Raw genomic sequence first — 57,671 nt, forward strand, 5'->3', positions numbered from 1 at the left:
GACGTGCATCCATGCACGTCGCCCCTGCGGGGTTTTTGCCCGCTGGCTCCGTCGCTGCGGATGGGGGCCCCGGGAAGGTCAAAAGCGAAGGCAAAATCACGAGCAACAGCAACAGCAACAGCAACAGCAACAGCCACCGCAACGGCAAGAGCCACCGCCACCGCCACAGCCAATCAACTGCGGTGGCTTGCCGGGCTCAGATGTCTTCGTGGATGCCGCACTCGCGCTTCAGGCCGAAGAAGCGGGTGTCTTCTTCGCGCATGCCGGGTTCCCAGCGGCGGGTGGTGTGGAAATCGCCGATCGAGACGTAGCCCTGTTCCCATAGCGGGTGGTAGGGCAGGTCGTGGGCTTTCATGTATTGCCAGATGTCGCGGTCGGTCCAGTCGGCGATGGGGCTGATCTTCCAGCGGTCGCCGCGCTGTTGCACGATCGGGGTGTTGGAGCGGCTGGTGGCTTGTTGGCGGCGCAGGCCGGTGAACCAGGTGCCGATCTGCAGTTCGTCCAGGGCGCGGCGCATCGGTTCGACCTTGCGCAGGTTGTTGTAGTGCTCGATGCCGACCACGCCCTGTTCCCACAGGCGGCCGTGGCGGGCTTCCATCCAGGCGCGGCTGACCAACGGGCGGTAGACCTTGAGGTTGAGCTGGAGCCGTTCGGACAGTTCGTCGGCGAAGCGGTAGGTCTCCGGGAACAGGTAGCCGGTGTCGATCAGGATCACCGGGATGTCCGGTTTCTGCTGGGTCAGCAGGTGCAGGGTCACCGCCGACTGCGCGCCGAAGCTGGACGACAGTGCGGCCTGCTTGGGACCGTGTTCGAGCGCCCACGCCACGCGCTCGGCGGCGCTGCGCTTTTCGAGTTGCGCGTTGATCGCCTCCAGGTCGTGCGGGGCGTCGTTGTGGTCGTGGTCGTTGGAGGCAGGCAGGGCGGTCATGCGCGCAGTTCCAGGGAAATTTCGCGATGGGTGGGGTAGGGCGGCAGGGCGATTTCGCCGCTGCGATGCAGGAAGTCGCCGAAGCCTTCGGCGGCATCGCGTTCGGCGGCGTAGCGGGCCAGCAGCGGCTCGAGCGCGGTGAGGATTTCCGGCTCGGTGATGTTTTCGCGGTACAGGGTGTTCAGGCGCTGGCCGCGATGGTCGCCGCCGAGCATCAGGTTGTAGCGGCCGGGGGCCTTGCCGACCAGGGCGATCTCGGCCAGGTACGGGCGCGAGCAGCCGTTCGGGCAGCCGGAGATGCGCAGCACGATCGGCGCGTCGGTCAGGCCGTGCTTGTCCAGCAGCGGTTGCAGCCGGGCCGAGAAATCGGGCAGGTAGCGTTCGGCCTCGGCCATCGCCAGGCCGCAGGTGGGCAGTGCCACGCAGGCCATCGCGCCGCGTGCCAGTGCGGTCGGTTCGCGGTTGCCGGCATCCAGGCCGTATTGCGCGACCAGCGTGTCGATCTGCGCGCGTTCGGCGGCCGGTACGCCGGCGATCACCAGGTTCTGGTTGCCGGTCATGCGGAACTCGCCTTGATGGATCTTGGCGATTTCGCGCAGGCCGCTGAGTTGGGCGGCAGCCTCGGTGTCGGCGATGCGGCCGGCGGCCAGCGACAGGGTCAGGTGCCAGCGTCCGTCTTCGCCTTCGACCCAGCCGTAGCGGTCGCCGTTGTGGTCGAAACCGAACGCGTGCACCGGCTGGAACGCGACGCCGGCACGCCGCTCGATCTCGGCCTTGATGAAGTCCAGCCCGTGGTCGTCGATGGTGTACTTGAAGCGAGCGCGCTTGCGTACTTCGCGGTTGCCGAAGTCGCGCTGGGTGGTGACCACGGCGGTAGCGACCTCCAGCAGCGCCTCGCGCGGGATGAAGCCGATCACGTCGGCCACGCGCGGGTAGGTCTCGATGTCGCCGTGGGTGGCGCCCATGCCGCCGCCGACGCTGACGTTGTAGCCGGTCAGCACGCCGTCCTCGACCACGCCGATGAAGCCGAGGTCGTTGGCGAACACGTCCACATCGTTGATCGGCGGCAGCGCGAAGCCGATCTTGAACTTGCGCGGCAGATAGCGGTCGCCGTAGACCGGCTCGGTCTCTTCGCCGCTGCCGACGATCTGCTCCTCGTCCAGCCAGATTTCGTAATAGGCGCGGGTGTTGGGCAGCAGGTGTTCGGACACGCGCGCGGCATCGGCGTACAGCGTGGCGTGCGCCGCCGACAGCAGCGGGTTGGCCGCGACCTGCACGTTGCGGTTGACGTCGCCGCAGGCGGCCAGGGTGTCGATCAGCGCAGCGTTGATCGCCTGCATCGTCGCCTTCAGCTCGCGCTTGATCACGCCGTGGAACTGGAACGCCTGGCGCGTGGTGATGCGCAGCGAATGGTTGGCGTAGCGGGTGGCGATGCTGTCGAGCTTGAGCCACTGCTCCGGGCTGATCACCCCCCCCGGCGTGCGGGTGCGGATCATGAACTGGTAGGCAGGCTCCAGCTTCTGACGACGGCGCTCGTCGCGGATATCGCGATCATCCTGCTGGTAGCTGCCGTGGTACTTGATCAGGGTCTGATCGTCCTCACGCAGCGCGCCGGTGACCGGATCGGCCAGGCTTTGCAGCAGCGAACCACGCAGGCGGCGGCTTTCGGCCTTGATGTCTTCTACTGAGTGCATGGGATTAGAGATTCGGGATTCGGGATTGGCAAAAGCGGAGCGGCGAATGGGCTGGACATCGAATCCCAAATCCCCAATCCCTAATCCCAGCTTCAATAAACATCGCGCGCATAACGTCCCTCCCGTTGCAGCGTGGAGAGATAGTCATGAGCGGCGTCGGCATCCAGCCCTCCGTGCTCGGCGATGACGTCCAGCAGCGCGGCGTGCACGTCCTTGCCCATGCCGATCGCGCCGCAGACGTACAGGTGCGCGCCGTTCTGCAGCCAGGCGAACAGGTCGCGCCCGCGTTGGCGCAGGCGGTGCTGGACGTAGATCTTCTCGGCCTGATCGCGTGAGAACGCCAGGTCCAGTTCGTGCAGTTCGCCACGACGCAGCGCGTCCTGCCATTCGGACTGGTAGAGGAAGTCGCGGTTGAAGTGCTGTGCGCCAAAGAACAGCCAGTTGCGGCCGCGCGCGCCGGTCTCGGCGCGTTCCTGCACGAAGCCGCGGAACGGGGCGACGCCGGTGCCGGGGCCGATCATCACGATGTCGCGGCTGGCGTCGGCCGGGACGCGGAAGCGCTCGTTGGCCTCGACGTAGACCGGCGCGGTATCGCCCTCGGCCAGGGCGGCGAGGAAGCCGCTGGCCGAGCCAAGGTGGTCATGGCCGTGGGCGTGGTAGCGCAGCTCATCGACGGTGAGGTGCACCTCGTCGCCGACCCGCTTGCGGCTGGAGGCGATCGAGTACAGGCGTGGAGCCAGCGGGCGCAGCGCATCGAGCAGGCCCTGCTGGTCCCAATCCGCCGGCCAGCGACGCAGTACGTCGACCAGTTGGTGATCGGCCAGCAGCGTCGCCAGGCCGGCGGTCTGGGTGGGGTCGAGCAGTTGCTTCAGCTCGGCGGCGCCGCTGCGTTCGGCATGCGCGGTCAGGAACGGCCGCGACAGCTTGGTCAGTTCGCGCCGGGCGGCGAGCCACTCGGACAGGGCCAGAGTGTCCGCGCCGACGGTGACCTCGGCATGACCGTCCAGTTGCAGCGTCGCAAGCACCGATTCGACCAGCGGAGCTGGATTGCGCTGGACCACGCCGAGCGCGTCGCCCGGCTCGTAGGCCAGACCGCTGCCGGCGATCGACAGTTCGAGGTGACGCACCTGCTTGGAGGCCGCGCCATAGACGCGATAGGCCGGGCCCTTGAACTCGCGGCCGCTGATCGGCTGGTTGGCCAGCAGCTCGGCGGCGAACGGGTGCGTCGGCGACCAGGCATGCGCGGCCGGGCCGGCATGACGCAGTGGGGTGACGTTGCCGGCGGGGGCGGTATCGAGGAATTCGCGCGCCCGGGTCAGCGCCTGCTGGCGCCACGGCGCGGCGACGGTGTCGATATCCAGATCGGCTTCGCCCAGCGGCTGCAGCCGGGTGGCGCCGAGTTCGGCCAGGCGCGCGTCGATGCGGCGGCCGATGCCGCAGAAGTCGGCGTAGCTGGAGTCGCCCAGGCCGAGCACCGCGAACTTCAGCTCTGGCAGCTTGGGCGCGCGCCGGCCGGCCAGGAACTCGACGAAGCCGATCGCGTCGTCCGGCGGGTCGCCTTCGCCCTGGGTGCTGATCGCCACATATAACAAGCGTTCGTTGGCCAGTTCGCGGGTCGGGTAGGTGTCGGCGCGGACCAGCCGCACCGGCAGTCCGGCGGCTTCGGCCTCGGCGACCAGCTGTTCGGCGACGCGGCGGGCATTGCCGGTCTGGCTGCCGTACAGCACGGTCAGGCGCTGGCCGGTGGCCGGTGTTGCCGCGGCTGCGCCGCCCGGTATCAGCGCCAGGGAAGGCGCGCCGCCGTGACCCTGGGCCAGCCCGGCTGTGTAGCCGGACAACCACCACAAGGAAGGTCCATCCAGTCCCTCGACCAGTCGCGCCAGCAGCACCCTGCGGTCTTCGGGCAAGGGGCTGGGAAGCGAGGTGGCGATAGCGGCGGTCATTCCCGGTCCGGGTGCAAGGGAGGATGGCCGATGTTAGAGAAGCGTTTATTCGTTCAGAAAGGACGAGCGGTTATCCGCTTATGCCCGCCGCTTATTTCGCCATGTGACAGCCGGGCGACACACTGCCGGCCCTGGTCGCATGGCCGGGCGTGGCCGCTGCTACGCTTGGAACCATGCCTTTACCCGCCTGCTTCGTGGTTCGATGAGCGTCCCATCCCTGTCCCACCTCGATCGTCTCGAGGCCGAAAGCATTCATATCCTGCGCGAGGTCGCCGCCGAGTTCCGCAACCCGGTACTGCTGTACTCGGTGGGCAAGGACAGCTCGGTGCTGCTGCACCTGCTGCTCAAGGCCTTCGCCCCGGCGCCGCCGCCGATCCCGCTGCTGCACGTGGATACGCGCTGGAAGTTCCGCGAGATGATCGCCTTCCGCGACCGTCGTGCCGCCGAGACCGGCGTGGAGCTGCGCGTGCACATCAACCCGGACGGCATTGCCCAGGACATCGGGCCGATCAGCCACGGCGCCTCGGTGCATACCGACGTGATGAAGACCCAGGGCCTGAAGCAGGCGCTGGATCTGTGGAAGTTCGACGCCGCGATCGGCGGTGCACGCCGTGACGAAGAGAAGTCGCGCGCCAAGGAGCGGGTGTTCTCGTTCCGCAACGACAAGCACCGCTGGGACCCGAAGAACCAGCGCCCCGAGCTGTGGAACGTCTACAACGCCCGCATCCAGCAGGGCGAAAGCGTGCGGGTATTTCCGCTGTCGAACTGGACCGAGCTGGACGTCTGGCTGTACATCTACCGCGAGAACATCCCGGTGCCGTCGCTGTACTTCGCCGCCGAACGGCCGGTGGTCGAGCGCGATGGCGCGCTGATCCTGGTCGACGACGAACGCCTGCCGCTGCGCGAAGGCGAGGTGCCGCAACTGAAGTCGGTGCGCTTCCGCACGCTCGGCTGCTACCCGCTGACCGGTGCGATCGAATCGACCGCCGACTCGCTGGAAGCGATCATCGCCGAGATGCTGGTGGCGACCAGTTCCGAGCGTCAGGGCCGGGTGATCGACCATGATCCGGGCGCGTCGATGGAGAAGAAGAAGTTGGAGGGGTATTTCTGATGGGCAGGGATTCGGGATTGGGGATTGGGGATTCGAAAAAGCGGTTCTCCGCGACGGGAACGGTGGAGGAGCATGCCTTTGCGAATCCCGAATCCCGAATCCCGAATCCTGATGGCGATGCAATCGCCGCCTACCTGCGCCAGCACGAAACCAAGCCACTGCTGCGCTTCATCACCTGCGGCAGCGTGGATGACGGCAAGAGCACGTTGATCGGGCGGCTGTTGTACGACAGCAAGCGGTTGTTCGACGATCAGCTCGCCGCGCTTGAGAAAGACAGCAGGCGCCACGGTACCCAGGGTGAGCGCATCGATTACGCGTTGCTGCTGGACGGGTTGGCGGCCGAGCGCGAGCAGGGCATCACCATCGATGTGGCCTACCGCTATTTCGATACCGACAAGCGCAAGTTCATCGTCGCCGATTGCCCGGGCCACGAGCAGTACACCCGCAACATGGCCACCGGTGCCTCCACTGCCGATCTGGCGGTGGTGCTGGTGGATGCGCGCAAGGGCTTGCTGGTGCAGACCCGTCGGCACAGCTACATCGTCTCGCTGCTGGGCATCTCGCACGTGGTGCTGGCGGTGAACAAGATGGATCTGGTCGGTTATGACCAGGCCACGTTCGAGGCGATCGTCGAGGGCTATCGCGCGCTGGCCGCGCAGCTCGGCATCGCTCATGTACAGGCGATTCCGTTGTCGGCGCTGGAAGGCGACAACCTGTCCACGCGCTCGGCCAACACGCCGTGGTACACCGGCCCATCGCTGCTGGAGCATCTGGAAACCGTGCAGGTGGAGGCGCATGGCGTCGCCAGCGGCCTGCGCCTGCCGGTGCAGTGGGTGAACCGGCCGAACCAACACTTCCGCGGCTTCGCCGGCACGATTGCGGCAGGCGAAGTGCAGCCGGGCGATGCGGTGGTGGTGTTGCCATCGGCGCGTCGCTCGACCGTGGCGCGGGTGCTGGATGCCAATGGCAGCGACGTCGCGCTCGCGCAAGCCGGGCAGGCGGTGACGCTGACGCTGGCCGACGAGATCGACATCAGCCGTGGCGATGTGATCGCCGCCGCCGGTGACCCGCCGGAAGTGGCCGACCAGTTCGCCGCGCATGTGTTGTGGCTGGACGATGCGGCGCTGCTGCCGGGCCGGCCGTACTGGTTGAAGATCGGCGCGCGCACGGTGTCGGCCAGCATCAGCGAGATCAAGCACCGCATCGACGTGAACACCCAGGAACATCTGGCCGCCAAGCGGCTGGAATTGAACGCGGTCGGTTACTGCAACCTGTCGCTGGACGAGCCGATCGCCTTCGAACCGTACACGCGCAATCGCGCGCTCGGCGGCTTCATCCTGATCGATCGCCAGAGCAACGCCACCGTCGCCGCCGGCACGCTCGATTTCGCGCTGCGCCGGGCCGGCAACGTGCACTGGCAGCACCTGGACGTGGATCGCGCCGCGCGTGCCCGCATCAAGGGACAGACGCCGAAGGTGCTGTGGTTCACCGGCCTGTCCGGCGCGGGTAAATCGACGATTGCCAACCTGGTGGACAAGCGCCTGCACGCGCTCGGCTATCACACCTTCATTCTCGACGGCGACAACGTGCGCCACGGCTTGAACCGCGATCTCGGCTTCACCGACGAGGATCGTGTCGAGAACATCCGCCGCGTCGCCGAAGTCGCCAAGCTGATGGCCGATGCCGGCCTGATCGTGCTGGTCAGCTTCATCTCGCCGTTCCGTGCCGAGCGGCGGATGGCGCGCGAGCGCTTTGCCGAGGGCGAGTTCGTCGAGGTGTTCGTCGATGTGCCGCTGGCAGTGGCCGAGGCGCGCGACGTGAAGGGCCTGTACGCCAAGGCGCGTGCGGGGCAGATCCCGAACTTCACCGGCATCGATTCGCCGTACGAGGCGCCGGAGCATCCCGAGTTGCACCTGCAGGCCGACGGCGACAACGTCGAGGCCCTGGCCGCGCAGGTGCTGGCTGCGCTGGACGTCGGCTGACCGATATTCAGCAGAGCGGAGCTCGCTCCGCTGAAGCGTTCCCGGCGAAGCTCCGGCGGAGCAAGCTCCGCCTACGGGAGGATACGTGGCATCAATGACATGACAGCCCGGGAAACGCGTGGTTAAGTGGTGGGTTTCCCCTTGTTCGGAAGCCCTGCATGGCCCGCCTGTCCCGTTTCCTGATCCCGTCGCTGCTGTCGCTGTGCTGTGTCACCGCGCTGGCGCAATCGCCCGAAGCCGTGCCGACCGGTCGCCTGCCGGGCTGGGCGGTGCCGGAGCATTACGCGCTCGATCTGAAAATCGATCCGGATCAGCATGATTTCAGCGGCACCACCACGATCCGCCTCCGGCTCACGCAGGCCTCCGATCATGTCTGGTTGCACGGCAAGGAACTGAAGGTTTCCAAGGTCACCTTGAGCCCGGCCGAAGGCGCGCCGTTCGAGGTCCGGTACGTGGAGGCCGACGCGCAGGCCGGCGTGGTGCGCATTGATTTCGGGCGCGTGCTGCAGCCGCAGGAACTGAGCCTGGCGATCAGCTACAGCGCGCCACTCAACCAGCAGTTGCAGGGGCTGTATCAGGTCAAGTATCAGGGCCACGCCTATGCGATGACGCAGATGGAGCCGATCAGTGCGCGCTACGCGTTTCCGGGCTTCGATGAGCCGTCGTTGAAGACACCGTTCGATATCCGCCTGACCGTGCCGCAAGCCGACCAGGCGCTGGCCAACACCAAGGCAGTGTCCACCAAGCCGGCGGACGCGGGCTGGAAGACCGTCAGCTTCGCGACGACGTTGCCGCTGCCGACCTATCTGGTTGCCTATGGCGTCGGTCCGTGGGATGTGGTCGATGCGCCGGTGATGCCGGCCACGCCGCAGCGCGATCACACCACCCCGCTGCGTGGTGTCACCGCGCAAGGGCAGGGCCCGCGCATCCGTCGCGCGCTGGAGCAGACCCCGGACATCATCGCCGCGCTGGAGGACTACTACGGCTTCGGCTATCCGTTCGACAAGCTGGATCTGGTGGCTGCGCCGGACTTCTCTGCCGGCGCGATGGAAAATCCCGGCTTCGTCACCTTCCGCGACTGGCTGCTGTTGCTGGACAAGGATTCGCCACGCCACAACGTCGAAGGTTCGTTCAACGTCACCGCGCACGAGCTGGCGCATCAGTGGACGGGCGATGCGGTGACGATGGAATGGTGGAACGACCTGTGGCTCAACGAGGCCTTCGCCACCTGGATGCAGCAGAAGATCACCATGCAGCTGCGTCCGGAATATCGCGCCAACCTCGACCGCATCGCCGGCGCGCAGCATGCGATGGACAACGACAGCCTGGTCAGTGCGCGCAAGATCCGCCAGCCGATCACCGGCAACGGTGACATCGAGACCGCGTTCGACGGCATCACCTACCAGAAGGGTGCGGCGGTGCTGGGCATGTTCGAGGCCTTCGTCGGCGAGGACACCTTCCGCGCCGGCATGCGCACGTACATACAGGACCACAAGTTCGGCAATGCCACCGCCGACGATCTGGTCGATGCGATTGCCACCGCCGCTGGCAAGGGCGAGGATTTCAAGGCTGCGTTCCACAGCTTTCTCGACCAGCCCGGCGTGCCGTACCTGCGCGCGCAGTTGGAAACCGGCAAGCAGGGCGCGGTGCTGAAGCTGCATCAGCAGCGCTACCTGCCGCTGGGCTCGACCGGCGATGCCGCGCACAGCTGGGGCGTGCCGGTGTGCGTGAAGTACGGCACCGCGCAGGGCGTGCGGCGTGCCTGCGAAATGATCTCCGGCAGTGACGGCAGCATCGTGCTGAAGGGCGCGGACAAGAACAGCTGGGTGATGCCCAACGCCGATGGCACCGGCTATTACCGTTTCAGCCTGCCGAAGCCGCAGTTGACCGCGCTCGGCCGGCATGTCGATGCGCTCAACGATAACGAGAAACTGGCCTACGCCGACGCCATCGACGCAGCGTTCCGCAAGGGCGATGCCGACACCGCCGACGTGGTGGCCGCGATGAAGCAACTGGCGTCGGCGCAGGCCGAGCCGGTGGCGACGGCGCTGACCGATCGCCTCGGCTGGATCTGGCGCGTGCTGGCGCGCAGCGATGCCCAACGCGACGTGTTGCGCAAGGACGCCGTGGATGCGTTCGGCGCGCGCTTGCAGGCGTTGGGTTACCAGCGTCGCGACAATGACAGCACCGACGACGTGGCACTGCGTTCGCAGCTGTCCAGCCTGCTCGGTTTGCAGATGCGCGTGCCGGTGGTGCGTCAGGCGCTGCTGGCGCAGGGCGATGCGGTGTTGGCTGGTAAGGGCGGCCAGCTCGACTTCGGCGCCGCCAATCCCGACCTGCTTGGCACCGTATTGGCGGTGGCGGTGCAGGAGCGCGGCGCACCGGCAGTGGATGCCTTGATTGCCGCGTTGCGCACGCATGGCGAGCCGGCCCAGCGCAACGCGATGATCGGCGCGCTGTCGGCGGTGCGCGACCCGCAGCAGTTGCAGAAGGTGCGCGATTTCGCCCTGACCGATGCGGTCAAGGTTGGCGAGATGGGGAACATGCTGATGGGCGGACACGCCGATATGGCCACCCACGAATCGATGTGGAACTGGTACACCACCCACTTCGACCGCATCGTCGAGCGCAGCGGTTCGTTCGATGGCGGCCGCCTGCCGGCGTTGGCGGCCGCGGGTGGTTGCGATGTGGCCGAGGCGGATCGTCTGGAAGCGTTCTTCAAGCCACGGTTGAAGGATCTGAGTGGTGCGGACCGGGGGTTGGCGCAGACCGCCGAGTCGATCCGGCTGTGCAGTGCGTTGAAGCAGAAGCAGGAGGCTGTGGTCGCGCGCTGATTGACGTAAGTCGCTGGGGCTCCGCCCCCGCCTTCGTGGGGGCGGGCTCTGCGCGGGGGGACGGTAGTGGGATGGCTGGAGTGTGTTGGGGGGAGGCCTTTCTCAGCCCTCTTTCAAACGTCATCCCCGTACACCTTCAACCGTTGTCCCCGCGCAGGCGGGGATCCAGCGTCTTTCGTCCAGGCCACGAGAAAGTCACTGGGCCCCCGCCTGTGCGGGGGCGACGGTAGAGAGACTGCTGAGGATGTGGACGAGATGATTCCCACGCCCTTGCCTATAGCAACAACGCAGCCCCTCACACCATTGGATTCCCTGGCACCACCACCGGCCGCACATCCCAGATCTCACGCGCGTACTCGGCAATCGTGCGATCGCTGGAGAAACGTCCCGACGCGGCGATGTTGAGCACCATCTTCCGCGACCACGCTTCCGGGTCCGCATACAGCGCACCTAAACGCTCCTGCGCGGCCGCGTAACTGCCCAGATCGGCCAGGTGCCGATAGTGATCGACATGCAGCAGCGTTTCCAGCAGCGGTGCGAACACGCCCGGCTCGTCCGGGCTGAAGTGGTTGGCGGCGATCAGATCCAGCGTCGCGCGGATTTCCGGATCATTCTCGTAGTGCCAGCGCGGGTCGTACCAGCCGGCGCCATCGCGTACCTGCTTGGCGTTGAGCCCGAACAGGAACAGGTTGTCCTCGCCGACCGCCTCGGCGATCTCGATGTTGGCGCCGTCACGGGTGCCGATCGTCAGCGCGCCGTTCATCATGAACTTCATGTTGCTGGTGCCGCTGGCCTCGTAGCCGGCGGTGGAAATCTGCTCGGACACGTCGCTGGCCGGGATCAGTTTCTCGGCCACTGATACGCGATAGTCGGGGATGAAGACCACCCGCAGCCGTCGCGCGATCGCCGGGTCACGCTCGATCGTGGCGGCGAGGTTGTTGATGAACTTGATGACCAGTTTGGCCAGCGCGTAGGCCGGTGCGGCCTTGCCGGCGAAGATGAAGGTGCGACGCGGCAGCGCTGCATCCGGCTGCTCGCGCAGGCGCCGGTACAACATCACGATGTGCAATGCGTTGAGCAGTTGGCGCTTGTACTCGTGGATGCGCTTGATCTGGGTGTCGAAGATCGTGTCCGGATCCAGCGCCGGGCCGCCGTTGGCCTGCAGCCAGCTGCAGAAGCGCAGCTTGGCTTCGTAGCGGGTGACGCGCAGCTGCTGGCGGAAGTCGGCATCGTCGGCGGACGGGACCAGCTTCTCCAGCAGCGTCAGATCGGTGATCCAGCCATCGCCCAGACGCGAGGTCAGCAGCCGTGCCAGCGAGGGATTGGCCACACGCAGGAAGCGGCGCTGGGTGACGCCGTTGGTCTTGTTGTTGAAGCGCTCCGGGAACATCTCGGCGAACTCCGGCACCACCCGTTGCTGCAGCAGTTCGGTGTGCAGCGCGGCCACGCCGTTGACGCTGTGGCTGCCGACGATCGCCAGATGCGCCATCCGCACGCGCTTGCCGCTGCCTTCCTCGATCAGGCTCATCCGCCGCAGTCGCTCGTTGCGGCTGGGCCAGCGCGCACGTACCTGATCGAGCAGGCGGCGGTTGATCTCGTAGACGATCTCCAGATGACGCGGCAGCAGCGCCTCGAACCAGGCAATCGGCCACTGCTCCATCGCTTCCGGCAGCAGCGTGTGGTTGGTGTAGGCGAGGGTGCGGTGGGCCAGATCCCAGGCCAGGTCCCAGTTCAGGCCGGCCTGATCGAGCAGGATCCGCATCAGCTCGGGCACCGCCAGCGCCGGATGGGTATCGTTGAGCTGGATCGCGGCCTTGTCCGGCAACTGCATCCAGTCGTTGCCGGCGGCGCGGAAGCGGCGCAGCAGGTCGGCCAGCGAACACGCGACCAGGAAGTATTCCTGCAGCAGCCGCAGCGCCTGCCCGGACACCGTGCTGTCGTCCGGATACAGCACGCGGGTGATGGTCTCCGCGCCGAGCGAAGCGGCGAAGGCGCCGACGAAGTCGCCACTGCTGAACTGCGCGAAGTCGAACGAATCCGGCGCCCGTGCCGACCACAGCCGCAGCGTGTTGATGGTCTTGCCGCCGTAGCCGACCACCGGCCGGTCGTGCGGAATGCCGAGCATCGTCCAGGGCTTGCCCGGCACCGCGCGCAGCACGCCGCCGTGCAGCTCCAGCGCGCAGTGCAGGGTCACTTCGACCGCTTCGCCGGGGCGGGCGATCTCCCACGGGTCGGGACGCGCGAGCCAGTGGTCCGGCGTTTCCTGCTGCCAGCCATGCGCGACCTGCTGGTGGAAGATGCCGTATTCGTAGCGCAGCCCGTAACCCATGCCGGGCAGGCCGAGCGTGGCCATCGAATCCAGGAAACACGCGGCCAGCCGGCCCAGGCCGCCGTTGCCGAGGCCGGCATCCGGCTCTTCTTCCAGCAGCGCCAGCGCCGAGGTGTCCTGCTGCTGGTGCAACTGCTCCAGTGCCAGGTCCAGTTGCAGGTTGATCGCGTTGTTGGCGAGCTGGCGGCCGATCAGGAATTCCATCGACAGGTAGTACACGCGCTTGACGTTGCCCTGCCGGTAGGCAGCCTCGGTGGCGATCCAGCGCTGGCTGAGGATGTCGCGCAGCGAGGCTGCTGCCGCCTCGTAGCGTTCGCGCATGGTGGCCTGCTCGGGGTGCAGGATGTGGTCGAAAACGAGGTGGCGTTCGAACAGTGCGTTGGGGTCGCCGGAAAAGTCCAGCGGCCCGGCGCCATAGCGGTTGATCAGATCGGCAAGACTGATACGGGTCATGCGGGTGTCTCCGTGGGGGTGGAGTTCGGAACCGCTTACATCGGCGAGCTTGCCTGTATCCGTGTGACCGGTAAATCCTGTCGGTCCGCGGCGTCGGCCGCGCCCGACCGGGAGACCCTATGTATGACGCGTTACGCCTGAATGGCGAGGGCTTTGCGCTGCGTCGCTGGCAGGCGGCGGACCTCGATGCGCTGCTGCGGCACGCCGACGATCCGCAGGTAGTGCGCGGGCTGAGCGAGCGCTTCCCGCACCCGTACACGCGCGCCGATGGCGAGGCGTTCCTGGCCGGAAGCGTGGTCGACCTGACGCAGCCGGTACTGGCGATCGAGATCGACGGCGAGGCCTGTGGCGGTATCGGTCTGCGCCAGGGCGGCGGCGAGCGCCGGCATTCGGCCGAGCTGGGCTACTGGCTGGGACGACGGCACTGGGGGCAGGGCTGGATGACGCGGATCGTGGCGAGCTATCTGGATTGGGCGGTGCCGGCACTGGCGCTGTACCGGGTCGAGGCTCATGTGCTGGACAGCAATCCGGCTTCGGCGCGGGTGCTGTTGAAGAACGGCTTCCAGGAGGAAGGTGTGCGCCGTTGCGCATTGCTCAAGCAAGGTCAGGTGCACGATCTGCGCATGTTTGGGCGGATCCATCCGTCGGTCGACGAGTTGCGGGAAAGCCGCGCCGGCTCCGATGCCTTCCGATAGGCGTTTCTGGCAGTGATCGCTTCCGGAGCAGAGCGGTTGTGGGAGGGACTTCAGTCCCGACAGGCGGTACCGGTAAAGCGTCGGGACTGAAGTCCCTCCCACAGGAGAGCCGCGCTGTCGGGCGGCGGGCGGCATGGGGCCGTGCCTGTCGCATCGAGCGCGAACCGGGCCATGCCGAATGCATGGTCCGTGCCGATTCATGCACAATCGGGCCAGCCCCGCCTTTCGTGGGCGATCAGAACTTCTTTCGGGGAACTCATGGAATCCATCATCCACGCCGTCAACGGCGTCATCTGGAGCAAGGCATTGATTGCGATATGCCTGGGCGCCGGCCTTTTCTTCAGCTTCAGCACCCGCTTCATGCAGGTACGCGGCTTCTTCGAAATGTGCCGCCTGATGCTGAGCGGGCAGAAGTCAGAGGCCGGCGTGTCCTCGTTCCAGGCACTGGCGATGTCGATGGCCGGCCGTATCGGCATCGGCAACATCGCCGGTGTCGCCACCGCGATCGCCTTCGGCGGCCCCGGCGCGATCTTCTGGATGTGGGTGATGGGTTTCCTCGGCGCCTCGACCTCCTACGTGGAGTCGACCCTGGCGCAGATCTACAAGGAAAAGGACAACGAAGGCCGTTATCGCGGCGGCCCGGCCTACTACATCGAGAAGGGCCTGGGCATGAAGTGGTACGCGCTGCTGTTCGCGCTGGCCACGCTGATCGCCGCCGGCCTGCTGATGCCGGGCGTACAGGCCAATGCCATCGCCGACAGCATCACCAACGTCTGCCAGGGCACCGTGCTGTGCGGCACGCTGGATGGGCAATGGCTGGGCATGGAGGCGCGCCTGGCGCTGAAGCTGGGCATCGGCGTGGTGGTCGCCGCGCTGCTGGCGGTGATCATCTTCGGTGGCGTCAAGCGCATCGCCAACTTCGCCGAGGTGGTGGTGCCGTTCATGGCCATCGCCTACATCCTGATGGCGATCGTGGTGATGGTGATCAATTACGACTACGTGCCGGAGATGTTCCGCATCATCTTCTCCAGCGCGTTCGGCATGCACGCCGGTTTCGGCGCGATGCTGGGCCTGGCGGTGGAGTGGGGCGTCAAGCGCGGCATCTATGCCAACGAGGCCGGCCAGGGCACCGGCCCGCACGCCGCCGCCGCCGCCGAGGTCTCGCACCCGGCCAAGCAGGGCTACGTGCAGGCCTTCGCGATCTACTTCGACACCATGATGGTGTGCACCGCGACCGCGTTCCTGATCCTGTCCACCGGCATGTACAACGTGGTCGGCCCGGACGGCGCCATGCTCAAGGAAGCGCTGCCGGGCATCCAGGCCGGGTCGGGCTTCGCCCAGAACGGCATCGAGTCGGTGCTGCCGGGCTGGGGCGCGGCGTTCGTGGCGATCGCGTTGTTCTTCTTCGCCTTCACCACGATCATGGCCTACTACTACATGGCCGAGACCAATCTGACCTACCTCAACGGCCACAAGACCCGGCCGCTGAGCACGCTGCTGCTGCGGCTGGCGATCATCGGCATGGTGATCTTCGGCGCGGTGCGCAGCGCGGAGATGGCCTGGGCGCTGGGTGACATCGGCGTCGGTCTGATGGCGTGGTTGAACATCATTGCGATCGTGATCCTGCGCAAGCCGGCGATGCTGGCGCTGCGCGACTATGAGCGACAGAAGAAGCTGGGCCTGGACCCGGTCTTCGACCCCGAGGCGTTGGGCATCCGTAACGCCGATTTCTGGAAAAAGAAGCCCTGACATGAGCAGTCCCTGGAACACCGGCCCGCGTCGTCCTGGCGGCGGATCCCCTTGGTCCTTCGGCGAACGTGGAGAACGTGGCGGCGGTGACGCCCGTCCACGTGCACCGCGTCCTCCACGCTCGCCCGATGCCGGTGAGCGTGTTCCGGCACCGCCGGCCGAGCGTCGAGGCGAGGAACTGCGTCTTTACGGCCTCAACGCCGTGCGCGCGGCGTTCAAGAAGCGTCCGCAGGCGTTGCGCAAGCTGTACCTGACCGAGGCCCGCATTGCCGAGCTGAAGCCGGTATTGGCGTGGTGCGTGAAGCACAAGGTCGGCTACCGCGTGGTCGCCGACGAGGACCTGCGCAAGCTGGCCGGCAGCGAGCATCACGAAGGCGTGGTCGCCGATGTGTTGAGGACCGAGCCGCTGCCGCTGGCCGAGTGGCTGGAAGCGCTGCGGCCCGGGCCGCAGTTGCTGCTGTGGCTGGACGGTGTCGGCAACCCGCACAACTTCGGCGCGATCCTGCGCTCGGCCGCGCACTTCGGCGTGGCCGGCATCCTGTTGCCGGCCGACTCGCCGCTGGCGTTGTCCGGTGCCGCCGCGCGCGTGGCCGAGGGTGGTGCCGAAGCGGTACCGCTGATACGTCTGCCCAAGACCGCACAGGCCGACGAACTGCTGCACGACGCCGGCTTCGTGCTCGCTGCGACCCTGGTCGAAGGTGGCCAGAACCTGTTCGCCACGCCGATGCCCAAGCGTCTGGTCTATGTGATGGGCGCCGAGAGCAGTGGTATGGACCGGCACTTCGCTGACGCCTGCGACCTGCGGGTGTCGATCCCGGGTAGCGGTGCGGTCGAGAGTCTCAATGTCGCCGCCGCGACCGCAGTGCTGCTGGCAAGCTGGCGCGCGCGCGCGACCGGCGGCTGAGCGAATGCGCGCGTCGCGTCGTCCGTTGGGTTTCGTCGCGCTGCTTGGCGCCAGCCTGATCCTGGCGGGTGCCACCCAGGCTGCCACCACATCTACGGCCAACGCCGCCGCATCATCGACCCAGGTCACGATCCGCAACGGAATCTTGCATGGCGTTGCCCAGGACGACGGCAGCGTGGTGTTCCGCGCGATTCCCTATGCGGCGCCGCCGCTGCGTGGCTTGCGTTGGCAACCGCCGCAGCCGGTGTCGCGCTGGTCGGGCGTGCGTGAGGCCTCTGCGCCGGCCGCCCCCTGCATGCAGCCTGCGCTGGGTTGGAACGACACGCTGGCCGCGCGCGGCAATGAAGATTGCCTGTACCTTGAAGTGGAAACGCCGTCGCTGGCGCCGGCCTCACCGCAACCGGTGATCGTCTGGATCCACGGCGGCGCCAACGTGGCCGGTGCCGGTGGCAACGCGCCGTCGGCGCTGGCACGCGAGGGCGTGGTACTGGTCAGCGTGCAGTACCGGCTCGGCGTGTTCGGCTTCCTGTCGCTGCCGGAGCTGCGTGGTGGTCTGCCACAGCGGGCGGCGGGCAACTTCGCGTTGCTCGACCAGATCGCCGCGCTGCGTTGGGTGCGCGACAACATTGCCCGCTTCGGCGGTGATCCGCGCCGGGTGACGATCGCCGGTCAGTCCGCTGGTGCGCAGGATGTCGGCCTGCTGATGCTCAGTCCGTTGGCGAGAGGCCTGTTCACCGGCGCGATCGAACAGAGCGGCACCGCCGGCTTTGGCCTGCCGGCCCGGACGCTGAGCGAGCAGCAGGCGCTGGGCGAAACGATCGCACGCCGCGCCGGCATCGAGCCCGGTCTCGATCGGTTGGCGCGGTTGCGCGCGCTGCCGGCGGAGCGTCTGCTCGAAGCCGGGCAGGGCGTGGACGTGCCGGCGCTCGACGATGACGGCTACATCTGGCTGCAAGCGGTGGTGGATGGCGAAGTGCTGCCGGATGCACCGGCCGAACTGCTGGCGCGTGGCCGGCAGGCGCGGGTGCCGCTGCTGATCGGCAGCAACGCGCTGGAGCTGGAACTCGGCGGTGGCGAGGCCGGTGCGCTGGCGCGGCTGCGGCGTGATTATCCGGCTCACGTTGTCGATGAAGTACAGGCACTGGAGGCGCGCGATCCGCCGCCGCGCTACGGCACCCCATCGCAACGGCTTGCCAACGACCTGACCTTCCGCTGCCCAGCACTGCGTGTTGCGCAGGCCCAGGCCGCGCGCGGTGTGCCGGTGTGGCATTACGAATTCGATCTGGCCGCGCCGAATGCACAGGTTTCGCACAGCGCCGAGCTGCCGTTCGTGTTCAAGGCACTGCCGCTGGGTGGTGGTGCCGGCACGCTGACTGCGTATTGGGCGGCGTTTGCGCGCAGGGGTGATCCCAATGTGGACGGCGTGGTGAAGTGGCCGGGTTATATGCCGAAGCGGCAGAGCCTGCGCTTCACGCCGGAGGGTGGTGAGGTCGTGGCGGATCTGCGTGGCGAGATTTGCGGGTTGCTTGATCGCCCTTGAGATTTTGATTGGCGTTTGAGTGGTCGGGTAAGGCCATAACGTCCATGGATGATCAGCCTTCGGCTGCTGAAAAGCGCTTCCCGCTTTACCAGCCTTCGGCTGTGGAAAAGCACTTCGCGGGAATGACGAGTCATAAACTCTTGTTCTCTAACCTTAAGTGCAACACTGCGAGAGGCGAGCGCTACACGCAGTTCACGGTAGTTGTCGCGGGCCTGCCGGGTTTGCCCACGGGCAGGGTATAAGTCGCATCGTGCGCAGTTTTCGTGCTGTCCTGCAGCATCCATCTGCGCGATTTCGGCGCGCCCTGCAGGTCGATTCCGAGCGGTGATGCGGCCAGCACTTCATGGTCGGCATAGCGCACTGCGTAGCGCGGCTGGCCATCGTCGGAGAGCGTGAATTCAAGCGTTGCACGCTGTTGCGGCGAGTCCAGGCGCAGCGTTTCGGCATGTGCGCGACAAGACAGACAGAACATGACGAGCAGCACGGTTGCCGCTGCTTGATGCGATCGGAACACGATGGCCTCCTCCCCGTGAAAGGCACCGGCGGTTGTGGGCGCCGGATGCGTGGGATAACGTTACCTCAGCTCGCATCCGTGACAGGCGCACGGCGAGTGGCACCGCACAGGCGATGCCGATGCGTGGATTCACTTTGATTGAATTGGTTTGGCAGTAGAGCTTGGGAGAGGACTCTGATGCTGAAGAACCGGCAGTCGGTGCTGCATGCGCAGGTGTTCGTGACGGGCATCGCGATGGCGCAGTCGCGTCCCACGCCGATGCCATCGGATCCATATAAGGTGCCGGAAGGCAGTGTCGGTCTCGACAGGCCGCTGCCGGTCGATGCGGCGTGCCTGCCAGGGCAGCGCGAAGCATCTGCGTCCTGCGAAGACAACGGCCTCAATCTCGCCCCGGGCGAGCACCTCCTGCACATCCGCGTCGATACCGCCACGCGGTTGCACGACGCGCGACCGCGCCTGCGTGGCTGGACCGTTGCAAGCACCGAAGTTCCAGCCGACACGCGCTAGGCGTGTCGGTCCATTCCGGCCGTACAGGGGCGGCCGCGTCTCGCACCACCGTTGCATTCATTGCTCGTGTTGCCACTTTCCTGGGAGGGATCATGAAGACGACCTACGCGCCCCCGCGTCGCACCACTTTATCGTCGGCGTTGCTGGCCGTTCTGTTGCTGTCCGCCGGACATGCCATGGCGCAGCAGGCTTCCGCCGATGCATCGGTTACCGAACTGGACAAGGTGATCGTGCGCGGCGTTCGCGCCGCACAGGCCGCCGCCATCGAGAACAAACGCACCGCCGCGCAGATCGTCGATTCGATCTCGGCCGAGGACATCGGCAAGCTGCCCGACGTCACCATCACCGATTCGCTGCAACGCGTGCCCGGCGTGCAGATCCGGCGCTCGGCCGGCGAGGGCTCGCAGCTCAACATCCGCGGCATGCCGCAGGTGCAGATGACCATGAACGGCGAGCTGTACCTCAGCGCCGGCGGTGGTGACCAGTACGGTCAGCCCAATCTCGGTCGCGGCCAGCCCGATTTCGTCGACATCCCGCCAACGCTGTTCTCCGGTGTGGACGTGATCAAGTCGTCGACCGCAGCCGATCTGGACGGCGGCATCAGCGGCACGGTATCGCTGAAGACGCGGCGCCCGTTCGAGTTGCCAGAAGGCTGGACGTTCTCGGCGCAGGCCGAAGGTTCCTACGGTGATCGTGTCGAGAAGTACAACAACCTGTTCTCCGGTCTGGCCAGCTATCGCAGCGAGCGCTGGGGCGGTCTGCTCAGCGTGTCGCGCTCGCGCTCGACGCTGGAAAACAAGCATCCGAGCGTGTACTCCAACGGTGCGCAGAAATCCACCGAGGCCAACGTCGGTTTCGATTTCAACGGCGATGGCGTGATCGGCAGCAATACCGATCCTGCCAACCTGCCGCGCGATTATTTCTACAACTGGGTCGCCACCGAGCTGGAAAACCGCACCACCGAGCGCGAGCGCACCGGCATCAACGGCTCGTTCCAGTTCAACATCAACGATTCTTGGACGCTGCTGGCCGATGCCGCGTACACCAAGCTGGAGGATCACGACACCTCGGTGGCCGCGCAACTGCACACCGGCTGGGCCACCGATCAGCTACAGCCCGGCTCGATCGTCGATCCCAACGGCGTGCTGGAGTACGGAATATTCCGCTACAACCGCTTCCAGGCGCACTCGATGGCCTCGGTCGCCGATTCGCACGCACTCAACACCAATCTGGAACTGCGCTTCGACAATGGCGGCCCGTTGCGCGCCAACTTCCGCTGGGTGCATGGCAGTTCCGAACGCACCTACACCGAAGCGCGCGCCGATGCGGTGGCCACGCGCGGCAGCCAGATCACCCGCGCCGACGGCAGCACCATCTGGGCCAATGCCAATGGTCTTGAGAACGTCGATGCCAGCATCGACTTCCGCGGCAAGTATCCGGCGGTGAACCTGATCACCGACGTGACCAATCCGGACAACTGGCAGCTGATGTCGACCTGGGCGCAGGGCAACAAGGTCAAGGCGACGATGGACGTGCTGCGTGCCGACGGCATCTTCGATTTCGATGACGGCGTGGTGCGCTCGTTCCAGTTCGGCCTGCGCTACGGCGAGCGCGATTTCCGCTACGACGCCTATCGCTATCTTTCACCGGTTTCCAGCAGCTGCAGCGACCCGCAACGCGCGCTGTACTACTACAAGGATCCGCTGATCAGCGACACCTGCTCAGGCGTGTCCGAGGCGCGGCTGCTGCCGTTCTCCTCGATTCCCGGTTACTGGAAGTACTTCAACGATTTCGATCCGATCAAGGTCAATGGCCTGGGCAGCGTCGGCCTGCCGGCGATCGACCCGAACGTGATGAAGGATCCGGTGGCTTATCTCAACAGCCTGTATCCGGGCAATGTCGCCTATCAGATGGCGTCCGACTCCTATCACGTCAAGGAGAAGAACAGCGCGGCCTATTTCATGGCCAACTTCGAAGGTGGCAGCGATACGCGCCTGCCGTGGAGCGGCAACCTCGGTGTGCGCATCGCGCAGACGCGGTTGTTGATCGACCAGTATCAAGTGAGTGGCGATGTCTACATCGGCAATGTCGACTGGAATGGCGTGAACCCGGCGATCGGTACCAACCGCATCGTCAACGAGTACACCGACGTGTTGCCGACCGCGAATCTGGCGCTGGACATCACCGCCGAGCAGAAGCTGCGCTTCGCCTACAACAAGGCAGTCGCGCGTCAGGATCTGCCGGATCTCGGGCGCGGTCTGGTGGTGTTCTACGCGGTCAACGGCACGCCACCGCGCAACCCGGACCTGCCGGCGGATGCGGTGCTGTTCCTCAACGGCCGCGCCGGCAATCCCGATCTGAAGCCGTTCCGCGCCGACAACTACAACGCCTCCTGGGAGTGGTACTTCGGCGACAACTCGCTGCTCAACGCCGGCGTGTTCCTGATCGACGTGAAGTCGTTCCCGGCCACGGTCACCTCGATCGAGTTGCTGCCTGACGCCGACGGCGTGGTGCGTGCGGGCGGCCCGGTGGAGCGCATCGTCAACGGCGGCGGCGGGCAGGTGCGTGGTTTCGAGGTCGGCTATCAGCAGGCCTTCGATTTCCTGCCGGGCTGGCTCAACGGCTTCGGCGCCAACCTCAACTACACCTACTCCGACGCCAAGACCGACAACAAGGACATCGAGGGCAACAGCCTGCCGATCGGCGACAACTCCAAGCACCAGGCCAACGCGGTGCTGTGGTACCAGAAGGACAAGCTGCAGGCGCGGCTGGCCTACAACTGGCGCAGCAAGCGTTTCAGCCAGTTGAACACCTCGGCGTGGGGCGATGAGCTGGCGATCTGGAACGAGGCGGTCGGTTACCTGGACGCCTCGATCAGCTACGACATCAAGCCGTACCTGACGGTCTACCTGCAGGGCACCAACCTCACTGGCGAGAGCGAACGCCGCTACGCGCAGTGGAGCAACCAGTACTTCGACCAGAACATCTTCGAGCGGCGCTACTACGCGGGTCTGCGGCTGCGGTTCTGAGCCACCGTTTTTACCCGCGCGGTGGACGTCCCGGTTCACCGCGTGCGGGGCAAGGTCCGGCCCAGCCGGACACCCTCCCATTCGGCCACGTCGGCGGGACACGGCGCGGCCATTTTTTTATTGGCGGGAGCGCATTTGTGGGAGCGACTTCAGTCGCGACTGAAGTCGCTCCCACAGAAAGCCACACTCCGATGCCGGCCGGCGATGCGCCTGCACGAAAGCTCCTCAAGCCTCGCCCGGCACCGCCGTAGAACCCCGCCGCACCAACGTGTAACGCATCGTGTGCTGGACCGGCGCGGCTGCCTCGCCCTGGCGATGCCGGCGGATATCCTCGACCAACTGGGTCACCGCCGTGCGACCCATCGCGGTCACCGGCTGACGGATCGTGGTCAGCTCCGGCCATACCGTGGTCGCCACCGGCGTGTCGTCGAAACCGGCCACCGACAGGTCTTCCGGAATCCGCAGTCCCAGTCCATGCGCCACCGCCAATGCGGCGGCAGCCATGTCGTCGTTGCTGCAGAACAGGGCGCTCGGACGCTGCGGACGGGCGAGCAGCGCTTGCGCGGCGGTCAGGCCGGAGCGGTAGGTGAACAATCCTTCGGCGATGTCTTCCGGCGCCACTGTCAATCCGGCCTCGGCCATCGCATCGAAGAAACCGTCCGCGCGCAGCGCGCTCGGCGCATGCGCCGGATCGCCGCGCACGAAGCCGATCCGGCGATGACCGAGTTCGAGCAGGTAGCGGGTCATCGCCAGTGCGCCCTGGTAATCGTCGATGCGTACCGCGCTGACTTCGACGACCGGCGCACCGCCGGCCACGGCGAGCACGGGAATGCCGCGCGCGTCCAACGTCGCAATGGTCGAGCGTGAGTCGCACAGGGGCGGCGGCAGGATCACGCCATCGACGCCGGCGGCGAGCAGGCGTTCGGTCGCGGCGCGCTGGCTGCGCAGCGAGCCGCACTTCTCGACCAGCACCTGATGCCCGTCGAGGCTGCTCTGTTCGAGCACGCCAAGCATGAATTGATTGAGATAGGCGGCGCTGGGATTGCTGTAAAGCAACCCGATGCGGATCTGCTGCGCGGTGCGCAGCGAGCGCCCGGCGAGGTTGGGGCGGTAGCCCAGCGCCCGTACCGACGCTTCCACCCGCACCCGCATGTCCTCGCCGACCTGCGGGTGACGGTTGATCACCCGCGAGGCGGTCATCGGCGAGACGCCGGCGTGCTGTGCCACATCCAGCAAGGTCACTGCGCCGCTTTTGCGACGTGGCTGTTGTCCCGCCATCTGGGAGTCGTCAGACGTTGCGCCGCGCGAATGCGGCGCAACGAGCTTACTCGTTCGGTGGCGTGGTCGGCTTGGCCTCGCTGCCGAATCCGCCATCGGCCTCGGCCGCCAGATAGGCGAACACGGTGTAGGCCGCGACGTTCTGCGCCAGCGCCTTCGGATCGATCTTGTCGAGCGTGTCGTCGGCGGTGTGGTGCAGGTCGAAGTAGTCGGTCCCGTCCTGTGCCAGCCACGCCCAGGCGCCACCCTTGGCCGCGATCGGGCCGATGTCCGGACCGGGGCCGCCCTTGGTCGGCAGGTACTCGATGCCCAGCGGTGCGAGCACCTCGGCAATCTGCCGGGTCGCTTCGCGTGAGCCTTCCGGCGCGGGCGAGCCGGTGTTGAAGCCGTAGATGCGGCCAGCGCCGAAATCGCTCTCCGCGCCGATCTGGTGCAGCTTCAGATCCTTCGCGTCCTTGCCGTGCGCGGCCGCGTAGGCCTTGCCGCCGTACAGGCCCTGCTCCTCGTTGGCGAAGGCGACCACGCGGATGCTGCGCTTCGGCGCCTGCTTGAGCTGGCCGATCAGATGGCCGGCCGCCATCGTGATGCCGACACCGGCACCGTCGTCGATCGCGCCGGTGCCCAGATCCCAGGAATCCAGGTGGCCGCCGATCACCACGACCTCCTGCGGCTTCTCGCGCCCGGTGATCTCACCGATCACGTTGTACGAGGTCGCCGTGCCATTCCAGCCGCAATCCAGGCTCAGCCGGATGCGGGTCGCGCCGCGTTCGAGCAGGCGCGCCAGCTGGTTGGCATCGGGTGCCGCCAGCGCGGCTGCCGGCACCGGCGTCAGGCCCTCGTCGAAACGGGTGATGCCGGTATGCGGCACGCGATGCGAGTCGGTGCCGGCCGAGCGCATCACGAAGCCGATCGCGCCCTTGCGGATCGCCTCGGACGGCGCACGACCGCGGATCGCGCCGCCATTGCCGTAGTCCTTGCCATCACGCGCCTTGACCATCTGGTAATCGACGAACGCGATCTTGCCTTCCAGCGAACCCTTCGGAGCCGCCTGCAGCGCGGCCAGATCGGCAAAGCGAACGACTTCACCTTCGACCGTACCGCCCGGGCTGCCACCCAGCGCGGTGATGTGCAACGGCTGTGCATGCGCGCCGAGCACTTCGGCAGCTTCGCTGCGCCGTTCCCATTTCGGGAAGGTCACCGGCTCGGTCCAGACCTTGTCGAACCCGAGCTGCGTGAACTTCGCCTTGGCCCAGGCCACCGCACGCGCGTCGGCCTCGCCACCGGCGATGCGCGGGCCGACCTCGGTGGTCAGCGACTCGACCACCTTCCAGCCGGTGTCGTCGGCCAGCGCCTGCTCGCGCAACTGCGCTGCCGTGCTCAGGGCCTTGTCGGGAATCTGCGTGACCGGCGCGGCAAGCACGCTCGAAGTGGCGAGGAGGGCAGCAATGGCGACAGCTAGGTAACGCATGGTCGGCTCCGGGAAGTGGGTTCTGTTCGCGTTCGGTGTGGACAAACTCTGATGGACTCGTCTTGCTGTTCGGTGCGGCGGGTGATCTTGTGGGAGGGACTTCAGTCCCGAGGCTTTGCCGATACGGCCCGTCGGGACTGAAGTCCCTCCCACAAGATCACCCACCAGCGCGAACAGCACCCAAGTCCCCTTGCACATGGTTGCGCGGTCTCCAGCAAGGGACTCGCATCTTCAAATCCCCGCACATGGATGTGCAGGCTCCTGCGAGGGATTCGCATCTTTGAATCCCCGCACATGGATGTGCGGGCTCTTGCGAGGGACTCGCACAAACGAAAGGCCACGAGCTTAGCAGCGCGTGGCCTTCCGTCCCCGTGCGGGAGGTCATCCTCCCGTGGCGGCGGTCACTTGCGGAGTGAGTCGCGGATCTCGCGCAGCAGCAGCACTTCATCGCTGGGCGGCGGCGGTGCGGCCGGCTCGGCGGCCTGCTTGCGGCTGAGCCTGTTGATCAGCTTGACCACCAGGAAGATCGCGAAGGCGACGATCAGGAACTGCACCACCGTGTTGATGAAGTCGCCGTAGCCGATCACCACGGCCGGGACTTCCTTGCCGGCGGCATCCACGGTTGCCGCCTTCAAGGTCCAGGCCAGCTTGGAGAAGTCGATCCCCCCGATCAGCATACCGATCGGCGGCATGATCACCTTCTCGACCAGCGAGCTGACGATCTTGCCGAATGCGGCACCGATCACCACACCGACCGCCAGGTCGATTACGTTGCCACGCATCGCGAATTCTTTGAACTCGCTCATCATTCCCATGATCCGTTCCTTTATCAGGTCACGGCACGCTGCCGCGGCCGCAATCCTAACGCGGGTCGGATCACCCCGGGATGATGACACCGTGACGTTCGGCGACATTTTCGAGCCGGGCGCTGAAGCGATCACCGGGCTTGAGCGCGGCCACGCCGGCCGGCGTGCCCATGAACACCAGATCGCCTGCCTTCAGCGCGTAGAGCTTGGACAGCTCGTGCAGGATTTCCGGCACGTTCCAGATCATCTGGTCCAGCAGCGATTGCTGACGCACTTCGCCGTTGACCTCCAGCGAAAGATTCAACGCACCCAGCTCACCGACTTCGCCGGCGTGGACCAGTTCGCTGATCGGTGCGGAATGATCGAAGCCCTTGGCGATATCCCACGGCAGGCCCTTGGCCTTGGCGGCGGCCTGCAGATCACGCCGGGTCAGGTCCAGGCCGACGCCGTAGCCGTAGATCAGCGTCTCGGCTTGTTCGACCGGCAACACGCCGGTCGGCGCATCCTGGCCGAGCGCGACCACCAGTTCGACCTCGTGGTGCAGCTCGTTGGTGCCGGGCGGGTAGGGGATCGCATCGCCATGGCCGACGACAATGGCATCGGCAGGCTTCATGAAGAACACCGGCTGTCCGCGCTCGGTCTTCGAGGCCGGCGCGCTCGCGCCCATCTCGCGCGCATGGTCGGCAAAGTTGCGGCCCACGCAGTAGATGCGATGTACCGGGAATGTTCCGCCGCCCACCACAGGGATGCGTGGAAGCTCGGGGGCAGGGATGACATCGCTCATGCAGGCGTCCTCAGTTGCGGTGAGGCGCGAGTCTAACAAGAGCGCATAAGGCCGTTGCAGGGGCCGGATCAGCGCGAGAGCGGCAACACCGGCTTGCTGACAACGTGATACTCGCCTTCGACGACGTTGCCGGGATTGGCTGCGGTCGCGCGCTTGCCCGGCTTGCCGAACAGTTTCCAGGCCAGGCCACCCAGGATCATCGCAGCCCCGACGAGTACGCCCAGGAACACCAGCACGGCCAGGATCGCCAAGCCGAGCAGACCGAAACCCAGCCGGATCAACGGATGGCGCGGCTTGCGGGGTTCGAACAGCTGGCGGACGGTGCCGAAATTGAAAAAGCGTGCGCGCATGGGAGACAGTCGCCTGTCGGGAAGGGCTGGGCGGGGAGTATCGTTGCAGTCGCAAGTGACTGCGTGAAAAGAACGTTAAACGGTCGCTTCCCTCGTCGGCTCGAAGGCTTGCGCCCCAAGGCGATGTCGGGTTGCCTGACCGTGACAGAATGCCGCTTCTTTCTTGCCGCCGTTTGTCGCCGATGACCGCTTCCACCACCCGGCTGCTTACGCGGCGCGACCAGATCCCCGACGGTGGCTTCGCCGAAGTCGAAGCGGAGATCGACGGCAGTCCCGAATCGCTGTTGCTGTATCGCGAAGGCCCGACGGTGCGCGGCTGGTTGAATGTCTGTCCGCATGCCGGGCGGCGGCTCGACTGGGCACCGGGACAGTTCCTCAAGAGCCGGGAGGGACAACTGGTGTGTGCGGCGCACGGCGCGGCATTCGAACTGCAGGGGGGCATCTGTGTTTCCGGCCCCTGTCGAGGGGAGGCACTGCGATCGGTCGATGTGCGGATCGACGGCGAGGACGTGGTGTTGGCTGGATGAGCGCGTGGCTCAGCGCCCCGACCACCAGAACAGCAGGTTGATCATCGGCACCATCACCAATACGTAGATCAGCGACAGCGGGCCGCCCACGCGCCACAGTTCGCGCGGCTGGTAGTTGGCCGGACCGGTGACCATCGAGATCACCGGGTTCGACGCGGTCATCAGGTTGTTGGATGCCGACAACGCCACGATCAGCGCGAACGCGGTCGGATTGCCGCCGGCCGCCAATGCCAGGTTCACTGCGATCGGCACCATCACGATGGTGGCGCCGACATGACTGATCACCAGCGAGAATGCGGTCGTCAACAACGCCAGCGCGACCTCGATCACCCAGATCGGGATGCCTTCGGGCAGCCGGTCGATGGTATGCCCGGCCACCCATGCCGCAGTGCCGCTGCTGTCCATCGCCCAGCCGAGCGGAATCAGCCCGGCCATCATGAAAACAGTCTTCCAGTTGATCGAGGCATAGGCCTCGTCCATGCGCAGCACGCCGGTGACCAGCATGAACGCCACACCGGTCATCAGTGTCAGCGCCACCGGCAACTTGGAGGTCAGCGCGATCAGGATGGTCAGCGCGAAGATCGACATGGCGATCTTGAATTTGTGCGGACGCTGCTCGCCCTTGGGATAGTCGGTGACCGGCACGAAGTCGCGGCTGTCGGCAGCCTGGGCGAGGTCCTGCCAGATGCTGTGCAGCACCAGCATGTCGCCGGCGCGCAGCGGCACCTTGCGCACGTCCTCGCGGATCACCTGCTTGTCGCGGTTGATCGCCAGCAGGCTGAGACCGAGTTGCTTGCGCAGCCGCAGGTCGCCCGCGCTCTTGCCGATGAAGCGCGAGTTCGGCGGGATCACCGCCTCGGAGATGCCGGCGCGGGCCGGATTGAACAGATCGCCCAGGTTGCGCAGCCGCGAGGACATGCGCAGGAAGTGGTTCTGCGCGAAATCGACCACGGCCTGGCGCGAGCCCATCACGCCGAGCACGCTGCCGACCCAGATGCGCATGTCCGCCGGCGGCGACAGGCGGGTGTCGTTGCCGGTCTTCAGTGCCAGCAGCAGGGGCGCGTCGTGCATCGCCTCGGCCTCGCCGAGCGCCATGCCGACCAGCGGGCTCTCGGCGCTGACCACCAGCTCGAACACGTCGCCCTCGATGCCATAGGTACGCGCGAAATAACTCTCGGTGCGCGCCGGGGTGACGCCGTCGTTGACCAGCGTCTCCTCCTCGATCAGCTTGCGATCGCCGTAGAAGCGGAAATACAGCAGCGCCGCGACCAGCAGCGCCACGCCGACCGGCAGTGGCGCGAACATGCCCAGCGGCTCGATCGTCGCCATGCCCGAGGGCAGGTTGTTGTTGGCCGACATCAGCAGGTCGTTGAGCAGGATCAACGGCGAGTTGCCGACCATCGTCAGCGCGCCGCCCATCACGATCATCGAGGCGATCGGCAGCAGCAGTCGCTGCAGCGTCAGCCGGGTGCGCGCGACCAGGCGCGAAGCCACCGGCAGGTACAGCGCCATCACCGACGGGTTCTGCATGAACGAGGAGTTGAGGCCGGAGATCGCCAGCGTCAGCATCACCAGCCGGTTCTCGTTGCCGTGCGAGCGCCGCAGCAGCCACGACGCCAGCCGGTTCAACGCGCCGGTGCGTTCCAGTCCAGCGCCGAGGATGGTGGTGGCGATGATGCTCATCACCGCGTTGCCCGAGAAGCCGCCGAAGATTTCCTCCGGCGCGATCAACCCGGTCACCCCGAGCACCACCAGCACGATCAGCGCCACTACGTCAGCGCGGATCCGCTCGAACAGGAACATCGCCATCGTGAAACCGACCAGCCCGAGTACGAGCCTCATGTCGTTGGTCAGCGTCAGCGCGGTATCCATTGGGGCCGGGATTCGAGATTCGGGATTGGGGATTCGTGGAGCAGGGTGACCGGTTGCAGGGGGTGTTGCTTTTACGAATCCCGAATCTCCACTCCCGAATCCCGGTCATAAAGCAGATCCCAAACGCCATGGCCCAGCTTCTGCCCGCGCGTCTCGAAATGGGTCTGCGGACGCCACTCCGGTCGCGGCACGTGGCCGCGTGGGCCGGTGCGGTTGACCAGGCCCTGGGTGGCATCCAGCACGTCCCACATCTGCTCGGCGTAGTCCCGCCAATCTGTGGCGGCGTGCAGGCGGCCACCCGGCCGCAGCTTGCGTACCAGCAGATCGGCGAACTCCGGCTGGACCAGGCGGCGCTTGTTGTGGCGTTTCTTGTGCCAGGGATCGGGGAAGTAGATGCGCACTTCGTCGAGTGCGCCGTCGGCGATCTCATTGCGCAGCACCTCGACCGCGTCGTGGTGGTACAGGCGCACGTGTTCGGCGTTGTCGGCCGCCAGCTCGTTGAGCAGCCGGCCCACGCCGGGCGCATGCACCTCGATGCCGATGTAGTCGCGGGACGGATCGTGCTGCGCGGCAAAGCGCAGCGCGGCGCCGTTGCCGAAGCCGATCTCCAGCACCTTGGGGGCGTTGCGGTCGAACAGCGCATCCAGATCGCGCGGCTGGCCGAGGTAGTCCACGCCGAAACGCGGCCAACGCTCGTCGAAGGCACGCTGCTGGGCCGGGGTGAAGCGACCCTGGCGCAGCACGAAGCTGCGTACCGCGCGGTGGCCTTCGGTGATGGTGAAGGGCTTGGCCGGCACCTTGGCGCCGCTGCTGTTGAAGGGATCGGTCATCTTGAGCCTGCCTTTGCGCAAGACAGGCTGCCGCCGGAGTCGCGGCCGATGCTGGCCGTTGCCTGGAGGCCGTTGGCGGCCGGGTGGGGGTTGGTTTCGAGGATCCGCTCCAGGTCCTTGGACCCGCCGGCGATGATCGGTGTGCCGGAGGCAATAAGTACGTTCATGTGCCGATTATGGCCTCTTACGCCCATGCAAGGGAGCGGATGGGCCGGGGTCATGGAAATGGAACATTGGCGCGCGAGCATGCGTGTCGGGTTGCCATAGGGGGATGGCGACACCGTTTCCATCATTCGAGGTACTTCGCGATGCTTGTTTCGCCCTTTCGCAGCCAGGGCAGGCTGCGCTGTGTGCCATGGCTTGCCCTGTCGGCCGCGCTCACACCCGCCCTCGCCACGGCTCAGGAGGTTGCCGGCCGCAGCCAGGTGCAGGACCTGGACAGCATCGTCGTCACCGGCCGTGCCGGCACCGGCGTGCGTACCAAGGCCGAGACCAGCTACTCGGTCACCAATATCGAGGAAGAGAGCCTGCGCCTGCAGGCGCCGACCAGCGTCACCGAGGCGCTGAAGTCGGTGCCCGGCTTCTGGGTCGAGGCCTCCGGTGGCGAGGCCAGTGGCAACGTCCGCGCACGCGGCGTACCGGTGGACGGCTTCGGTTCGGTGCAGTTGCTGGAAGACGGCATGCCGGTACAGCACGATCCGGCGCTGGGCTACCTCAACGCCGATCAGGCGTTCCGGCTGGACGAGACCATCGAACGCATCGAAGTGGTGCGCGGCGGTCCATCCCCGGTGTTCTATTCCAATGCCCCGGCCGGCGCGATCAACTTCATCCCGCGCCAGGTCGGCGACCATGCCGAGGGCCTGGTCAAACTGACCGTGGGCCGCGACAACCTGTACCGCACCGATTTCTGGTACGGCACACCGCTGGCCGACAGCGCCTGGAAGCTCGGCATCGGTGGCTTCTATCGCAGCGAGGACGGCGTGCGTGATCTCGGCTTCACCGGCAACCAGGGCGGCCAGGTGCGGCTCAACCTGGGACGTGAGCTGGAGAACGGGCGCATCAGCTTCGACCTGAAGCGGCTCGACGACAAGGTCGCGTTCTACACCGGCATCCCGATGCGCACCGACGCTGATGGCGAGATCCGCGCGGTGCCGGGTTTCGACGGCAACTACGGCACCGTCGCCGGACCGGAGACGGCGCACGTGCACATGATCACTGGCGATGGCGGCGACTATGACTTCGACAACACCCTCGGTACGCAGGTCAAGCGCACCCAGTTCAGCGTAGGGGCGCAGTTCGAACTGGGCGACGGCTGGCAGCTCAATGATCATCTGCGTTACAGCGACACCGAGACCCAGCGCAACGGCGTGTATCCCAACACCCTGCAGAGCGCGAGCAGCTTCCTGGCCAGTCGCGCCGCCGATCTGGCCTCGGTACCCGGCGCCAGCGCACTGCAACTGCGCTACGTGACCTCGCCGAATCAGGTCTACGACATCGCCAATCAGAACGGCAACGGCTTGATCATCCTCGCGGGCCTGCGCGGCGTCACCATGCCGGTGAACGAGCTGGCCAACGATCTGCAGTTCTCGCGTGCATTCGAGGCCGGCAGTCAGCGCCACAACGTCACCTTCGGCTACTACTACGCGCATATCGAGGAGGACTTCGACCGCTATTCGTCCGTCGCCCTGCTCGATGTGCAGGACAACGCGCGGCTGCTGGACCTGGTGGCGGTGGATGAGGACGGCAACGTGCTCAAGCAGTTCACCGACAATGGCATCACCCGCTACGGTTACGAGTGGGAGCACGCATCAGGCAAGCAGACCACGCATGCGCTGTACCTGGCCGATGAGTGGCAGATCGACGACGCCTTTCGCATCGACGCCGGCCTGCGCTGGGAACGCATGAACACCCATGGTTGGGTCGAGCAGAAGCAGACCGTCAACCTGGGCACGCCGGCCACCGCCAACATCCTCACCGGCAACGGTGTGTACGCGAATTACGACGACACCTTCAGCCGCCTGGCCTGGACCGTGGGCGCCAACTGGCAGTTCAGCGCCAGCCAGGGCCTGTTCGCGCGCTATACCTCCGGCAACCGTCTGCCGAGCCTGGGCAACTACATCACCAACGCCGGTGCCACACCCTACGTGCAGACCATGGATCTGGCCGAGATCGGCTACAAGTACTCGCAGCCGTTGCTGGATGTGTTCGCCACGTTGTTCTGGACGAAGTACGACAACGTCTCCTTCAGCAACTACGTGTTCAATGCCGATGGCGCGACGGTGGAGGAGCCGCAGTTCGCCAGCACGCGTACCTTCGGTCTGGAACTGGAGGGCGCGCTGCGCCCGGTCGACTGGTTCGATGTCAGCACCACGGTGACCCTGCAGGATCCGCAGTATCGCGGCCTGACCTATATGGACAAGACCGGTACGCTCAACGACTACGACGGCAACCAGCTGATCCGCGTACCCAAGATCAGCGTGCGCGTAGTGCCCGGCGTGAATCTGCTGCAGGGCCGGTTGCGGCTGCAGGCTGCCTGGGAATACGAGGGCGCGCGCTACGTGGATACCGCCAACTCGGTGCGCTTGCCGTCCTATGACGCGATCAACCTCAGCGCACGCTACGAGGTCAACGAGCGCCTGTCGCTGTACGGCTATGTCGACAACCTCACCAACTCGCTCGGCCTGACCGAAGGCAATCCGCGCGCCGGCGAACTGGCCAGCGCCGATCGCGGTGCCAACACCTTCATCGCGCGGCCGTTGCTCGGACGCAACTACCGCCTCGCCCTGATGTACAGGTTCTGACGGCGATGGGCATGCGCATCGCGAAGTGGAGTGCATGGCTGTGGCTGCTGCTGTGGCCACTGGGGGCATCCGCGCAGCAGGTCATGGTCATCGAGGGGACGCTCGATGACCACGATCGCCAGCACTACGTGCCGGTGCTGTTCGAGGTGCCGGCCGGTATCGCGCGGATCAGCGTGGACTTCAGCTATGAGGATCAAGGGCGTGCCGCGGTGGTCGATCTCGGCTTGCAGGGGCCGGCCGGGTTGCGTGGCTGGAGCGGTGGCAACAAGCGCAGCTTCACCGTGTCCGCCAGCGACGCCACGCCGTCATACCTGCCCGGACCGATCGAGCCGGGCCGTTGGCAGTTGCTGTTGGGCGTGCCGCACCTGCGTGCCGGCACGCGTGCGCCTTATCGCGCCCGCATCGAACTCACGCCGGTTGCGCAGGCCGACCACCTGCCGGCCTCGCAGCAGCCACGACTGGATAGCTCCGCGCGCTGGTATCGCGGCGATCTGCACATGCACAGCGGGCACAGCGACGGCAGCTGCGCCGCGCAATCCGGCGCGCGCGCTCCCTGTCCGTTGTTCCTGACCCTGCAGGCCGCGGCCGAGGCCGGCATGGACTTCATCGCAGTGACCGACCACAACACGATCTCGCACGTGCAGGAACTGGCCGCAGCGCAGCCGTACTTCGATCGCATGTTGTTGATCCCGGGCATGGAGATCACCACCTTCCAGGGCCACGGCAACGTGTTCGGCCTGCGCGCGCCGCTGGATTTCCGCGTCGGCGACACCACCGATTGGGCGGCGATCGCTCGCGAGGCCAAGCATCGCGGGCTGCTGCTGTCGGCCAATCATCCCGGCAATCCTTCCGACGAAAGCTGCATGGGCTGTGGATGGAAGCCTGCTGCTCCGCTTCCGCCGGGCAGCCTGGCGGCGGTGGAGGCGGTCAACGGTCTCGACGCCGACACGCCGACCTCGGGCATTCCTTATTGGGAGTCACTGCTGGCTGCTGGCGAGCACGTGACCGCGATCGGCGGCAGCGACAACCACGACGGCACGCTGCGTGCCGGCGTGCACGGACGCAGTCGGATCGGCGTGCCGACCACGGTCGTCTATGCCACCGGCTTGAGCGAGCGCGAAATCCTGGACGGCATCCGTGCCGGCCGTGTGTTCGTCGATGTGGAGGGCAGTCGCGACCGGCTGCTCGACCTGAGCGCCGAGGCCGGTGGGCGGCAGGTGGCGATGGGCGCACAACTGGTCGCGCCCGCGGGCAGCCAGGTCCGGATCGCTGTGGACGTGATGGCGCCAGCCGGTTCGCACCTCGTGCTGCGGCTCGATGGCCAGCCGTTGCCGGCATGGGCGGCACCGTTGGATAGCCCGGCGCGCGCGCGCCGCGATGGGGCCTGGACCAGCGATGGCGCGCGGCACTGGCTGCGTGCCGAGGTCCGTGATCGCGACGGGCACCTGCTGTTGCTGGGTAATCCGATCTACCTCAATTAAGTCGACTTCGGCCGGCGGCCGTGCGCGATTTCCATCGCACGGCTTTCCGTGGCGCGTACGCGGTGATGCAGGCCGCGCGGTGCGATCTCATCGTTGATTTCCACGCGATTTGCGGCCATCGGCCCTCGAAGACGCGCAGGAACGGCGCGATCTGTCCGGGAATGGATGGCACGTTCCAGGTCGCTGTGCCTCCGCATTTGGCGGCTGCGCCATGCCATGTGCGTTCGTGACATCATTGCCGGATGCGTGCCGAAAGGCGCGCGTTTTTGCTTTCATGCGGCACTGCAGCGTGAGTGCCGGCAAGGTTGGTGGAAGGATTTGTCCATTCGGCACCGTACGTGGACTGCCGCCCGCTGCAACATCTCGACCTCCAGAGGTTTCCTCATGGCTTCATCGATCCGTCAGATCCGCTCCCTGATGGCCGTCGCCATCGCTCTGGCCGCAGCCCCGGCCATGGCCGACTCGGCCTTCAACCAGACCGTCTTCTTCGGCGACAGCCTGACCGACAGCGGCTACTACCGTCCGCTGCTGCCGGCCTCGGTGCAGGCCGTGACCGGCCGCTTCACCACCAACCCGGGCTGGACCTGGGCCGAGTACGTCGCCGACTACTACGGCACCAACGCTTCGGCCAATGGCAACGGCCAGACCGGCGACAACTACGCGGTCGGCGGTGCACGGGTGGGCGTGGATTCGACCAATGCCCAACTCGGCGGCGTCGCAGTGCCGTCGCTGGCAACCCAGGTCAGCACCTATCTGACCAGCAACGGCGGCAAGGCCAATCCCAATGCCCTCTATACGGTGTGGGGCGGTGCCAACGATCTGTTCGCCGCAGCTGCGGCACCGGCCCAGGCGCAGACCATCATCGGCAGCGCCGTGACCACCCAGGTCGGCATCGTCGCCACGCTGGAGAGCGCCGGGGCACGCTATGTCATGGTGCCGACCCTCCCGGACGTCGGCCTGACACCCAGCTTCAACGGCAGCGCGACCACCAGCGCCCAGGCCACCGCGCTGGCCAGCGCCTACAACAACGCGTTGTTCTCCGGGCTGAAGAGCGCCGGCCTGCGCGTGATCCCGGTGGATACCTTCCACCTGCTGCAGGAAGTGGTCGCCAACCCGTCGCTCTACGGTTTCACCAATGCGACCAGTCCGGCTTGCACCGTGTCCTCGTCGTTGACCTGCAACCCGACCAGTCTGGTCAGCGCCAACGCCGCTACGACCTATGTCTTCGCCGACGGCGTGCATCCGAGCACCGCCACCCATCAGGTGCTGGGCGAGTACGCACTGTCGATCCTGGAAGCGCCGCGCCTGCAGCAGGTGCTGACGCATTCGGCGCAGGTGACCGGTCGTGCCCGTGCCGACCAGGTGGCCTGGCACATCGACGGCAAGCCGGAATCCGACGGCCTGCGCTGGTGGGGCAGCGTCCGCGGCGATACCCAGCGCTACGACCATGCCGACCTGTACGACGGCACCGCACCGGCCGGCCTGTTCGGCGTGGACTGGAACCGCGGCGACCTGGTATTCGGCGGTTTTGCCGGCTATGGCAGCCTGGATGCCGATTTCGGCAACAGCAAGGGCAGCTTCAAGCAGACCGACACCACCCTCGGTGGCTTCTTCGGCTGGTATACCGGCCCGGTCTGGGTCAACGCGCAGGTCAGCTATACCTGGCTGGGCTACGACGTGGATCGCAAGGTCCAGCTCGGCGCCGCCACCCGCGTCCACAGCGGCTCACCGGACGGCAGCAACCTGACCGCGGCGATCAACGCCGGCTACGAACTGGGCCAGGGCTCGGTGAAGCACGGGCCGGTGGTCGGCCTGACCTGGCAGAAGACCAAGCTCGATGGCTACACCGAGAGCAACTACAGCTCCAGCGCGCTCGGCTACGGCGATCAGGACATCGACTCGCTGGTCGGTCGCGTGGGCTGGCAGGTACGCCTGGATGGCGCGGCGATCAAGCCGTACCTGCAGGTCACCTACGACCACGAGTTCGAGGATCCGAAGGAAGCCACGGCCTGGTTGCAGACCATGCCGGACGTCGGCACCTACTACGTGCCGGGCCTGAACCTGGATCGCAACTACGCCAGCGTGGTGCTGGGCGCACGCACCGACGTGATGGGGCTGCAGAGCAACTTCGGCGTGACCAGCACCACCGCGCAGAAGCAGGCGAGCGACGTCACGCTGTTCGTCAACTTCGGCGGCAGCTTCTGAGTCATCGGTAAAAGCGCAAGATGACGAGGGGCTGGTTCGCCGGCCCCTCGTTGCATCTGGCGGTGTTTCACGCCCCATTGATGACGAACATCAGGAACTGCAGGAGCGGCTTCAGCCGCGACGGAGCTTTACACCGGTAACGCCACATCGCCGCTGAAGCCGCTCCTACAATCAGCAGGAACCTGTAAACAGCTGAAGCGAAAATGCTAGACTTGCCGCCACGCCGCGCGGGTGTAGCTCAATGGTAGAGCTGTAGCTTCCCAAGCTACTGACGAGGGTTCGATTCCCTTCACCCGCTCCATCTTCCAGGCCCCGCATGGTCCTGAGGCAGCCGCCATCCGGCCCGGGCAAGATGCACCAGGCTGCTCCGCGCGGTCTCGCGATGAAGCTCGCCATCCTCTCCCGCAACAGCAAGCTCTATTCCACCCGCCGGCTGGTGGAAGCCGCGCGCGCGCGCGGGCATACCGTACGTGTGCTCGATCCGCTGCGCTGCTACATGCGCATCGCCGCCGACGGCTTCTCGCTGCATTACAAGGGCCGCCCGATCAACGGCTGCGATGCGGTGATCCCGCGCATCGGCGCCTCGGTGACGCGTTATGGGACCGCGGTGCTGCGCCAGTTCGAGTTGATGGGGACCTACACCCCCAACCCGTCCGACGCGATCCTGCGTGCCCGCGACAAGCTGCGCGCCCACCAGCTGCTGGCCGCGCAAGGCATCGACATGCCGGTCACCGTGTTCGGCGACAACCCCGACGACACCCGGGACCTGCTGTCGATGCTGGGCCCGCCACCGCACGTGATAAAGCTCAACGAAGGCGCGCAGGGCACCGGGGTGATCCTGACCGAGAAGGCCAGCGCCTCGAAGGGCGTGATCGAGGCGCTGCGTGGCCTGTATGCCAACTTCCTGGTCCAGGAGTTCATCGGCGAGGCCGAAGGTCGCGACCTGCGCTGCTTCGTGGTCGGCGACCGCGTAGTGGCCGCGATGCGCCGCCAGGCAGCCGAAGGTGACTTTCGCGCCAACCTGCACCTCGGCGGTACCGCCGAGCGCGCAATCGCCAGCGAGGAAGAGCAGGACGTGGCAGTGCGCTCGGCGCGTGCGCTGGGGCTGTCGGTGGCTGGCGTGGACCTGATCCGTTCCTCGCGCGGCCCGCTGGTGCTGGAGGTGAATTCGACGCCGGGGCTGGAGGGGATTGAGGCGGTATCCATGTCGGATATCGCTACTGATGTCATAGCCTATGTCGAATCTCAGGTCCGGCTCGGTCGTCGATAGCCTGGGAAACTGTTGGGTCCACTCAGGTCGGGGGGGCTCCTGCAGAGGCCGGGTCTTTCAAGTGCCTGCGTCGAATCGGGCAGTGCTCGTTGATGCCCTCATTGCCTTTGGATAGAGTTCAGGGACACTCAGTCATAGGAATGGACTCACTTATGCTTCGGATTTCTTCTCTCTTTTTGTTCTCTTTGGGGGTGCTGGGTTCGTCCCTGGCCATGGCCGCCACTTCCCAGGTGCCGCTCGATCTGCACAAATCGGCCCCAGAGGTTGAGTCTCAGATCAAGCTGATTCAAGAGCAGCTTATAGATGGCACGACCTATTCGGAAATTGCTCCAGAGCAGCGTAGTCAGGTCAGGGAGGCTCTTGGAAGGATTACGGCTAAGCTCGAACGAGGTGGTACCGTCTCGCGCATTCCTGAGAGGGAACAGGCCGATGCCTTTAACGATCAGGAGGTCATTAACACTATTCTCACCAAGGCTAAGGATGATAGTCGGCTTGTGTGCAAGCGCGAGCGTGCGACGGGATCCAACCGACTTACCTCCAACTGCATGACGGTCGCCGAGCGTAGACGTATGAAGGAGCAAGGCGAGAGGGCGATACGCGACCTATCGCAGCGAACTCTGCAGTACGACCCGCGGGTCGGGAACTAATTAATTTCGAGGCTCAAGTGCGAATTCTGGTAATCGAAGACAACAGCGACATCGCGGCCAATCTGGGTGACTACCTGGAGGACCGCGGACATACCGTGGACTTCGCCGCAGACGGTGTGACCGGGTTGCATCTGGCAGTGGTGCATGAATTCGATGCCATCGTGCTCGACCTCAACCTGCCGGGCATGGATGGCATCGAGGTCTGCCGCAAGCTGCGCAACGAGGCGCGCAAGCAGACTCCGGTGCTGATGCTCACCGCGCGTGACTCGTTGGACAACAAGCTGGCCGGGTTCGACTCGGGTGCGGACGACTACCTGATCAAGCCGTTCGCGTTGCAGGAAGTCGAGGTACGCCTCAACGCGCTGGCGCGTCGTGGCAAGGGCGTGCACACACGGGTGCTGGAGACCGGCGATCTGGAGTACAACCTGGACACGCTGGAAGTGCGCCGCCGCGGCAAGCTGCTGCAGCTCAATCCGACCGCGCTGAAGATCCTGCAGGCGTTGATGGAGGCCGCACCCGCTGTGGTGACGCGCCAGGAGCTCGAGACCCGGGTGTGGGGCGAGGAGTTGCCGGATTCGGATTCCTTGCGGGTGCACATCCATGGCCTGCGCGCGGTAGTGGACAAGCCGTTCGACGTGCCGCTGATCCAGACCCGGCATGGCATCGGCTATCGCATCGCCGCGCCCGATGCCTGAGGGCGGTGCTTCTTCAGCCGGTGCGCCCGAGCGTCGTCGCGGGCGCTACCGGCGGCGGCTGCGCAGCCGCATCATCCTGTCCTTCGTCCTGCTGGGCACCGGCCTGACGGCGTTGTTCGCCTATCTGACCGACTACGCGCGACAGCGCGTGGAAAGCCAGCTCGTCGAAGACGTGATGAACAAGAACATCGACGAGTACGCGCGGCGGTTCTATCTGGATCCGTCGCGCAGCCCGGACATGCCGGTGCAGCAGATGATTGCGCGGGTGGTGAAGAGCGACAAGTTCGACGAACTGCGCCGCGAGGAGCCGGACTGGTACGAACTGCCGAACGGCATCCACAGCATTTCCGGCGTGGACGAGAAGGGCAAGCCGTTCGCCTACAAACTGGCGGTGCGCAAGACGCCGAACGAGTGGTTCTTCTTCGCCTACGACGTCACCCAGAGCATCAAGGGCGAACAGCAGCTCAAGCGCGCGCTGTATGTATCGGTGATGCTGTTCAGTGGCCTGTCACTGCTGATCGGATGGTGGTCGGCATCGAAGGTGATGCGCCCCGTCTCGGATCTCGCCGCGCGTCTGCGGGCCTATCGCGGTGGTACCAGCGAGCCAAAGCTGTTGGCGCCGCTCTTCCCCGACGACGAGGTAGGCCAGCTGGCCGAGGCGCTGGACGACTACTCGGTCCGCCTGACCGAAGTGGTGCAGCGCGACCGCGAGTTCAACGCCGACGTCAGCCACGAATTGCGCACGCCGCTTGCGGTCATTCGAGGCGCGACCGAACTGCTGCTGACGCGACCGAATCTCGATACCAAAGTGCTGCAGCGGTTGCAGCGCATCCAGCGCGCCGAGCAGCAGTGCAGCGACTTGATCGGCGCGCTGCTGTTGCTGTCGCGCAACGAGCGAGGGCAGGGCAATAGCAACGTCGCCAAGGTGGCCGAGCAACTCCTTGAATCCCATCGTGCCCAGCTCGGCGGCAAACCGTTGGAGCTGGTGCTGGAAGGCGAGCGCGGCCTGGTGATCGATGCGCCGGAATCGGCGTTGTCGGTCGCGCTGGGCAACCTGATCGGCAATGCGGTGAAATACACGCAGGAGGGCCAGGTCTGCGTGCACGTGTCATCGGATGCGGTCGAGGTGATCGACTCGGGCCCCGGCCTGAGCGAGGAGGATGCGGCCAAGCTGTTCCAGCGTGGTTACCGCGGCACCTATGCCGGGCATTCCCAGGGCGGCGGCATTGGCCTGTCGATCGTCAGCCGGCTCTGCGACCTGTACGGCTGGCAGGTGAGCGTGCGGCCCGGCAAGGAGCGCGGTGTGGTGGCGGTTTTGGGCTTCGGGGAGGCCCGCGTCGCGGCTTCGTCGTAGGAAAGGAGCTTGGCGAGGCGGCGTGTTTCATTCCCCGCGACATCCGCCACCTGGAATTTTTGGCTCACGTCATCACGGATGCCATGAATCGTAGGAGCGGCTTCAGCCGCGATGTGGCTTTCTCGGTAAAGCCTCATCGCGGCTGAAGCCGCTCCTGCGGTTGACGTGGATCTGTAAACACCCGAAGCAAAGACGCTCTGGCTAGAGTGAGGCGCGCGGGATGCGGATGGCCTTATTGCAGGCCCTTCAGCTGTGCCAGTTCCCGATAATGACGGTCCAGCGCAGCGACGTGCCGTTCAAGCTCGTCGGGGTTCCCGTCGTTGACGATCACCTCATCGGCCAAGGTGAGGCGCTGTTCGCGGCTGGCCTGGGCGCTGATCATGCGTTCGGCGAGTGTGTCATCGATGCCGTCCCGGAGCATCAGTCGCTCACGTTGCAGTGCCACCGGCGCATCGACGAGCAGGATGCGATCCAGCCAGGGATAGCCGATGCGTCCACCTGCTTCGGTCAGCAGCGGAATCGCGGCGATGACATAGGGGCCGGGGGCGGCCTGGCAGGCCTGCCGCAGGCGCATCCGGATTTCCGGATGGGTGATTGCTTCCAGTTCGCGGCGCAGTGCCTGATCGGCGAATACCAGCTCGCGCAGAGCACGTCGGTCCAGGCGGCCATCGGCCTGCAGGATGCTGGCGCCGAAACGCTCTGCGATCCGGGACAGCACAGGGCCGGGTTCGACGACTTCGCGGGCTATTACATCGGCATCCACCACCGTGGCACCGTACGCTTCGAAACGACGTCCGACCTCGCTCTTGCCTGACGCGATCCCCCCCGTGAGCCCGACGATAAAGTCGCTCATGGAAACCGCAGGTCAGGCCAGCCCGGCAAGCCGCAGATAACGGCCGACGATCAGATCACCCCAGAAGAACACGATCCAGCCGGCAATCGCCAGATACGGCCCGAACGGGATCGGCGTGGCGCGATCGCGGCCCTTGGATGCCAGCCAGATCGAGCCAAGCACTGCGCCAACCAGCGAAGAAATCAGGATGATCGGCAGGATGCCCTTGAGCCCGCACCAGGCCCCCAGCGCCGCCAACAGCTTGAAATCGCCATGCCCCATGCCTTCCTTGCCGGTGAGCTGCTTGAACAGCCACCAGACCATCCACAGCGACACATAGCCGACCGCCGCGCCCAACAGCGCGGGCTTGGCGTGCATGTACAGGTTGTCCATCGATCCGACCAGACCGAGCCACATCAATGGCAAGGTCAGTTGATCAGGCAGCAACCGGGTACGCAGGTCGATACCGGAAAGCGCGACCAGGAAACAGCTGAAGACAATCGCCCCGAACCCCTGCCAGCCGAAGCCGAAGCGCCACACGCTGGCAACCACCAGCAGCGAGGTCAGCAGTTCAACCAGCGGGTACTGGATCGAGATCGGCGCATGGCAATGCCGGCACTTGCCGCCCTGGATCACCCAGCTGACCAGAGGAATGTTCTCGTACCAGCTCAGGCGATGCTTGCAGTGTGGGCAATGCGAAGGCTCGACCACGATCCCGGGCGGCGGCGGCTCATAGATATCCGGCTCATCCAGGATCTCGCGCGCATCGCGCTTCCATTGCCACTCCATACGGCGCGGCAGGCGCAGGATCACCACATTGAGGAAACTGCCCAAGAGCAGTCCCAGCCCGGCCGCGGCGGGAAAGCCGAGGCCGGGATGCTGGTCGAGAAATGCCATCTAACTATTTATCCGACGACGGAGGCAAGCTTGAAGATCGGCAGGTACATACCGATGACCATGCCGCCGACGATGGTACCAATGAATACCATGACCAGTGGCTCGATCAGGCTGCTCAATGCGTCCACCGCGTTGTTGACTTCCTGCTCGAAGTACTCCGCGACCTTGAAGAGCATTGCATCTAAAGCGCCGGCTTCTTCACCGATGGCGGTCATCTGAACCACCATGTGCGGGAATAGACCTACCTGCTTCATTGCCATGTTGACAGGGTATCCAACCGAGACGTCGTCCCGCATGCGTAGGACAGCATGCTCGTAGACAGAGTTGCCAGTGGCGCCGGCTACGATGCCTAGTGCTTCGACCAAGGGAACGCCAGCGCGGAACGTCACAGCCGTGGTTCGAGCAAATCGTGCCACGGCACTGTTGTGCATGATCTGGCCGATTACCGGAAACTTCAGGATCAGACGGTCCAAGCCATGTTGCATGGATGGAGAGCGTTTGTAGGCGAAGATGAAGCCGGTGATGGTACCCGCCAGCAGCAGCAGCAGCAGCCACCACCAAGCCACCATGAAGCGGGATGCGGCGACAATGAGCTGAGTGAAGGCTGGCAGTTCGGCGCCGAAGCCCTTGAACACGTCCTCGAACTGCGGGACAACCCAGATCAACAGGATCGAGCTGACCAGCATGGCGACCGCGATCACCATGGCAGGGTAGAACAGGGCCTTCTTGATCTTGCCCTTTAGTGTTTCGATGTTCTCTTTGTAAGAAGCCACGGTCTCAAGCACAGTTTCCAGTACGCCTGCGCCTTCGCCTGCTTTGACCAGGTTGCGATAAAGCTCGTCGAACTGGACAGGGTGCTTGCTGATGGCCTCATACAGAGAAGAGCCTCCCTCAATGTCGGCACGGATCTGGCCGACCATCTTCTTCATGCGGGGATTCTTGTGCCCGCTACCGATGATTTCCAGTGATCCCACGATCGGGACACCTGACTTCATCATCGTAGCCATCTGGCGGCTGAAAAAAGCGATGTCCTTCGGGCTGATCTTGCTGCCGCTCGCGCCAAATAATGGCTTGGGTTTGGGCTTGACAACGCCGGGCGTAATGCCTTGCTTGCGTAGTTCGGCACGCAGCAGATTTGCGCTCCTGGCTGGCTGCTCTCCCTTCATTTTCACGCCACGCTTGTCAGTCCCCTCCCAGACAAACGGCGACATCATATTGGTGTCGCGGGACACCGGCTGACTCTTGATGGCACCACGGCTTGCAGACATATATGCTCCCCTCCGGCCTTCCCCGGGCTGGAATTGCCGCATGGTAGCGGGTTCTTGAATGTGTGGCACCTCCCCAACGGGCAAGCGTGCTGCGCGTCACGCTACATTTTTAGCTTAGATGAGAGTGACCATTTGCGTCACATTCTGCCGCCCAGGGGCTTGGGGGCGTTTGCGTCTCAAAAGCAGTAGATAGGGGCTTCCAATCCAAGAGGATGCTGCGCATCATCTGCGTCGGGGAGTAGTGGGGGAAGTGCCGGGATTTGGCGCGTAATCTGCTATGTGTACCAGTGCATGTCGCTCCATCGAGGGTGGCTGGGTCGCCTGGACACCCGACTCGAGTATCAACTTCGTTTCAAACCAAACCTCTAGGGGATGTCTCATGAAGAAGCAGCAAGGCTTCACGCTGATCGAACTGATGATCGTGGTCGCGATCATCGCCATCTTGGCCGCTATTGCGCTGCCGATGTATCAGGACTATGTGGCCCGCTCGCAGGTCACTGCTGGCTTGGCTGATATCCGTGGTGGTGTGACTGCATTTGAAGAAACCATTCAGCGCGGCAGCACCGGTACGGCGACGACCGACTCTGTCGGTCTGCAGAGCTCCACTGCCCGTTGCGGCGTTTCCGTAACGGGTGCTTTCAGCGACACCAGTAACCAGACGATCGTTTGTGCGCTGAAGGGCAATCCAAAGGTCAGCGGTTCGAATGTTACGCTGACGCGTGGTACTTCGGGTAACTGGAAATGCAGCTCGAGTGTTGCGGACAAGTACAAGCCTACCGGCTGCACCTGATCCTCATTGGGGATCCGTAGCATTCGGCGGGAGCCCCGGTCATGGCCGGGGCTCCTTAGTTCTCGGGGATGTGCTCTCGACAGGGGGGAGGGGGCATGCGGAGTATGAAGGGCTTCACGCTGATTGAGCTGATGATCGTGGTCGCGATCATCGCCATCTTGGCTGCCATCGCGCTGCCGATGTATCAGGATTACGTAGCCCGCTCACAGGTCACTGCGGGGCTGGCTGATATTGCCCCTGGCCGGGCTACCTTCGAGGCCAAGCTAATCGCAGAGGGCGAGACATCGTTCGATGTCGGCGACATCGGCCTGAAGACCTCAACTGCGCGTTGTAGCCTGATCAGCATGGACTCGTCGGATACGGGCTACATCGCCTGTGAGCTTAATGGCAATCCGCAGGTGAGCGGCAAAACCTTGCAGCTCAATCGTACGTCCAGTGGTATATGGAGTTGTGATGCCAGTGCGGTGGACGAAAAATATCGGCCGGATGGGTGTAGCTAATAAGCATCCACTCCGGTATTGGGGTGCCTTCGCCGAGCATAGGGAAGGCGTTGTTATACCTCTTTTTTTCATGCCGGTTTCATGACCTCACGACTTCGACAGGCAGCCCTATGGTTGCTCCTGCTGGCCTTGACTGCAACGGTGTTTTGGCCCGGCATGCATGGCGATTTCATCTTCGACGACTATCCCAATATCGTCACCAATCCGCGTGTCCACCTGCAGACACTGAATTGGCCAGGCATCGAGATGGCGTTGAGTGGTTATGAGCCCGGCAGCATCGGCCGGCCGCTGGCGACGATGAGTTTCGCGCTGGACTACTACGTTGCAGGCAAACAACCCTATCTCTATAAGTTGACCAGCCTGGGCGTGCATCTGCTCAATGCAGTGCTGGTATACCTGCTACTGTCGAGATTGTTGGCTCTGGCCGAAGTTGGCCGCTGGGGCCGTTATGCGCCCTGGGCCATCGCGCTGCTGTGGGCGGTGCATCCACTGCAGGTGTCTACCGTGTTGTACGTGGTGCAGCGCATGGAGATGCTGGCGCTGAGCTTCATTCTGCTGGGCCTGCTTGTCTATCTGCATGCGCGTACCGCTGACATTTGCGAACGCCGACAGTGGATCTGGCTGGCGGTTTCCTGGCTGCTAGGTGCACTGGGGCTGTTGGCGAAGGAGACGGCAGCATTGTTCCCTTGCTTCGCTCTGGTACTGGAATTGACGGTACTGGGCTTTCGCGCACCGCCGTTGACTTCACGATTGCTGCGTTGGGGGTATGCAGTTGGACTTGTCGTTGGTCTAGCTATATTTCTCGGTTGGATCTTGCCGACCTATCTGGCGCCGCATGCCTTCGATGGGCGCGACTTCAGTGTTGGCCAGCGTCTGCTGAGCCAGTTGCGGGTGCTGCCGCTGTACCTTGGCCAGATCCTGCTGCCGTTGCCAAGCTTGATGACGTTCTACTACGACAACTACCCGGTCTCGATCGGACTGCTGTCGCCGCCGACCACTTTGTTCGGCGGGTTGTTGCTGGCAGCGCTACTGATCAGTGCTGTCACGCTGCGTCGACGGATGCCTATATTCAGCCTTGGCGTGCTCTGGTTTTTTGCTGCGCACCTGCTGACCAGCAACGTGTTCAATCTGGAGTTGGTGTTCGAGCATCGCAATTATTTTGCGGTGCTGGGGGTGTTGCTGGCGGTAGCCGATTTGTTACGCCGGATTCCGGTGTCACAGGATTCATGCATAAAGGCAGTTATCGTCGGGATAGTGATCCTGGCCTTTGGTGGTATGGCGACGATCCGAGCGGCGGTTTGGGGCGATCCGCTGCATATGGCGATGGACTTGGTGGACAAGAATCCCGATTCACCGCGTGCGGCCAGTGATTTAGCGACGTTGTATGTGGGTATGTCCGGGGGGAATCCACGCTCGCCGTTCTACGATTTTGGCAGGCGTGAGTTCCTCCGTGCTGCTGCGCTCCCTGGTGCATCCGCGTTACCGGAGCAGGGCTTGATCATCATGGCAGCCACTACCGGAGAGCCGACCGATCCGGTCTGGTGGGGCGGAATGCTGCGCAAACTTGCGTCCCAGCCTGTTTCCGTGCAGCAGAACCTAGCGGTCAGTGGGCTGATCCGGCCACTCAACGAAGGCTTGCCGATCGATCCGCGCAGGGTGGTGGACGCAGGGTTGATCCTGGCAAGGCGCAATGGCCTGTCTCCCGAAGTTCTGGCTCAGTTGGGCGACGTGGCGATCAACGATCTGACTGACATGCCCGCTGCCAATCTGCTGTTTACCAAGGCGGTCGAGCGCACGCATGGCAACAAAACCTACGCATTGCAACTCTTGACGGTGCTGGAGCGAGATGGGCACGTCGAGCAGGCTGTCATCGTCAGGCAGGAAGGTATGAGACTTGGCTATTGGTCGGCGAATGGTGTGGCAACGATGAATAGTGAGTCCACCTCGCCATGATTGCTATGCGAAAGGAGGGGGGGCTGTTGGTAGGTTGGATTTGCCTCGTGCTGCTCGTCGTTGCGATTGTGTATTGGCCAGTGCTCGAGGCCGGCTTCGTTTGGGATGATCTGATCGATTTTCAGGATATGGCCTGGTTACGTCATGGCCAAGCATGGCTCGACTATGTTTTTCGCGGCTTCAATGGCTGGCAGATCTATTTCCGCCCGCTGGTGGTGGCGCTGTTCACGCTGGAAGTGCGATTGGGAGATGGCCAGCCCGGACCGATGCATGCGGTATCGTTGGGAATACACCTGATCAACGTCGCATTGGTGATGTTGCTGGCCCGGTTGATTACCCGGCGTCAGCAATGTCCGGCTCCTGCGGTGGTTGTTGCGCTGGCTGGATTGGCCTTCGGTCTGCACCCGATCCTGGTCGAGACGGTGACTTGGATCGGTTGCCAGTTCGATCTAGTGCAGACCTTATGCACCTTGGCAGGGTTGTGCCTGGCCATGTGGTTGCGACAACGTTGGTGGCGTGCAGGGGCTGTTGGGTTGTGCTTCCTGTTGGCGGCCCTCACCAAGGAATCGGCGGTTTGCTTCCCTATACTGCTGGTCATCCTGGATTGGCTGGATCCGGCCTATGACGGGCAGGGGGGGGCGCTTCGACGGTTGGCCAGGATGTTTCGGGAACGTTGGCCTAGCTATGCTGCGATCCTGCTCGCAGGGGTGGGGTATCTATCGCTTAGGCACTGGGCGCTGGGTAGCCAAGTGGTTGCCGGTTTCTTGGTACCTATGCCGCCGTTGGCAGAGTATCTGCATCGGAGCAGTTTCCTGTTCCTGCGCTATTGGCAAATGATGCTGGGTGTCGTCGTCGGGTTGAGTCCGATTCATCCTTGGGATGCGTTCACGTTCGGTCGCCCGCTGGCGACGGTGGTGTGGCATTGCGCGCTGGTCATCGGAATCTTGGGATGGGCACTCTGGGCGTTGCTGGGGCGGCGTTCGCTGACCGCCGCGCTGGTAGTGGTGGCCAGTATCTGTCTAGTGCCGGTCATGCAGCTACTGCCTACTCGATTCGACGATAGCCTGTACCATGATCGCTATGCCACTACCGCGTTGTCGCTGGTATGCAGCCTGCTGCCGGCGGTACTCGGGGGGCTGCCTGCATGGCTTGCTGGCAAACGACTATTCGTTGTTGGCAGCGGATTATTGGCGCTAGTTTGGCTGGCTGGGGCAGTGATGAACGTGCGCGTTACGCTGCCTTTGTGGTCGGATAACGTGAAACTGTGGGAATGGGCGGCAATGAAGTATCCGCAGGATAGCGTTGCCCAGAACAATCGGTTGAGTGCCTACATTTCCATTGGAGAGATAGCGAAGGCTTTCGCCGTGGTCAGGTATCTGGCCGATCATAATATCGCTTGTGACAACTGCGTGCTGAACGCGGCCCTCCTTGCATTGCGCGAAGGAGACAACGAATCGGCAAACACATTGCTTGGACGGATCGAGAACTCGCCGAGTCTTCAGGATGGGCAGATGCGACTGTTTTATTTGCGTAACCGGGGGCAATTGGCGTTGCAGACGAATCATCCAGCCGAGGCAGAAAAATATTTGCGGCAAGCCATCGTTCTCGAGCCCATGGAATACAACGTCCGTTTCCTGCTGGCCCTTAGTTTGGCGAAACAGGGGCGGCATGAAGGGGCCGAGCAAGAAGGGCTGCTTGCGGTTGAGATGGCACCGTCCTACAAGGAAAAGCAAGGCATCCGACAAACGTTGGAGCAGATGCTGCCTACGTCTGGTAAAAGCGCCCAGCACGATGAGGGAGCGCTAGAGCGAGATGGGCACTCTATCGAGCCAGGGCCCTATTCCCGCTCCGAGTCTCTATAGATCATGCTCGCAGACCTGCCCAGGATCTGGTCGCTCTTCACTGCGCCGGAAAAACGCAAGGCGGTGGTGATGCTGCTGCTGGTAATAGGAATGGCGATCGCTGAGACGCTGGGGGTGCTGTCGATCATGCCATTCCTGTCGGTGCTGGGGCGGTCGGCGATAATCCATGAGAATCCGTTGCTGCGTTCGCTCTATGAGCGTTCCGGCGTCCACGATACGCGCGGTTTCATACTCGTGCTCGGTGTTGCTTCCATCGTTAGTGTGGTTGCGTCATCGGCGTTCAAGACAGTGACCTTGCACGTATTGAACCGCTTCGTGCATCTGGAGCGGCATTCGATCAGTTCACGACTGCTGTCGCACTATCTGCATCAGCCCTACGAATTCTTCCTGGCCCGCAATTCGTCGATCCTCGGCAAGAACGTGCTGTCCGAGGTCGACCAGTTGTTGTTCGATCTGATCCACCCGCTGTCGCAATTGGTTGCGCAGGGTACGGTAGTTGCGGCGATGGCATTGTTGATCTTCTGCTACGACCCGTCGACCGCAGTCTGCATTGTCGCCGCACTGGGTCTGCTGTACGGCGTCATCTACGGTTTGGTGCGCAGGCGTTTGGCACTGATTGGTAGCGAGTTGCAAGTGGCGAATGGCCGGCGCTATCAGGCCGCCAACGAGGCGCTGGGCGGCATCAAGGACGTGAAGATCACTCATTCGGCATCGGCGTACGAAGGGCAATTCGATGCGGCATCGAGGCTTTATTCGCGCCACATGGCGACCAACGACACGCTCAGCCAGTCGCCGCTGTATCTGGTCGAAGCGACCGGCTACAGCATGCTGATTGTTGTCGCATTGGTGTTGTTGCTGCGTACGAACGATATCGCCCATGTATTGCCAGCATTGGGTCTGTATGGATTCGCTGCGTATCGGATGCTGCCGGCGGCGCAGATTATGTATCGTGGCTTCGCCAAACTACGCATATCGTCGTCGGCGCTGCGATCCATCCACGATGACCTGACGCTGCCGGACGAGCCGGTAGTTACGACCACGTCAGTACTGGCACCGCTGCGAGAAATTCGGCTGCAGGGTATTCGCTATGCCTATCCTTCCGCGCCAGAAAAATGGATATTTGATGGCTTTGACCTGGTCGTTCCCGCCAATACCAGCGTCGGTATCATCGGCAAGAGCGGTGCTGGCAAGAGCACACTGATGGACTTGCTGCTGGGACTGCTTCGCCCCAATGAGGGGATGTTGAGCGTCGATGGCGTGGAGATCGATGCCAGCAATATTGCGGCTTGGCAGCGTGCCATCGGCTACGTACCTCAGCACATCTTTCTTGCCGATGCCAGCGTGGCTCAGAACATTGCTTTCGGTGTAAGGAAAGAAAGGATCGACATGAAGGCTGTCGAGCGCGCGGCGCGTTCCGCGCAAATCCACGAGTTCGTCGTCGGCGAGCTTGTGCAAGGATACGATACCGAGATTGGCGAGCGCGGCATACGGCTTTCAGGTGGGCAGCGCCAGCGTCTCGGGATAGCCAGGGCGCTGTATCGAGACCCCCCCGTGCTGTTCATGGACGAAGCCACAAGTGCGCTTGACATGCAGACAGAGGAAAGTCTGGATAACGCCATCCGTCATCTGGCGAGCCGGAAAACCATCATTGTCATCACGCATAGGCAGTCGTCGCTCGGCGCCTGCGGCATGGTTATAGACATCGGCTAGGCGGAGTGCTTCGAACAAGTGGGGCACTGAAAATTTCGCCATGATCAAGGAGTATGGGTTCCCGATGAACAAGCCACGCGCAGCGAATGACATAGTGGCCATCGTGATCTGGTTCAATCCGGAAATGGGCTTCGTCGAGAATATTAAATCCTATCTTGACGAAGTTGGGGCCGTGGTCGTCATTGACAATTCGGATGCGGATAATGCCACTTTGCTGTCTGAATTGCCCGGCGTCTCTTATTGCGGTCTCGGTGAGAACATCGGTATCGCGGCTGCCCTCAACAAGGGCTGCGCCATGGCTTTGGATCATGGCTGGCGTTTTGCGATGACGATGGACCAGGATAGTCATTTTGCTGTCGATCAAATCCGCACTCATATCGTTGAGGCACGTCATTTGATGGAGGATCCGGCGGTCTCGATCGTTGGACCACACTATGCGGAAGAACGTCAGGATCCATGCCTTCCAAGGCTTGAGGAGTGCGACGCTACCATCACGTCGGGCGGCATTCTGAAGCTTTCTGCATGGAAGGAAATACGCGGATTCAACGAGGCTCTTTTCATTGATGGAGTGGATATGGATTTCTGCTTCCGGCTCCGACGGGCGGGTAAGGGGATCGTGGTCAATCATGGTGTACATATTGGGCATACGATTGGCGATCCCATCTCAATAGATGCACTTGGCCTGAAGATCAAAGCCCGGAACCACGGCTGGATACGCAAGTACTACATCACTAGAAGCCTTTTGTATCTGCGTTCGGAGTTCAAGGACTTCCCCAGGCCATATCTGCTGATGATCGCTGTCACCTTCGCAAAGGTTTTGCTGATGGAACGCGACAAGAAGCGAAAGCTGCACGCGATGTTGGCGGGGGCGGCTGATCATGTCCGCGGCCGATACGGAAAGTGGAGCCCCGATCGCTCTTTTGAATCAACGAAATAAATCGTTAATCAGGCGTACGATTCTTGTCGGGCATCTTGCGGAACGGCTTCAATTCGAAACCATCCTTCACTCCGCGCCACATGCATGCCCACTGTCTGGTGCGCGCTGGATCGTAGATGCCTTGTACGCTGAAGGTCAACGCTAACTTCAAGATCGCCCACGCTTTCCATACGCGAGGTACGTATTTCCGCCGTATCAGCAAGACCGCGTTTCGGAATAGATAATAGTGCCGCTGCGGCGAGCGTGACGGCCACAGGCGCCAGCCAAAGGCCCAGAATCGGATGCTCGCGTTGCCCATCCGATGCACGAACTTCGCCGAGGGAATTCCCCATAATCCATAGCCAGCGGCCCGCAAGCGGAACGACCATTCTGTATCCACGTGATCGATGAACATGCTTTCGTCCAGGCCACCTAGCGTGTGCCATGTTTCGATGCGCATGAGTGTGCCGCTGCCGTTCAAACTTGCGCAATGAACCGGGGGGGTGCTGTCTGCTGGGAAAATTCTCTTCCATCTCAATGTCGTCTGCACATGGAAGCCGTGATGGAGGCCTGTGAAAGGATCGAGTAGTGCCGGCCCTATTGCGCCGACCTTGCATCCGCTTGCTTCCAGCGCGCAGAAGGCCTTGATCATTGTTTCCGCAGCGCCATGAGCGGGTTCGCTGTCTTGGTCCAGCAAAAGCACGAACGGCTCTTCGCCCGTTCTCGATAAGTAGGCAATGCCCTTGTTCAGGGCTGCGGGAAGGCCGAGATTCTGGTCAAGCCTTAGAACTTCGATGCCCTCTAGGCCTTCAAGTTGATGTCGTGTTGGATCCCATTCGTGTACGGGGGTGCCGTTGTCCACGACGATCTTCCTTGCATTGGCAGGCAGCGCCGATAGCTGGGAAAGCAACAAGCCGGCGTCTGGGTGATAGGTAACCGTGACGGTCGCCAATGAAGGGGGGGGCTGCTCACTCATCCCTTGACCTCTGCATCCGCTTCGCGAATCCTGCAGAAAAGATCCACGTAGTGGAATGCCACGTTCGACCAGTCGAACCTGATGGCTAGCACTTGCCGCAATTGCGTGGCGCGCTTGCGAATGTGGTCCGGAGAAGCAAGTGCTTCGACGATGCGATCTCCAAGGCCTTCAACATCGGTGGCGGTCACAGCCATCTCGTCGAAGTCTTTTCCCAGGACTTCGGCTAGCGCTGGTACATCGCCCGCAAGTATCGGGCAGCCGCATCCAAGCGCTTCCAGCAAGACGAGTCCGAGGCCTTCTTGATCGCCCATGCGTGCCTGCACGAAGGGTGCCACAAGGAGGGAAGCCCTGCGGTACAACTTCGGCAAGTTGGCTTGTGGTACGGCACCAAGAAAAGAAACCGCGTGGGTCAGGCCAAGTTTGGTTGTCTGTGCTTGCAATGCCTCCGCTTCCGGGCCAAAGCCGGCGATGATCAGGCGCGCATCGGGAAAGCTGTGCAAGACGGTGGGCATGGCGTCCAGCAGGTAGCGGACCCCCTTCTTTTCCACCAGGCGTCCCACGAACAGGATTTCTCTTTCCGAACGCACGACTGCTTCGTTTGGAGTGAACCGCTCTGCCATATCCACGCCCATCGGCATTACCCGTGCTCGGGAGGTATAGGCGCGGATGGATTTGAGTTTTTCCAGCATTGCACCGCTGACTACCGTGACTGCACCCGCGTGCCGCGTCACGAATCGTTTCAATGAGTCCAGGACGCGGCCCTTCAGTGCATACAGGTCCGCGCCATGCGACGTGACCGCGAAGGGGACCTTGCAGCCGGGCAGCATTCGTAAGAGTGCAGCGATCAACCCTTGTGGGATCAGCCAATGGGCATGGATGACGTCAACTTCCTGGTCGCGAATGAGTCGCCACGCATGCCATGCCTGCATGAATACGAAGCTGGGTACCAGCAACATCTTCCACTTGTGGTTGCGCAGATTGGTGACGATGCCGCCGTCGTTGACCAGCGTCTCCAGCCGTGCTGGCGCGTAGCGATAACGGATTACCTCGACACCTTCGAGAATTTCATGTGGCGGAGCGCCCGGTGCGTGTGGGCCAATCACGATCACGCGGAATGATTGAGCCAGGCGTTTGCTGAGTTCATGGACGAAGCCGGGCTCAGGATCGCCCAGCCAGCGCGGGTAGGTTGAAGTGAGGACCAGTACGCAAGGCCGCCGATCTTCTGGCGAGGTGGATGCCATCACGCATCCTGTACGGAAGCGTTGGCAATTGGTCTCCCTTCGCGGCTGTGCCGCCAATGGAGTACGTGTTGCCACAGACAGGCCAGCATCGTCACCGCTGCAAGAAGCTGAAGCGGTCGGAACGGGATCGAATAACGCGGCTCGGATTGCAGCAGCCAGTAAATGGCAGTGACGTAGAGCAGCAATATCACGCTAGGGAGTCTGTCCTCATTTCGCATGGCGGGTCGGGTGAGCGTCAGACAACAGAAAAAGAAGGCGCACAGAAATATCCACGGATTGAGGGCGTGCGCCAATGCGGACATCAGCATAAAGGGAGTGCTGGAGAGATAGGGGGATGAATCCACGGGATAAATGAAGACATCACCCGCGCCGATGCGGATGCTCCATCCCCAGAACAGCATCGGCTTGCGTGCGTACCAGCCGAGGTAATGCAATGGGTTCGAGGTCAATCGTTGAACGACGGTCTGCATGCCGCGGGAAGGGGCAGTCACCACTCCGCTGACCTCCTCGTCGATCCTGCGTATAACCTCGGTGGCTTCGGGATCGCCGTGCAGGCGTTGCCGCCAGGCATCGTGATATTCCGGCCACGAACCCTGCACGAAGTTCTGCAGGGCCCGGCCTGTGGACGTGGCGGTCGTAGCGTTTGCCACCACCGGCAGGTTGGCATTACGCACTGCCCAGATTCCGGGCAGCAGCAATGATCCCAGCAAGAGCATCAAGACCGCATTGCGCGGCAATGCCCTGGAAATGGCGAGGCAGCTCGCCAGAATTAGGCCGAATGGCAGCAGGATGGCGTTGGTTAATCCCGCCATGCCGAGCACTAGGCCTGCGGCAAACGCAACCACTTGGTTCCTGGCGGCAGGAAGCGAGATCAGGATGATACCCAAGGTCGCGAGGAATCCACACAGCGTTTCGGTCAGCAGGTAGCTGGTTGACGTGATCGAATGAGGCCAGATCGCCATCAGCACGCCAACCATCGCAAGCCAGGGCCAGGACAACCAGCGGCGGCCCAGCGCCAGTGCCAGGAAGATCGTCGCGGCGCCCAGCAGTGCTTGCAGGTTGAGCAGGGACCAATACCAATCTTCGCCTTCAGCCCCCATCAGGCGCATCACTGTTGCCATCAGTAGTGGATAACCCGGATCCCGGTAACTGTCAGCCACAGGTGGACCATCGCCCGGGAAGACCTGCGAGAACACGTGGTCGTGAAGGAGGTTCCAGGCGTAGGCGAAATAGGCGCTCGCATCGCCCCGGATCGGGTGGTCAACGATCGTGACATTGACGTAGTACAGGCGAAGTGCCAATGCCAGCACGCTGCAGGCAATGATGATCAACCATGCTCGGGGCGTTTTCCTGTGGGCTGGAAGTTTGATGGACATCGTTCAGTCCGCCCGCAGGTAGGTCAGGTTGGTGATCTGCTCAGAAATTAGGCCTATCAGGAAAATGATCACCGCCGCGCTGAATAGCAAGGTACTCATGTTGGTGAAGCGGTGCATGGTGGCGAAGGTATAACCGTAGTAACCAAGCCCGATAAGGAAAAAGGTGGCCGCGATTGGAGCGAACAGCTTCAAGGGCGAATAAAGCGTCGCGATCTTGAAAATGATCAGCAGGAAACGGATGCCGTCCTTGATCGGTCGAATGTGGCTGCCATTACCGACGCGCCGCGCGACGGAAATTGGAACATAGGCAACGGGGTAGGCGCTGCGGAAGAACGCCATTGTGCTCGTGGTCGGGTAGCTGAAGCCGTTGGGTAGCAGGTGCAGGAATTCACGGAAACGTTCGGCGCGTGCGACACGGAAGCCAGAGGTCAGGTCCTTGATCGTGAAGCCCGTCATGCGGCTCGCCAGCCAGTTATAGAAAGTATTGGCTGCGCCGCGATGGAAGTTCGCCTGACCATCGCCATCGCGGGCACCGACCACCATGTCGTAGCCCTCGCCAAGCTTGGTCAGCAACGATGGAATGCTGGCGGGATCGTGCTGCCCGTCCGCATCCATGAATACCAGGATGTCGCCGCTGGCTGCGCGGGCGCCACGCTTGATGGCGGCTCCGTTTCCCATCGAGTAAGGGCTGCTCAGCACGCGTGCGCCATGGCTGGCTGCGACTTCGGCGGTTTGATCGGTGGAGCCGTCGTCCACCACGATCAATTCGGCAGTCGGAAATTGGGCCCGAAGTGCTGGGAGCGTGCGAAGAAGCCCTTCCGCTTCGTTCTTGGCGGGAAGGATGATGCTGATACGGTCCAATCTGTGTCCCCAGTTTTCCCCGCTGGAATGGTACTGCCATAGGCGCTGATAGTCAGTGCCCAGCCTGACGGTAAGGGGCCGGGGAGAGGGAGATCTTGGGTGATTTGCAGTAGTCTTTGGCCCGGAACTTGGGGAAATTGGATCGAAGATGAATGCCCTTACCTCGAATCTGGTCGGGATCACCGGTATCGCTCGTCGCCTGGTTCAGGACGGGGTGCTGGACGAGATAGCCGCGCGCGTCGCCATGGATCAGGCGGCCGGGGCCAAAGTGCCGCTGCCGCAATGGTTCGCCGACAAGAAGCTGGCTACCGCGGCGCAGTTGGCGGCGGCGAATTCGGTCGAGTTCGGCATGCCGTTACTGGATGTTTCGGTCTTCGATGCCAGCCAGAGTGCGATCAAGCTGGTCAGCGAGGAGCTGCTGCAGAAGCACCAGGTGCTTCCCCTGTTCAAGCGCGGCAACAGGCTGTTTGTCGGGGTCAGCAGCCCTACCCAGACCCGGGCGCTGGACGACATCAAGTTCCATACCAATCTGACGGTGGAGCCGATCCTGGTCGATGAGGACCAGATCCGGCGGACGTTGGAGCAGTGGCAGTCCAGCAACAGCGCCTTGGGTGCGGCGCTGGGGGACGATGAGGAGGGCATCGAAAACCTCGACGTCGCGGCCGGCGATGAGGACATGGGGGCGGGCGGCGATGCGGGCATCGACGCCAAGGGCGATGACACGCCCGTAGTCAAGTTCATCAACAAGGTGTTGGTGGATGCGATCCGCCGAGGGGCCTCGGACATTCATTTCGAGCCGTACGAAGAGGACTACCGTGTCCGCTTCCGCATCGATGGCCTGCTCAAGCAGGTGGCCAAGGCGCCGGTGAAGCTGAAGGACCGGATGGCGGCGCGTTTGAAGGTGATGTCGCAGTTGGACATCGCCGAGAAGCGCGTGCCGCAGGACGGTCGCATCAAGCTCAACCTGTCCAAGACCAAGCAGATCGACTTCCGCGTCAGCACGTTGCCGACCTTGTTCGGCGAGAAGATCGTGCTGCGTATCCTGGACGGCAGCGCGGCCAAGCTTGGTATCGACAAGCTCGGTTACGAGCCCGACCAGCAGAAGCTGTTTCTAGATGCGATCCACAAGCCGTACGGCATGGTGCTGGTGACAGGCCCGACCGGTTCGGGCAAGACGGTGTCGCTGTACACGGCGCTGGGCATTCTCAACGACGAGACCCGCAACATCTCCACCGCCGAGGATCCGGTCGAAATCCGCCTGCCGGGCGTGAATCAGGTGCAGCAGAACAACAAGCGCGGCATGACCTTCGCCGCTGCGCTGCGCTCGTTCCTGCGCCAGGATCCGGACATCATCATGGTCGGCGAAATCCGCGACCTGGAGACGGCGGAAATCGCGATCAAGGCAGCGCAGACCGGTCACATGGTGCTGTCCACGCTGCATACCAATGATGCGCCGCAGACCATCGCGCGTCTGATGAACATGGGCATCGCGCCGTACAACATCACCTCGTCGGTGACGTTGGTGATCGCGCAGCGTCTGGCGCGGCGGCTGTGTACGCATTGTCGGCGCAAGGTGGAGTTGCCGACCAATGCGCTGCTGGCCGAGGGCTTCACGCTGGAGCAGATCGAGAAGGGCTTCGACCTGTACGAGCCGGTCGGTTGCGATGAGTGCACCGAGGGCTACAAGGGACGTACCGGCATCTATCAGGTGATGCCGATGAGCGATGACATCGCCACGATCGTGCTGGCCGGCGGCAACGCGCTGCACATCGCCGAGGCGGCGCAGCGGATCGGTATCAACGACTTGCGCAAGTCGGCACTGCTGAAGGTGTTGAACGGTGTTACCGGTCTGGCCGAGATCAATCGCGTTACGAAGGATTGATGTCCCTCGACGTGTAGGAGCGGCGTA

At 63.9% G+C, this 57,671-nt stretch carries 45 protein-coding genes and 1 tRNA gene; 25 read left to right on the forward strand and 21 right to left on the reverse strand.

Translation table 11 applies throughout. The features are described 5' to 3' along the window. Positions 1 to 196: 196 nt before the first annotated feature. From AC3WJE_RS12745 to AC3WJE_RS12755, 3 genes are all read right to left on the reverse strand, one after another. A complete protein-coding gene (locus AC3WJE_RS12745; protein ID WP_493731179.1) occupies positions 197 to 928 on the reverse strand; it encodes a phosphoadenylyl-sulfate reductase in 732 nt (243 codons plus the stop codon). After that, positions 925 to 2,622 carry an assimilatory sulfite reductase (NADPH) hemoprotein subunit gene (cysI, locus tag AC3WJE_RS12750; RefSeq protein ID WP_493731180.1) on the reverse strand — a complete coding sequence of 566 codons (1,698 nt, stop codon included), beginning with the start codon at positions 2,620 to 2,622 and terminating at the stop codon, positions 925 to 927. The genes AC3WJE_RS12745 and cysI overlap by 4 nt, the downstream gene beginning before the upstream one ends. A 92-nt stretch (positions 2,623 to 2,714) precedes the next feature. Continuing rightward, positions 2,715 to 4,565 carry an assimilatory sulfite reductase (NADPH) flavoprotein subunit gene (locus tag AC3WJE_RS12755; RefSeq protein ID WP_493731181.1) on the reverse strand — a complete coding sequence of 617 codons (1,851 nt, stop codon included), beginning with the start codon at positions 4,563 to 4,565 and terminating at the stop codon, positions 2,715 to 2,717. A gap of 202 nt (positions 4,566 to 4,767) precedes the next feature. Between AC3WJE_RS12755 and cysD the strand changes: the two genes are divergently transcribed. The 3 genes from cysD to AC3WJE_RS12770 all read left to right on the forward strand — a co-directional run bounded on the left by cysD (position 4,768) and on the right by AC3WJE_RS12770 (position 10,492). Next, positions 4,768 to 5,676 (forward strand): sulfate adenylyltransferase subunit CysD, encoded by a 909-nt coding sequence (gene cysD / locus AC3WJE_RS12760; RefSeq protein ID WP_493731182.1) that lies wholly within the window; start codon positions 4,768 to 4,770, stop codon positions 5,674 to 5,676. Further along, positions 5,676 to 7,658 carry a sulfate adenylyltransferase subunit CysN gene (gene cysN, locus AC3WJE_RS12765; protein ID WP_493731183.1) on the forward strand — a complete coding sequence of 661 codons (1,983 nt, stop codon included), beginning with the start codon at positions 5,676 to 5,678 and terminating at the stop codon, positions 7,656 to 7,658. The genes cysD and cysN overlap by 1 nt, the downstream gene beginning before the upstream one ends. A 158-nt stretch (positions 7,659 to 7,816) precedes the next feature. After that, positions 7,817 to 10,492, forward strand: coding sequence for a M1 family metallopeptidase (locus tag AC3WJE_RS12770; RefSeq protein WP_493731184.1), 2,676 nt, complete (start codon positions 7,817 to 7,819; stop codon positions 10,490 to 10,492). A gap of 295 nt (positions 10,493 to 10,787) precedes the next feature. On the opposite strand, the gene AC3WJE_RS12775 is transcribed toward AC3WJE_RS12770, so the two are convergent. After that, on the reverse strand, positions 10,788 to 13,274 hold the full coding sequence (locus AC3WJE_RS12775; RefSeq protein ID WP_493731185.1) for a glycogen/starch/alpha-glucan phosphorylase: 2,487 nt from the start codon (positions 13,272 to 13,274) through the stop codon (positions 10,788 to 10,790). Between the two features lie 119 nt (positions 13,275 to 13,393). On the opposite strand from AC3WJE_RS12775, the gene AC3WJE_RS12780 reads away from it, so the two are divergent. From AC3WJE_RS12780 to AC3WJE_RS12795, 4 genes are all read left to right on the forward strand, one after another. Then, positions 13,394 to 13,969, forward strand: a complete 576-nt coding sequence (locus AC3WJE_RS12780) for a GNAT family N-acetyltransferase (RefSeq protein ID WP_493731186.1) — start codon at positions 13,394 to 13,396, stop codon at positions 13,967 to 13,969. 258 nt (positions 13,970 to 14,227) lie between these two features. Then, positions 14,228 to 15,718 (forward strand): alanine/glycine:cation symporter family protein, encoded by a 1,491-nt coding sequence (locus AC3WJE_RS12785; RefSeq protein ID WP_493731187.1) that lies wholly within the window; start codon positions 14,228 to 14,230, stop codon positions 15,716 to 15,718. 1 nt (position 15,719) lies between these two features. Continuing rightward, complete coding sequence (locus AC3WJE_RS12790) at positions 15,720 to 16,622, forward strand: TrmH family RNA methyltransferase (RefSeq protein WP_493731188.1); 903 nt, start codon at positions 15,720 to 15,722, stop codon at positions 16,620 to 16,622. 4 nt (positions 16,623 to 16,626) lie between these two features. Continuing rightward, positions 16,627 to 18,162 carry a carboxylesterase/lipase family protein gene (locus AC3WJE_RS12795; RefSeq protein ID WP_493731189.1) on the forward strand — a complete coding sequence of 512 codons (1,536 nt, stop codon included), beginning with the start codon at positions 16,627 to 16,629 and terminating at the stop codon, positions 18,160 to 18,162. A gap of 181 nt (positions 18,163 to 18,343) precedes the next feature. On the opposite strand, the gene AC3WJE_RS12800 is transcribed toward AC3WJE_RS12795, so the two are convergent. Beyond that, positions 18,344 to 18,676, reverse strand: coding sequence for a glycoside hydrolase family 97 N-terminal domain-containing protein (locus AC3WJE_RS12800; protein WP_493731190.1), 333 nt, complete (start codon positions 18,674 to 18,676; stop codon positions 18,344 to 18,346). Positions 18,677 to 18,853: 177 nt separating this feature from the next. On the opposite strand from AC3WJE_RS12800, the gene AC3WJE_RS12805 reads away from it, so the two are divergent. Both AC3WJE_RS12805 and AC3WJE_RS12810 read left to right on the forward strand, forming a co-directional pair. Then, on the forward strand, positions 18,854 to 19,183 hold the full coding sequence (locus AC3WJE_RS12805; RefSeq protein ID WP_493731191.1) for a hypothetical protein: 330 nt from the start codon (positions 18,854 to 18,856) through the stop codon (positions 19,181 to 19,183). A gap of 92 nt (positions 19,184 to 19,275) precedes the next feature. Continuing rightward, positions 19,276 to 22,212 carry a TonB-dependent receptor gene (locus AC3WJE_RS12810; RefSeq protein ID WP_493731192.1) on the forward strand — a complete coding sequence of 979 codons (2,937 nt, stop codon included), beginning with the start codon at positions 19,276 to 19,278 and terminating at the stop codon, positions 22,210 to 22,212. 225 nt (positions 22,213 to 22,437) lie between these two features. On the opposite strand, the gene AC3WJE_RS12815 is transcribed toward AC3WJE_RS12810, so the two are convergent. The 5 genes from AC3WJE_RS12815 to AC3WJE_RS12835 form a co-directional block, all read right to left on the reverse strand. After that, positions 22,438 to 23,454 (reverse strand): LacI family DNA-binding transcriptional regulator, encoded by a 1,017-nt coding sequence (locus tag AC3WJE_RS12815; RefSeq protein WP_493731193.1) that lies wholly within the window; start codon positions 23,452 to 23,454, stop codon positions 22,438 to 22,440. An 82-nt stretch (positions 23,455 to 23,536) separates the two neighbouring features. Further along, positions 23,537 to 24,958 (reverse strand): M28 family peptidase, encoded by a 1,422-nt coding sequence (locus AC3WJE_RS12820; RefSeq protein WP_493731194.1) that lies wholly within the window; start codon positions 24,956 to 24,958, stop codon positions 23,537 to 23,539. A gap of 401 nt (positions 24,959 to 25,359) precedes the next feature. Then, entirely contained in the window at positions 25,360 to 25,773 is a 414-nt protein-coding gene (gene mscL, locus AC3WJE_RS12825) for a large-conductance mechanosensitive channel protein MscL (protein WP_493731195.1), read from the reverse strand. Between the two features lie 61 nt (positions 25,774 to 25,834). Continuing rightward, positions 25,835 to 26,548: a fumarylacetoacetate hydrolase family protein gene (locus AC3WJE_RS12830; RefSeq protein WP_493731196.1), complete on the reverse strand. Its 714-nt coding sequence runs from the start codon at positions 26,546 to 26,548 to the stop codon at positions 25,835 to 25,837. 68 nt (positions 26,549 to 26,616) lie between these two features. Further along, positions 26,617 to 26,898, reverse strand: a complete 282-nt coding sequence (locus AC3WJE_RS12835) for a hypothetical protein (RefSeq protein WP_493731197.1) — start codon at positions 26,896 to 26,898, stop codon at positions 26,617 to 26,619. Positions 26,899 to 27,080: 182 nt separating this feature from the next. Between AC3WJE_RS12835 and AC3WJE_RS12840 the strand changes: the two genes are divergently transcribed. Next, positions 27,081 to 27,425 (forward strand): Rieske (2Fe-2S) protein, encoded by a 345-nt coding sequence (locus tag AC3WJE_RS12840; protein ID WP_493731198.1) that lies wholly within the window; start codon positions 27,081 to 27,083, stop codon positions 27,423 to 27,425. A gap of 9 nt (positions 27,426 to 27,434) precedes the next feature. Here AC3WJE_RS12840 and AC3WJE_RS12845 read toward each other — a convergent pair whose 3' ends face one another. From AC3WJE_RS12845 to AC3WJE_RS12855, 3 genes are all read right to left on the reverse strand, one after another. Continuing rightward, positions 27,435 to 29,297 (reverse strand): SLC13 family permease, encoded by a 1,863-nt coding sequence (locus AC3WJE_RS12845; protein ID WP_493731199.1) that lies wholly within the window; start codon positions 29,295 to 29,297, stop codon positions 27,435 to 27,437. 71 nt (positions 29,298 to 29,368) lie between these two features. Then, on the reverse strand, positions 29,369 to 30,127 hold the full coding sequence (gene trmB / locus AC3WJE_RS12850) for a tRNA (guanosine(46)-N7)-methyltransferase TrmB (protein WP_493731200.1): 759 nt from the start codon (positions 30,125 to 30,127) through the stop codon (positions 29,369 to 29,371). Beyond that, entirely contained in the window at positions 30,124 to 30,294 is a 171-nt protein-coding gene (locus tag AC3WJE_RS12855) for a hypothetical protein (RefSeq protein WP_493731201.1), read from the reverse strand. The genes trmB and AC3WJE_RS12855 overlap by 4 nt, the downstream gene beginning before the upstream one ends. A 183-nt stretch (positions 30,295 to 30,477) precedes the next feature. Between AC3WJE_RS12855 and AC3WJE_RS12860 the strand changes: the two genes are divergently transcribed. Both AC3WJE_RS12860 and AC3WJE_RS12865 read left to right on the forward strand, forming a co-directional pair. Further along, the gene (locus AC3WJE_RS12860; RefSeq protein WP_493731202.1) at positions 30,478 to 32,928 is read left to right on the forward strand and encodes a TonB-dependent receptor; all 2,451 of its coding nucleotides are present in this window, start codon (positions 30,478 to 30,480) and stop codon (positions 32,926 to 32,928) included. A gap of 11 nt (positions 32,929 to 32,939) precedes the next feature. Continuing rightward, entirely contained in the window at positions 32,940 to 34,409 is a 1,470-nt protein-coding gene (locus tag AC3WJE_RS12865; protein WP_493731203.1) for a CehA/McbA family metallohydrolase, read from the forward strand. Here the strand turns inward: AC3WJE_RS12865 and AC3WJE_RS12870 are convergent. Further along, a complete protein-coding gene (locus AC3WJE_RS12870; RefSeq protein WP_493731204.1) occupies positions 34,406 to 34,528 on the reverse strand; it encodes a hypothetical protein in 123 nt (40 codons plus the stop codon). The two genes, AC3WJE_RS12865 and AC3WJE_RS12870, sit on opposite strands and share 4 nt — an antisense overlap. Before the next feature lie 265 nt (positions 34,529 to 34,793). On the opposite strand from AC3WJE_RS12870, the gene AC3WJE_RS12875 reads away from it, so the two are divergent. The 6 genes from AC3WJE_RS12875 (at position 34,794) to AC3WJE_RS12900 (ending at position 40,580) form a co-directional block, all read left to right on the forward strand. Beyond that, positions 34,794 to 36,614: an autotransporter outer membrane beta-barrel domain-containing protein gene (locus AC3WJE_RS12875; RefSeq protein WP_493731205.1), complete on the forward strand. Its 1,821-nt coding sequence runs from the start codon at positions 34,794 to 34,796 to the stop codon at positions 36,612 to 36,614. Between the two features lie 227 nt (positions 36,615 to 36,841). Beyond that, positions 36,842 to 36,915: transfer RNA gene (locus AC3WJE_RS12880), tRNA-Gly, on the forward strand. A gap of 81 nt (positions 36,916 to 36,996) precedes the next feature. Then, positions 36,997 to 37,884 (forward strand): 30S ribosomal protein S6--L-glutamate ligase, encoded by an 888-nt coding sequence (gene rimK / locus AC3WJE_RS12885; RefSeq protein WP_493731206.1) that lies wholly within the window; start codon positions 36,997 to 36,999, stop codon positions 37,882 to 37,884. Positions 37,885 to 38,036: 152 nt separating this feature from the next. Then, positions 38,037 to 38,531 (forward strand): hypothetical protein, encoded by a 495-nt coding sequence (locus AC3WJE_RS12890; protein WP_493731207.1) that lies wholly within the window; start codon positions 38,037 to 38,039, stop codon positions 38,529 to 38,531. Positions 38,532 to 38,548: 17 nt separating this feature from the next. Then, positions 38,549 to 39,226, forward strand: coding sequence for a response regulator transcription factor (locus AC3WJE_RS12895; RefSeq protein ID WP_493731208.1), 678 nt, complete (start codon positions 38,549 to 38,551; stop codon positions 39,224 to 39,226). Beyond that, the gene (locus tag AC3WJE_RS12900; RefSeq protein ID WP_493731209.1) at positions 39,189 to 40,580 is read left to right on the forward strand and encodes a sensor histidine kinase; all 1,392 of its coding nucleotides are present in this window, start codon (positions 39,189 to 39,191) and stop codon (positions 40,578 to 40,580) included. The genes AC3WJE_RS12895 and AC3WJE_RS12900 overlap by 38 nt, the downstream gene beginning before the upstream one ends. Positions 40,581 to 40,812: 232 nt before the next feature. Here AC3WJE_RS12900 and coaE read toward each other — a convergent pair whose 3' ends face one another. From coaE to AC3WJE_RS12915, 3 genes are read right to left on the reverse strand one after another with little or no spacing between them, the layout of a single operon-like run. Further along, on the reverse strand, positions 40,813 to 41,433 hold the full coding sequence (gene coaE / locus AC3WJE_RS12905; protein ID WP_493731210.1) for a dephospho-CoA kinase: 621 nt from the start codon (positions 41,431 to 41,433) through the stop codon (positions 40,813 to 40,815). 12 nt (positions 41,434 to 41,445) lie between these two features. Continuing rightward, positions 41,446 to 42,309, reverse strand: a complete 864-nt coding sequence (locus tag AC3WJE_RS12910) for a prepilin peptidase (protein WP_493731211.1) — start codon at positions 42,307 to 42,309, stop codon at positions 41,446 to 41,448. Positions 42,310 to 42,317: 8 nt separating this feature from the next. Beyond that, positions 42,318 to 43,577 carry a type II secretion system F family protein gene (locus AC3WJE_RS12915; RefSeq protein WP_493731212.1) on the reverse strand — a complete coding sequence of 420 codons (1,260 nt, stop codon included), beginning with the start codon at positions 43,575 to 43,577 and terminating at the stop codon, positions 42,318 to 42,320. Between the two features lie 379 nt (positions 43,578 to 43,956). Here AC3WJE_RS12915 and AC3WJE_RS12920 point away from each other — a divergent pair, with 379 nt between their 5' ends. The 6 genes from AC3WJE_RS12920 to AC3WJE_RS12945 all read left to right on the forward strand — a co-directional run bounded on the left by AC3WJE_RS12920 (position 43,957) and on the right by AC3WJE_RS12945 (position 51,329). Beyond that, the gene (locus tag AC3WJE_RS12920; RefSeq protein ID WP_493731213.1) at positions 43,957 to 44,367 is read left to right on the forward strand and encodes a pilin; all 411 of its coding nucleotides are present in this window, start codon (positions 43,957 to 43,959) and stop codon (positions 44,365 to 44,367) included. Positions 44,368 to 44,471: 104 nt separating this feature from the next. Then, positions 44,472 to 44,867 carry a pilin gene (locus AC3WJE_RS12925; RefSeq protein WP_493731214.1) on the forward strand — a complete coding sequence of 132 codons (396 nt, stop codon included), beginning with the start codon at positions 44,472 to 44,474 and terminating at the stop codon, positions 44,865 to 44,867. Between the two features lie 81 nt (positions 44,868 to 44,948). Continuing rightward, a complete protein-coding gene (locus AC3WJE_RS12930) occupies positions 44,949 to 46,820 on the forward strand; it encodes a hypothetical protein (RefSeq protein WP_493731215.1) in 1,872 nt (623 codons plus the stop codon). Between the two features lie 47 nt (positions 46,821 to 46,867). Then, complete coding sequence (locus AC3WJE_RS12935; RefSeq protein ID WP_493731216.1) at positions 46,868 to 48,682, forward strand: tetratricopeptide repeat protein; 1,815 nt, start codon at positions 46,868 to 46,870, stop codon at positions 48,680 to 48,682. 3 nt (positions 48,683 to 48,685) lie between these two features. Continuing rightward, positions 48,686 to 50,392, forward strand: coding sequence for an ABC transporter ATP-binding protein (locus tag AC3WJE_RS12940; RefSeq protein ID WP_493731217.1), 1,707 nt, complete (start codon positions 48,686 to 48,688; stop codon positions 50,390 to 50,392). A 40-nt stretch (positions 50,393 to 50,432) separates the two neighbouring features. After that, complete coding sequence (locus tag AC3WJE_RS12945; protein WP_493731218.1) at positions 50,433 to 51,329, forward strand: glycosyltransferase family protein; 897 nt, start codon at positions 50,433 to 50,435, stop codon at positions 51,327 to 51,329. 4 nt (positions 51,330 to 51,333) lie between these two features. Here AC3WJE_RS12945 and AC3WJE_RS12950 read toward each other — a convergent pair whose 3' ends face one another. The 4 genes from AC3WJE_RS12950 to AC3WJE_RS12965 are packed head-to-tail and all read right to left on the reverse strand — an operon-like array spanning position 51,334 to position 55,762. Then, on the reverse strand, positions 51,334 to 52,284 hold the full coding sequence (locus AC3WJE_RS12950; RefSeq protein ID WP_493731219.1) for a glycosyltransferase: 951 nt from the start codon (positions 52,282 to 52,284) through the stop codon (positions 51,334 to 51,336). Beyond that, on the reverse strand, positions 52,281 to 53,525 hold the full coding sequence (locus AC3WJE_RS12955) for a glycosyltransferase (RefSeq protein ID WP_493731220.1): 1,245 nt from the start codon (positions 53,523 to 53,525) through the stop codon (positions 52,281 to 52,283). Before AC3WJE_RS12955 ends, AC3WJE_RS12950 begins: the two co-directional genes overlap by 4 nt. Next, entirely contained in the window at positions 53,525 to 54,901 is a 1,377-nt protein-coding gene (locus tag AC3WJE_RS12960; protein WP_493731221.1) for a glycosyltransferase family protein, read from the reverse strand. The genes AC3WJE_RS12955 and AC3WJE_RS12960 overlap by 1 nt, the downstream gene beginning before the upstream one ends. A 3-nt stretch (positions 54,902 to 54,904) precedes the next feature. Beyond that, complete coding sequence (locus AC3WJE_RS12965) at positions 54,905 to 55,762, reverse strand: glycosyltransferase family 2 protein (RefSeq protein WP_493731222.1); 858 nt, start codon at positions 55,760 to 55,762, stop codon at positions 54,905 to 54,907. Positions 55,763 to 55,910: 148 nt separating this feature from the next. Between AC3WJE_RS12965 and pilB the strand changes: the two genes are divergently transcribed. Beyond that, on the forward strand, positions 55,911 to 57,644 hold the full coding sequence (gene pilB, locus AC3WJE_RS12970; protein WP_493731223.1) for a type IV-A pilus assembly ATPase PilB: 1,734 nt from the start codon (positions 55,911 to 55,913) through the stop codon (positions 57,642 to 57,644). Positions 57,645 to 57,671: the final 27 nt, after the last annotated feature.

The organism is Pseudomonas sp. GW821-FHT07E12, from assembly GCF_058986605.1.

Bases quoted from the DNA above. Each gene is read 5' to 3' on its own strand.
- AC3WJE_RS12745 (WP_493731179.1), bottom strand. From the start codon at position 928: ATGACCGCCCTGCCTGCCTCCAACGACCACGACCACAACGACGCCCCG.
- cysI (WP_493731180.1), bottom strand. From the start codon at position 2,622: ATGCACTCAGTAGAAGACATCAAGGCCGAAAGCCGCCGCCTGCGTGGT.
- AC3WJE_RS12755 (WP_493731181.1), bottom strand. From the start codon at position 4,565: ATGACCGCCGCTATCGCCACCTCGCTTCCCAGCCCCTTGCCCGAAGAC.
- cysD (WP_493731182.1), top strand. From the start codon at position 4,768: ATGAGCGTCCCATCCCTGTCCCACCTCGATCGTCTCGAGGCCGAAAGC.
- cysN (WP_493731183.1), top strand. From the start codon at position 5,676: ATGGGCAGGGATTCGGGATTGGGGATTGGGGATTCGAAAAAGCGGTTC.
- AC3WJE_RS12770 (WP_493731184.1), top strand. From the start codon at position 7,817: ATGGCCCGCCTGTCCCGTTTCCTGATCCCGTCGCTGCTGTCGCTGTGC.
- AC3WJE_RS12775 (WP_493731185.1), bottom strand. From the start codon at position 13,274: ATGACCCGTATCAGTCTTGCCGATCTGATCAACCGCTATGGCGCCGGG.
- AC3WJE_RS12780 (WP_493731186.1), top strand. From the start codon at position 13,394: ATGTATGACGCGTTACGCCTGAATGGCGAGGGCTTTGCGCTGCGTCGC.
- AC3WJE_RS12785 (WP_493731187.1), top strand. From the start codon at position 14,228: ATGGAATCCATCATCCACGCCGTCAACGGCGTCATCTGGAGCAAGGCA.
- AC3WJE_RS12790 (WP_493731188.1), top strand. From the start codon at position 15,720: ATGAGCAGTCCCTGGAACACCGGCCCGCGTCGTCCTGGCGGCGGATCC.
- AC3WJE_RS12795 (WP_493731189.1), top strand. From the start codon at position 16,627: ATGCGCGCGTCGCGTCGTCCGTTGGGTTTCGTCGCGCTGCTTGGCGCC.
- AC3WJE_RS12805 (WP_493731191.1), top strand. From the start codon at position 18,854: ATGCTGAAGAACCGGCAGTCGGTGCTGCATGCGCAGGTGTTCGTGACG.
- AC3WJE_RS12810 (WP_493731192.1), top strand. From the start codon at position 19,276: ATGAAGACGACCTACGCGCCCCCGCGTCGCACCACTTTATCGTCGGCG.
- AC3WJE_RS12820 (WP_493731194.1), bottom strand. From the start codon at position 24,958: ATGCGTTACCTAGCTGTCGCCATTGCTGCCCTCCTCGCCACTTCGAGC.
- mscL (WP_493731195.1), bottom strand. From the start codon at position 25,773: ATGGGAATGATGAGCGAGTTCAAAGAATTCGCGATGCGTGGCAACGTA.
- AC3WJE_RS12830 (WP_493731196.1), bottom strand. From the start codon at position 26,548: ATGAGCGATGTCATCCCTGCCCCCGAGCTTCCACGCATCCCTGTGGTG.
- AC3WJE_RS12835 (WP_493731197.1), bottom strand. From the start codon at position 26,898: ATGCGCGCACGCTTTTTCAATTTCGGCACCGTCCGCCAGCTGTTCGAA.
- AC3WJE_RS12840 (WP_493731198.1), top strand. From the start codon at position 27,081: ATGACCGCTTCCACCACCCGGCTGCTTACGCGGCGCGACCAGATCCCC.
- AC3WJE_RS12845 (WP_493731199.1), bottom strand. From the start codon at position 29,297: ATGGATACCGCGCTGACGCTGACCAACGACATGAGGCTCGTACTCGGG.
- trmB (WP_493731200.1), bottom strand. From the start codon at position 30,127: ATGACCGATCCCTTCAACAGCAGCGGCGCCAAGGTGCCGGCCAAGCCC.
- AC3WJE_RS12855 (WP_493731201.1), bottom strand. From the start codon at position 30,294: ATGAACGTACTTATTGCCTCCGGCACACCGATCATCGCCGGCGGGTCC.
- AC3WJE_RS12865 (WP_493731203.1), top strand. From the start codon at position 32,940: ATGCGCATCGCGAAGTGGAGTGCATGGCTGTGGCTGCTGCTGTGGCCA.
- AC3WJE_RS12870 (WP_493731204.1), bottom strand. From the start codon at position 34,528: ATGGCCGCAAATCGCGTGGAAATCAACGATGAGATCGCACCGCGCGGC.
- AC3WJE_RS12875 (WP_493731205.1), top strand. From the start codon at position 34,794: ATGGCTTCATCGATCCGTCAGATCCGCTCCCTGATGGCCGTCGCCATC.
- rimK (WP_493731206.1), top strand. From the start codon at position 36,997: ATGAAGCTCGCCATCCTCTCCCGCAACAGCAAGCTCTATTCCACCCGC.
- AC3WJE_RS12890 (WP_493731207.1), top strand. From the start codon at position 38,037: ATGCTTCGGATTTCTTCTCTCTTTTTGTTCTCTTTGGGGGTGCTGGGT.
- AC3WJE_RS12900 (WP_493731209.1), top strand. From the start codon at position 39,189: ATGGCATCGGCTATCGCATCGCCGCGCCCGATGCCTGAGGGCGGTGCT.
- coaE (WP_493731210.1), bottom strand. From the start codon at position 41,433: ATGAGCGACTTTATCGTCGGGCTCACGGGGGGGATCGCGTCAGGCAAG.
- AC3WJE_RS12910 (WP_493731211.1), bottom strand. From the start codon at position 42,309: ATGGCATTTCTCGACCAGCATCCCGGCCTCGGCTTTCCCGCCGCGGCC.
- AC3WJE_RS12915 (WP_493731212.1), bottom strand. From the start codon at position 43,577: ATGTCTGCAAGCCGTGGTGCCATCAAGAGTCAGCCGGTGTCCCGCGAC.
- AC3WJE_RS12920 (WP_493731213.1), top strand. From the start codon at position 43,957: ATGAAGAAGCAGCAAGGCTTCACGCTGATCGAACTGATGATCGTGGTC.
- AC3WJE_RS12925 (WP_493731214.1), top strand. From the start codon at position 44,472: ATGAAGGGCTTCACGCTGATTGAGCTGATGATCGTGGTCGCGATCATC.
- AC3WJE_RS12930 (WP_493731215.1), top strand. From the start codon at position 44,949: ATGACCTCACGACTTCGACAGGCAGCCCTATGGTTGCTCCTGCTGGCC.
- AC3WJE_RS12940 (WP_493731217.1), top strand. From the start codon at position 48,686: ATGCTCGCAGACCTGCCCAGGATCTGGTCGCTCTTCACTGCGCCGGAA.
- AC3WJE_RS12945 (WP_493731218.1), top strand. From the start codon at position 50,433: ATGATCAAGGAGTATGGGTTCCCGATGAACAAGCCACGCGCAGCGAAT.
- AC3WJE_RS12950 (WP_493731219.1), bottom strand. From the start codon at position 52,284: ATGAGTGAGCAGCCCCCCCCTTCATTGGCGACCGTCACGGTTACCTAT.
- AC3WJE_RS12955 (WP_493731220.1), bottom strand. From the start codon at position 53,525: ATGGCATCCACCTCGCCAGAAGATCGGCGGCCTTGCGTACTGGTCCTC.
- AC3WJE_RS12960 (WP_493731221.1), bottom strand. From the start codon at position 54,901: ATGTCCATCAAACTTCCAGCCCACAGGAAAACGCCCCGAGCATGGTTG.
- pilB (WP_493731223.1), top strand. From the start codon at position 55,911: ATGAATGCCCTTACCTCGAATCTGGTCGGGATCACCGGTATCGCTCGT.